Source organism: Paracoccus sp. MBLB3053 (genome assembly GCF_031822435.1).
GTDB lineage: Bacteria > Pseudomonadota > Alphaproteobacteria > Rhodobacterales > Rhodobacteraceae > Paracoccus > Paracoccus aurantius.
In genome coordinates this window covers 313715-367871 of sequence record NZ_JAVQLW010000001.1, presented here as the reverse complement: position 1 = coordinate 367871, position 54157 = coordinate 313715, and the positions used below count along the sequence as shown (strand labels likewise).

Genomic DNA, 54157 nt, shown 5'->3' with positions numbered 1-54157 from the left:
CCGCCCCTCGGTCACCATCACGCGCAGTTCCTGGCCGATGACGTCAGCGGGGTCGCGAAAGGCTCCTTCCGCGCCGGGTGCGATCCGTAGGTCGTCTGTAGCGAGGACCGTTCCGGCCTGAAGCGTGCGGGCCGCCACGACGGCTTCGGCCATTACCGGGAGGGGAAGGGCGGACAGGATCAGGATCAAGGACCGCATCAGCGCACCTGGACCGTTGCACCGAGCATCTGATCGGCGGCGGTGATGACCTTTGAGTTCAGCTCGTAGCCGCGTTGGGCCTTGATGAGTTCGGTGATTTCCTTGACCGGATCAACGGCGCTCTCCTCAAGGTATCCCGCCCTCAGCGTTCCCAGGCCCTCTTCCCCGGCCGCGGCCACCTGCGGTGCGCCGGATGCGGTCGTTTCAAGGAACATGTTCGAGCCGATCGCCTCGAGACCCTTTTCGTTCAGGAACCCCGCCAAGGTGATCTGGCCCAGGGATTCGGGTTCCACGCGGTCGCTGAAATAGGCAAAGACCTCGCCTGCCGGGCTGATCGAAACGCTGCTCGCCTCTTGCGGGATGGTGATGTCGGGCACGATGGGAAACCCTTCAGAGGTGACGATCTGCCCTTCGGCCGAGCGCTTGAGACTGCCGTCGCGGGTATAGGCCGAGACGCCCGAAGGCATCGTGACCTCGAGGTAGCCGTTTCCGTCGATGGCAATGTCGAGGTCGCCATTGGTCTGGACAAGCCCGCCTTGCCCCAGCATGACCGTCACCGCAGCCGAGCGGACCCCCATCCCCAACTGCACGCCCGCAGGAACCATGGCGCCGTTGGTGGCGGTGAGCGTGCCTGGCCGGGTCGCCTGCTGGTATTGCAGGTCCGCGAATTCGGCGCGGCGGGGGTTGAAGCCGGTGGTCGACATGTTGGCGAGGTTGTTCGAAATGACCTCGACCCGCATCTGCTGTGCACTCATGCCGGTCGCGGCGATCTGAAGGGCTTTCATGGATTATCCTTTCATCGCGTCAGCGAAGTGATGGCCTGTCGGATCCGCTGGTCTTCCTGATCGAGGAATGACTGGCCAAGCTCGTAGGCGCGTTGGATTTCGATCATGCGCGCGATCTCGGTCACTGGATCGACATTCGAATCCTCCAGGAAACCTTGGCGCAAGACAGGTTCGGCAAGAGGCTCGGGGGCGGGACCAGCTTCGAAAAGCGTCCCTGCAACGTGGCGCAGGTCCGACGGATCGGGGCTCGCGAAGACACCCACCCGTCCGACCGGTTCGCCATCCGCTGAAAGGGTTCCGTCAGTGCCGATGCCGATGCTGCGCGCCCCGGGTGGAATCGCGATCGGTGCCTGCCCGTCGTCCAGCAGCGCAAACCCGTCGGGATTGACGATCTCCCCCTCGGCATTCGGCATGAAGGCCCCAGCCCGCGTCAGGCGGTTCCCCTGAGGCGTCTGGACCATGAAGAAGCCATCGCCATCGATCGCGAGGTCGTATTGGCCGCCGGTTTTCGTCACCCCACCCGCCGCTAGATCGACCATGCGACCGCGGATGTTCGCCATTGCAAGGGTCTCTCCGTCATTCCGCAGGGGCACCATATATTCCGAAAAGACGACGCCCTCACGCTTGAACCCGGTGGTGTTCGCATTGGCGATGTTGTTGGCCACCGCGCGCATTTCCCGCATCAATCCCGATTGCCGTGTGAGCGAGGCATAGATCGCATTGTCCATCGTCTAGGACCCCGCGATCAGCGCCACGATCTGGTCGGTGAAGAAACCGGCCAGAACCGTCGTCATGAAGCTCATGCTGACCCAGAAGACCACGAGCATCAGCCCGATCTTGGGCACGAAGGTCAGCGTCATTTCCTGCACCGAGGTCAGGGCCTGAAAAAGACCGATCACCACGCCGACGACCAGCGCGGTCACCAGAAGCGGCGACGACATTCGAACCGCGATCCAAAGTGCCTGGCGGGTCATGTCGAAGATGACGTTCTCGTCCATGTTCCGCCTCAGACCGGCATGCGCAGGATTTCCTGATAGGCTTCGACCACCTTGTCTCGGATAGCGACGGCGGCCTCGAGCGCGATTTCGGCCTGCGCAATGCTCTGGACAAGCTGGTGGGTGTCGGTCGCCCCGGTCATCGCGCCGGTCGAGGCGATATCGACCTGGTCCATCACGCTCGCGAACTCGGAGGCGGCGCGGGACATCCCATCCGGCAGCCCCTGTGCGGGTTGGATCGCGGGACGTGCGCGATCATAGGCGGTCGCGGCAAGATTGGGAGAGATCATGGTGCTTCCTTTCAGCGGCGGATGAGGTCGAGCAGCGCGCTGCCCATCTGGCGGGATTGTTCGAAGATACGCAGGTTCGCCTCATAGCTGCGGCTGGCTTCACGCGCGTCGGCCGTCTCGATAACCAGGTCGACATTCGAGCCGAGATAATTGCCATCCTCATCTGCGAGTGGATGCGAAGGGTCGTGGACCTGGGGCAGGTGGCTTCGATCAAGCCGGGTGTGGCTTGGCTCGACCGCACCGGTTGGACGACCGAAATCCATCGCTGCCTCGAACGAGACGAGCTTGCGCCGGTAGCCCGGAGTGTCGGCATTCGCGATGTTCTCGGATACGTGACGCAGCCGGACCGACTGGGCACGCATGCCGGACGCGGCGATATCAAGTGCGGAAAGTGTGTCGGGCATCGCTGGTTCCTATGCGCGGTGGCCAAGGCTGGTGCGGATCAGGCTCAGCGCCGAGCGCGTCACAGCCACCGAAAGGTCGAAGGCGCGGCGGGCATCGGCGCTTCGGACCATCTCCTCCTCGAGTGAGACGGTGTTGCCATTCGGAGCGGGCTCACCTCCGGCGTCCCGGACGTTCGCCCGATCGATCCAGCCAGTGGTGTTCAGGTGGCGGCCGTCTGTCATGCGCAGCTCGAAGCCGCCCCCGCTCCGAAACTGATCCGAGAAGCCTTCCACGTCACGGGCCCTGAATCCGGGTGTGTCGGAATTGGCGACATTCTCGGCAATAAGCTTCTGCCTTTGCGTGGCATGGGCGGTCAAAGCGCCGGCCATGCGCAGGGTTTCTATTCGATCAAACATCGAGGCTTCTCCCCGTTCGAATAAACCCGGTCTTAACCCCAATAGGTTTAGAAATGGTTTCGTGTTTCCCGCGATGGGAGCTTTTAGGGAATTCACGATGGATAAAATTGAATCAGTTGCCCAGCGGATCAGAGCAATTCGCCATGCGTGCCACTTCGGTCGCGTTTCGACGATCGAGAACGCGCTGGTCACGGTCGAAGGACTCAGTGCCCATGCTGCCCTAGGGGATCGGGTGGCACTTGGGGAAGCGGAAGGCGGTCAACTTTGCGGCGAGATCGTTGCCCTGAGGTGTTCAGCCGCAGTCGTGTTGCCCGAGGGCTCGGCCGAGGGGCTGGCAATCGGTGCGCAAAGCGAACTTCTCTCGGCGCCCTATCTGGCGCCATGCGATGCCTGGCTGGGGCGTGTGATCGACCCTCTGGGAAGGCCGCTGGACGGCCGGTCGCTGGTGCAGGGTCGGCTTCGGCGTGGCTTTCGCTGCCCACCGCCGCTGGCGGCCTCGCGAAACCGTCTGGGCGACAGGCTGGATACGGGCCTTGCCGTCTTCGATACCTTGCTTCCACTTGTCCGCGGGCAGCGGCTGGGGCTTTTCGCCGGGTCCGGGGTTGGGAAATCGACGCTGCTTTCGGCGCTCGCCCGCGGTGTGACTGCCGATGTCGTGGTCATCGCGTTGATCGGCGAGCGCGGACGGGAGTTACGCGAATTTGTCGAGGATGTGTTGGGACCAGAAGGCCTCGCGCGTTCGGTCATCGTCGCGGCGACCTCTGACCAATCTCCGCTCATGCGCCGTCGCTGCGCCTGGGCTGCGATGACCGTGGCCGAGCATTTTCGGGACCAGGGACTCCAGGTGCTGTTCCTGGCGGACTCGATTACCCGCTTTGCCGAGGCCCACCGTGAGATCGCCCTGGCCGCAGGCGAAAGCCCGAGTTATCGCGGTTTTCCGCCCTCGGTATCGCAATTGATCATGTCGTTGGCCGAGCGTTCGGGGCCGGGACCCGAGGGCTTCGGCGATATCACGGCGATCTTCAGCGTATTGGTGGCAGGTTCGGATATGGAGGAACCGGTGGCAGACATCTTGCGCGGCGTCCTGGACGGGCATGTCGTGCTGGACCGCGCGATTGCCGAAAGGGGAAGGTTCCCCGCCATCGACGTGCTCCGTTCGGTTTCGCGGTCGCTGCCGCGCGCGGCGTCGGAGGCCGAGAATGCGCTGATTTCCCGGGCGCGCGCCGCCTTGGGGATCTATGCGGATTCCGAACTGATGATCCGAGCGGGTCTCTACGCGACGGGCAGCGACCCCAGGCTTGACGAAGCGGTTCGGATCTATCCCGCGCTTGATGCCTTCTTTTCCCGCGAAAGCACTGGGGCGGTGCAAGCCTTCGACATGCTGGCTGAGGCGCTTGGGGATCAGTCAGCGCGACATCGATAGGGCGTCATTGACAGAGGCGGAAATCCGAACTGCGTGCCTTGATGTCCAGATGCAGGTGGTCTTCATGCGCCGCATTGGCGCCCGGGCCAAGTACGGTGGTGAAATACAGACATGCCGTCGACCGCACCGCACGCTGAAAGGCCTCGGCCATATCGCCATCGTCCTTGCGTGTCCCGATTTCGATCCGGCTTCCGTCCTGGAACCTGAAGGCCGCGATGTCGAGCGCGTTGCCAAAGGCATGCTCGGAGAGCTTTTCTCCGCCGTTCCCGATCGTGGGGCGGCATTGATAGGTCGATCCCGGCTCCAGCCCGACAAGCCGCGGCTGGCCCGGCAGGAATGTTGTCGCGGGACGCACGAAATCACGCAGCCAATGCGCCAGATGCCGCGCCGTGTCGCAGCGCATCAGCGCGCCGCCGTCGATCTCGATGCCCGGAAGAGGGGACTTCAATCGCAGGGGGCGCGCAATTCCGCATTGGGGATGATCAGCCTCAGTGACGGCGGTTTCTTCGCTGAAATCCGCGCCAAGAAGCGTCAGCTCAAGCAGGCAGGCCGAATAGCTGAAGTCGTCTTCGCGCAGGATGTGCTGCATCGGAACGCCCGACCGATCTTGTTCGGGAGTTGCCGCGCCAGTATTTTCCTCACCCGGCTCACCCGGCTCACCCGGCTCACCCGGCTCACCCGGCTCACTCGGCCCACTTGAGGGGCGTGTTTCTGCCTCGGGCTGGGGATCTGCTTCCTCCGGACGCGGGTTCGGCCGCGCCTCGGCTTGAGGTGTCAAGTCGGCGGGCCGAACTTGTGGCCTGGGTTCCTCGGCGGCCAGCACGAGCGGCATCAGAGTCGCCAGGATGAAGGTTCTGTAGCCCCGCATCGGCCTAGAGGTTCGGTGCTGCGGGTTGGGGCGGCGGCAAAGGCTTCCCGGTAACCGGGTTATCCGCCGCCAATGTCGAGTTTCCGGGAAGAGCGACGCTTGCCGCCACATCCTCGGCCCGCTGGGCCAGCATTTCATCGGCCAGCGCCTCGGCGCGTGCCAGCGCCGCGCTCAGCGCTTCGGCTTCTTTCGCTTGCCTGATTTCTTCCGCTTGGGGCTGCGGTGCCTTCTTCGGAGGAGCTACAATGGTCAGAGCGGTTGTTGCCGCTGCTGCCTCCAGGAACGAAGATGCGCTTTTTGCCGCGCGGGACGCCATATCGGAAGATCGCATCGGTGGACGGCTTCCCGAAATGATGCTGATCGGCGCGACATTGCCCGCCGGTTGGGCGATCGCCCCCGTGGCGTCGGCAATGCTCACGCCGGGCGCGAGGAATTCGACCGTTGTGACCTTGGCCTTGACCATGTGGGCCAGTTCCCAGGCATCCCAGTTCGTAAGCCGCACGCAGCCATGCGACTGATTCACGAACAACCGCGAAGGTGTGGCCGTGCCGTGCAGGCCATAGGTGGGCTCGCTGAGATCGATCCAGACATTGCCCACCGGGCCGTTCGGCCCCGGTGGCACGATCAGCACGCGGTCATTGTCGCCCTGTTTGAAGTTCCGCTTGGGGTTGTAGGTGTAGGTGGGGTCAAGCGCGACGGCTGTGACCAGATGCAGACCGTGCGGGGACGGGGTATCGGACGATCCTACGGTGGCTGGATAGTCGGCCACCATGTTGCCCTGCGCGTCATAGGCAGCAACGCGACGCGTCTGCTTGTCGACGATGATACGCGTCACCGTCGCGCGGATCGGTTTTGCCGGTCGGGTGACGCTGATCGTCACGCCCGGCACAAAGGCAAGATCCTCGTTGAGCTTGGCCAGGAATTTCTCATCCATGTGGAAGCGTTCGGCGAGCCTTTCGAGAACGCTCGTATAGCCCTGCGAGCTCATGGCGGCCTTTTCGGCATAATCGCTCGGGATGCGGTCAACCAGCCCCTGCTCATCCTTTTCGGTGATTGTATATGTCGTGGTGATCGGATCGGCGGAATAGCCCTGAAGCAGGTTCCAAAGGGTCATGTCCATCCGGCCCGTCATCGGCAACCCTGCCCTACGCTGGAATGCCATGATTGCGCTTTCGCTCATGCCGCCGCGCCATCCGTCGACAACGCCCGGTGAAATGCCCGAACGGTCAAGCAGGACCTGAACCTTCGCGGTCAGGGCCGACTGGCCGGGCGGGAGATCGCCACCCGAATAGGTCGCATTGTCGATCTCGGCACCCGAGATCGACTTCAGCGCCTTGGCGGGACCGCCGCTTGCCGGGACGGCTGCTGTTGCCGTCATCGTAGCGGCCTGCGCGGGAAGCGTCGCGGCCACCGTGGATGCCTGTGGTCGGGGCAGCGGGCGCGGATTGGCCCAGCCGCCTTCCGCAGGCAGAATGGTCAGGGCCGCGGCCAGCGGCAGGAATAGGCCAGCGAATGGGCTGTTCGGGAACATGCTCGATTCCGGTTGTCTTGCTTTATTTTCTTGTCTGTTTTGTCGAGCTTTGTCCGTCCGCGCGCTTATGGCAAGCATCGGGTGAGGACGGTGTCGAATTCCGGCTTATATCTGCGCCTCGAAACGATGGCTGCCAGGGAAATAGCGCCGCGAAAATGATACGGGCATGTTATTGAGCCATTCGAGCCGTTCGAGCTCAAGCGCAGGCTCGCCTGCTGCGATATCCAGGGCAGGGGCGATGAATGCTTCATCCGCCTTTGTCACGCCGATCGAGAGGCTCGCCCGATTGAGCGGCACATTTCCCAGCAGCCATTCGCAGACACTCATCCGTTCGAGCACATCCGGGGTCAACCCAGGTGCAGCGAACGTATTGGTCCAACGTTCCTCGCAGCAATGAGGCTTGCCGTCGGCGTAAAAGACGATCTGGCTGTAAAGCAGGACTTCGGTGCTGCGCAGCAGCATGGCATTGGCGACCTGCAAGGGTGGCGTGGTTTCTTTAGCGTTTACAAGCCGGTATCCGTATGCATGGCCGGCTGCCTCGAGTTCGCGCCGCAAAAGCGACCGGACGAGCTGTGCGCGAGGATGAATCGCGACGCGGGTGCCCACTTTGCGGCGTCGCTGGACCACGCCGGATTCGGCCAAAGCCTGCATCGCGCGGTTCACGGTGGCTCTGGCGCAGCGCAGTTCCGTCGCCAGATCACATTCCGTCGGGATCAGTTCGCCTTCTTTCCAGATGCCGCTCTGGATCCGCTCAAGCACGATATCCTGCACGGCCTGCCAGGTCATTCCTTTGCGGCGCGAGCCGATCGGAAGCGATCCTGCGGAAGGGGTAAGGGTCTTCGAAAAATGAGTCATAATGAACTTTAGTCATCCGTAAGTTGTCAGGGGCGACTGGTTACGGTCGACAGGAGATTTTGCGCAGGGTCCATCGCGACGTCATGGATTGGCAGCAACTGTCGGAAACAAAACAAAACACTCGGAGTGGGGTTCTGACGCGTTATGCCTGCTTCGGTCAAGCCTCTTCCTCCGCAAGTCACGATCAAATTTCGTGCCGAGTTGACAATGTTCGCGTCGCGGCGGAATGTCGCGCGCACTCAGCAAGAGGTCTGCTCGTGTCGGAAGCAACGGCATTTCGGGGCGCGAGTCCCGCAACCACCGCATGGTCGGTGCTGATCGCAATCAGCCTGTGCCATATGATAAACGACGTCATGCAGTCGATGCTGTCCGCGATCTACCCGCTGCTGCAGCAGGAGTTCGCTCTGTCCTATTGGCAAATCGGCATGATGACATTTGCCTTCCAGGTTACGGCATCGCTCTTGCAGCCGGTCGTCGGGGCGGTCACGGACAGAAATCCGATGCCGAAATCGCTTGCGGTCGGCATGGGATCGACCTTTGTCGGTGTGCTGATGTTGGCGCTGGCCCATGAATACTGGGTGCTGCTGATCGGCGCGATGTTGATTGGGGTCGGGTCATCCGTCTTCCATCCGGAAAGCTCGCGCGTGGCGCGCATCGCCTCGGGCGGTCGCTTCGGCACGGCCCAATCCCTGTTTCAGCTTGGGGGGAATTTCGGACAGGCGATGGGGCCGCTTCTGGCGGCCTTCATCGTGGTGCCGCTGGGGCGGCCGTCGATCGCCATCTTCTCTGCAGCGGCGATGCTGGGTTCGGCGATCCTATGGCGCATCGGTGCCTGGGCCGAAGGGCGACGGAAAGCCTCTGGCAGTCGGCCGAGCACGGCACTCCAGCTGTCGCGTCCCCGTGTCGTCACGGCCATCTGTGTGCTGGCACTGCTGACCTTCACGAAGAACATCTACACGGCCAGCCTATCCAGCTATTATACCTTCTTCCTGATCGAGAAGTTCGGCCTGACCACCCAGCAGGCGCAGATCATGCTGTTCCTGTTTCTTGGTGGCATGGCGGCCGGGGTCATTCTGGGTGGCGTCATCGGCGACCGGATAGGACCGCTCAAGGTGATCTGGTTCTCGATCCTGGGCATCCTGCCCTTTACGCTGGCGCTTCCCCATGTCGGCCTGGCCGCGACGGGAATGCTTACCGTCATCATCGGCCTGATCCTTGCCTCGGCCTTCCCGGCGATCGTCGTTTTTGCACAGGAACTGGTACCCGGTCGCACGGGGCTGATCGCGGGCATCTTCTTCGGCTTTGCTTTCGGCATGGGCGGTATTGCCGCGGCTGTCCTGGGTCTGGTGGCGGATGCCAAGGGGATCGAGTTCGTCTATAGCATCTGCTCCTATCTGCCGCTGATGGGGCTTCTCACAATCCTTCTGCCGCGCATCCCGCGGTCCTGACATCGAACGGAACACCATGAGCACGATCAAGATCAGGCCGCTGACGGCCGAGGAATTCGCGCCTTTCGGCGAGCTGCTGGCCCCGCGTGCCCAAGCCACCAGGATGATCAATGCAGGGCGTTGCGAACGCCACCACGCGCTTGCCGAGGTCGAACGCTCGGGAGGCGAGGCGATCATCTCGATCTTCCGGTCCGAACCCGTGAGCCTTCCCTATGACTGCACCCTGCTTGAACGGCACCCCTTGGGTTCGCAGGCGTTCATGCCGCTTGACGCCCGCCCCTGGCTTTCCATCGTCGCCCCTGACGACGCCGGCCGTCCCGGTGCGCCGATTGCCTTCCTTGTCCCGGCTGGGGTGGGGGTGAACCTGCGCGCTGGCGTCTGGCACGGGGTTCTGACGCCCCTTGACCACGCCGCCGATTTCCTGGTGGTTGATCGCGAAGGCGAAGGCATCAATCTGGAAGAGGTGGTCATCGATCCGGTGACCGTTACCGCATGACGGGCCCTGACTATTCCTTCGAGGACGCCGCGATCGTTTCCGGCGCGCGCTATGTGGCCGGAGTCGACGAAGTCGGTCGCGGACCACTTGCTGGTCCGGTCACGGCTGCGGCCGTCATTCTCGAAGTCGGGTGTATCCCCGAAGGGCTCAACGATTCAAAGAAGCTGACCGCCAAGCGCCGCGCCGTGCTGGCGGAGGTGATCATGGCCAGCTGCGACTGGTCGGTCGCACATGCAACCGTCGAGGAAATCGACGAGCTGAACATCCTGCGCGCCTCACATCTGGCGATGTGTCGCGCGATCGCCGGGCTGCGGCAGCGTCCGTGCGTCGCGCTCATTGACGGCAACATGTTGCCGGACGGTCTGGATCTTCCGGGGCAGGCCATCATCGGCGGAGATGCGCGCAGCCTCTCCATTTCCGCCGCTTCGATCATCGCCAAGATGTGGCGCGATCGCATCATGGTGGATTTGGCGCAACAGCATCCCGGCTACGGCTGGGAAGCGAATGCAGGTTACCCTACGCCAGCACATCGTCGTGCACTGCTAGATCTGGGGGTAACCCCACATCATAGACGCAGCTTCGCCCCGGTCCACAATATCTTGTGTAAAGGCCAATCGGCAAGCTCTTGATTCAAAAAAGAAATTGACGCCGAATCGGGTCTGAATCATGATCTGCCCAACAAGATCGGCTATTCAAGAGCCGAAATCCGAGGCAGTGATGACCAAGCATGTTTCCAGATCCCGCGTTTCTGCGCGGCCTATTCCGCTTAACCAGATCCTTGCCGGTGACTGCGTCAAGGTGATGAATTCGTTGCCGGAAAGCAGCGTGGACCTGATCTTCGCCGATCCACCCTACAATCTTCAGCTAAAGGGTGAGCTGCACCGCCCCGACAATTCCAAGGTCGATGCGGTCGACGATCACTGGGATCAGTTTTCTGGTTTTGCCGCATATGATCGCTTTACCCGCGACTGGCTGGCGGCTGCGCGCCGCGTGCTCAAGCCCGACGGGGCGATGTGGGTGATTGGTTCGTATCACAACATCTACCGTGTCGGGGCCGAGTTGCAGAACCAGGGTTTCTGGATCCTGAACGATGTCGTCTGGCGCAAGTCGAACCCGATGCCGAACTTTCGCGGCAAGCGGCTGACGAACGCCCATGAGACGATGATCTGGGTCTCGAAATCGGAAAACGCCAAGTACACCTTCAATTACGAGGCGCTGAAATCGCTCAACGAAGGCGTTCAGATGCGCTCGGACTGGGTGCTTCCGATCTGCACCGGTGGTGAGAGGCTGAAGGACAAGGATGGCTCGAAGGCGCATCCGACCCAGAAACCGGAAGCCTTGCTGCACCGCATTCTTGTCGGCTCGACCAATCCCGGCGACGTCGTGTTGGACCCGTTCTTCGGCACCGGAACCACCGGGGCTGTGGCCAAGATGCTGGGCCGCGACTTCATCGGGATCGAACGCGAAGAGGCATATCGCGAGGTCGCGGCCAAGCGCATTGCCCGCGTGCGCAAATTCGACAATGAGGCCCTTGTGACCACGAAGGCGAAGCGGGCCGAACCGCGCGTGCCTTTCGGTCAGGTCATCGAACGCGGCATGCTGCGTCCGGGCGAGGAGCTTTATTCCACGGATAGCCGCTACAAGGTCAAGGTCCGCGCCGATGGCAGCCTTGTCGGCCATGACATGAAAGGCTCGATCCACCAGTTGGGCGCTGCTCTTGAAGGCGCACCTTCCTGCAACGGCTGGACCTATTGGCATTTCCGCAGGGAAGGGCGGATGGTTCCGATCGACATGCTGCGTCAGCAGATCCGGGCCGAGATGGAGGCCGAAAAGGGCCGCCCCAACTAGTCACCAAAGTTTTCGCCGTGTCCCGACGCATCGCGAGCTCTGGCGCGACCGGGACCGCCTTGCCCCGTCCGGCCGCGAAACCTGCCGGGCGGGGTCTTTTTGCGCAGTCTCCGGGTCTCAGGCAGCGGCGCGCGGCAGAGGCAGGGTGCCGCGGTTATAGGCCGACCAGTCCTCGATATCGGGATAGAACTGCCGTCTCCATGCGCGCACGCGCGGGTTCATGCGTCGCCGCCACAGGGGGGGCACCATCGCCATGAACGTCATTGCAGGGTAACCCATCGGAAGTTGCGGGGCTTCTTCCTTGCTGTAGGTCTGCAGCAATGGAAAACGCCGATCAGGCTTGTAGTGATGATCGGAATGGCGCTGCAGGTTGATCAGCAGCCAGTTCGTCGCCTTATGGGACGAGTTCCAGCTATGGCGGGGCAGGACATGTTCGTAGCGCCCGTTGCCAAGGTGGCGGCGGGTCAGGCCATAATGTTCGACATAGTTCGTCAGCTCGAGCTGCCAGACCGCGACAAAGGCCTGCCAGACAAACAGCAAAAGACCCTGCCAGCCCCCCAGCAGCAAGGCCAGGGCAAGCATCACCAGTTGCAGCCCGGCATACCGCCAGAATGGATTTCGGAGGTCGAATTTCGACCTTTTGGCCCGAGCAAGGCGACGCGTTTCGGCCTGCCAGGCGCTTTTCGGGCATTCCTTCAGCACGCGCAGGAAAAAGCGGAAGAATCCTTCGTTGTAGCGGGCCGAAACGGCATCGCGGGGTGTCGCCACCCAGCTATGGTGAACCAGCATGTGCTCGGATCGGAAATGGGAATAAAGCGTCGAGGCCAGAAGCAGGTCGCCCAGCCAGCGCTCGACAGGGTTCTTCTGGTGCAGCAGCTCATGCGCATAGACGATACCGATCGTGCCTGACGCAACGCCGATGCCGAAGAAAAGGCCAATCCTTTCCCAGCCCGACAGCCCACTTCGCGACGCGAACCAGATCCCGCCGAAAATCATCGCGGCCTGAACCGGAAACCAGATGATCGTGATGGCGCGATACCAGAAAAGCTGCGTCTCGGGAGTTTCTGTGTCGGGATTTTCGTCGTTCAGACCCAGAATGCTGTCCAGCATGGTCGTAAGATACCAAGCATAGACCGGCATCAGCAGGAACCACCAGCCTCCCCAACGCATCGCAAGGAGAGCCAGCGGAACCATTCCCAGCGATAGCCAGAAGGGAAGGGCATCGATCAATCGGGCACGAAAGGCATTTTGCATTAATCAACCATCAGGTGTTTGAGGCTGGCTTGCCATTGCGACGGAATGTCGCGGGCGGGCTGGGGTGGGACGGGCCAGCGCCCATGCCTTGCGCATGAGCCCGGGCAGGGCGGTGGGTTGAAACTCGGCCAGCGACACAAGCCTGCCACGTCGCGGAGCTTCATTCAGATCAGCGGTCATGACGACCAGATCCAGCGCGAAATGGGTGAAAACATGGCGGACGACCCCCAGCTCGCGCCAGACGGCTTCGGCAGGCGGGCCAAGATCCGAGCCATCCCAGCCGCTTGACGGAAATGCCAGGGTGCCGCCGAGCAATCCCTTGTCAGGGCGGGTCTCGACGAGGATCGAGCTGTCCGAAAAGCCGACCCATACCGCCCCCTTCCGGAGCGGCTTCGCCTTTTTGGCTGCCTTGCGCGGCAATTGGGCGGCAATGCCCTGACTGCGTGCCTCGCAATACGCGGACAGGGGGCAGATCCCGCAGGCGGGGCTGCGGGGGGTGCAGATCGTCGCGCCAAGATCCATCATCGCCTGCGCGTAGTCGCCCGGCCGGTCCAGAGGCGTCAGTGCCGACGCGAAGTCGTGGATCTCGGGCTTTGAGACGGGCAAGGGTGTTTCGATCGCGAACAGGCGCGAGACGACGCGTTCCACATTGCCATCCACCACCGTCTCGGGGCGGTCGAAAGCGATCGCGCTGATCGCGGCCGAGGTATAGGGGCCGATGCCGGGCAAGCTGCGAAGCCCTTCACGCGTGTCGGGAAAGGAACCCAATGCCGAAACGGCACGGGCGCAAGCCACGAGGTTCCGGGCGCGGGCGTAATAGCCAAGCCCTGCCCATTCGGCCATCACCTGATCGTCCGCCGCGGCGGCCAGGTCGTGCACTGTCGGCCATAATTGCGTGAAACGTTCGAAATATTGCTTTACCGCGGCGACCGTTGTTTGTTGCAGCATGACCTCGGACAACCAGACGCGGTATGGGTCCGCCTGTCCCTTTCCCGCGGGTACGCGCCAAGGCAGGACGCGGGCGTGGCGGTCGTACCAGGCCAGCAGTTCGGTCGAGATCAAGCCCGAGTCACGCAATTTTCAGTTTCTCCGCTCTGGCGTCCGGGCGCGCCTCGGTCCAGACTGCGCGCCAGATTAATCATATGGTCCCCGCATGGCCCAGAAGAAACCCGACAGTTCGCCCCGCCGCCGGATGCGCGGCTTCGAGACCGCGGCCCAACTGGTCGCCAACCGGGTGCGGGCCATCGGCGAAACGCGCGGCTTTGCCATTGCAAGGCTTCTGACCAACTGGGCCGAAGTCGTTGGTCCCGAGATCGCAGCCCACACGCGTCCCGTCAAGATCAGCCACGGCAAAGGGTTCGGCGCAACCTTGACCCTGCTTGTTCCGGGTGCGCGCGCGCCGCTGATCAACATGCAGCTTGATCAGATCCGGCAGCGAGTGAATGCCTGCTATGGCTTCAACGCCGTCTCGAGGATCTCGCTGACCCAGACCGCGCCGACAGGGTTTTCAGCCGGCGACGGGTTTGCCGAGGACCGGGCAGCCTTTGCTGGCCCCGCCAAGTCGCCGCCCGATCCTGCCCGCCTGGCCCGCGCCGACGAGATCGCGCGGGACTTCGACGATCCACGGCTGTCTGCCCTGATGCGCCAGATGGCCTTGAACATCATGTCCCGCAGGGACACCAACGACCGAAAGGCCAATCCATGACTCTTTCCCGCCGCTCACTGATCGCTGCTGCCTCGGCCGCGCTGACCGCTGTCGTGGTTTCGCCGGCGCTGGCGCAGGAAACCCAACCCGCTCCGGCCGAAGAGCAGATGCCGGAAGGCAGGGTTCTTGACGATATCGTCCTGGGGAATGCCGATGCTCCGGTCACGGTCATCGAATATGCAAGCTTCACCTGCAGCCATTGCCAGGCCTTCCACGAGGAAAACCTGCCGAAGCTGAAAGCCGAGTATATCGAGACCGGCAAGGTCAAGTTCATTCAACGCGACGTCTATTTCGATGCGGTCGGCCTGTGGGCCGGTATCCTGGCGCGCTGCGGTGGCGATACGAAATATTATGCCATCGCAGATCTGCTCTTCGACGATCAGAAGACCTGGCTGAATGCCAAGACCGGAGACGAGATCGCCGCGAATCTGCGCAAGGTGGGCGCCAAGGCCGGCATGAGCGCCGAGCAGATGGACGCCTGCTGGGCAGACAAGCAGATGGTGTCCGACCTGGTCGCCACGTTCCAGAAACACGCCACCGACGACAAGGTCGAGGGAACGCCGACCTTCATCATTGCCGGTGAAAAGGTCCAGAACCAACCCTGGGAAGACCTGAAGAAGATCATTGATGCCAAGATCGCCGAGGCGGAAAACAAGGGATGACTCCACTTGCCGGCCTGAAGGTGGTCGAGCTTGCGCGTATTCTGGCCGGTCCTTGGGCCGGCCAGATCCTTGCCGATCTGGGGGCCGAAGTCACAAAGGTCGAAGCGCCCGAAGGCGATGACACACGCCGCTGGGGCCCGCCCTTCATCGAACGTGACGGTGAAAGTTCCGCCGCTTATTTCCATTCGACAAATCGCGGCAAACGTTCGGTCGTCGCCGATTTCCGCACGCCCGAGGGGCAGGACAAGGTGCGCAGCCTCGTCGCCGATGCCGACGTGGTCATCGAGAATTTCAAGGTCGGTGGGCTGGCGAAATACGGGCTCGATTTTGCCTCGCTTTCGGCGTTGAACCCGCGGCTCGTCTATTGCAGCGTCACCGGGTTCGGGCAGACCGGACCCTATGCCCATCGCGCCGGCTACGATTACATCATTCAGGGCATGTCCGGCCTGATGAGCGTGACCGGCGAACCAGCGGCCCAGCCGCAGAAGGTGGGCGTCGCGGTGGTGGACATTTTCACGGGTGTCTATTCGGTGGTCGGTATCCTCGCCGCCCTGCATCAGCGCGCGGCGACGGGGCGGGGCCAGCATGTGGACATGGCGCTGTTCGACGTGGCGACAGCGGTCATGGCCAATCAGGCGATGAACTACCTTGCGACCGGGCAGGCCCCCTCGCGGCTGGGGAATGCCCATCCGAACCTTGTCCCTTATGCGGTCTTCGACTGCGCCGACGGATGGATCATCATCGCCACGGGAAATGACGCGCAATATCGTCGGCTATGCTCGACCCTTGGGCTGCCGGGCCTGGCGGACGCGCCGGCCTACGCGGCCAATGCGGACCGCATCGCCAATCGGGAGGCCCTGACAGCGGCCCTGTCGGCCGTGACGGTCGCATGGAAACGGGACGATCTGCTCGCGGCACTTGAAGCGCAGGGTGTTCCGGCCGGGCCTATCAATGACATGGCCGATGTGTTCGCCGATCCGCAGATCCTAGCGCGCGGGCTCAGAATTTCGCCCGAGGGCGTGCCGGGAATGCGCCTGCCGATCCGCTTTTCCGAGGCGGACCTGTCGCTTGATCGTGCCTCGCCGCGGCTGGGCGAAGCCGATCAGAGCCCAAGCGCCTGAAGCCGTTCGTCGAGCGGCCCATAGTCCTCAAGCTCAAGTCGGACGGGCACGGTCAGCACCTTGGAACGGAACTTGCGCGGCATCCGTGCCGCGTCCTTTTCGGTGGTGACAAGTTGGGCGCCCAGCAGCCGGGCCTCGGCTTCAAGCCGCGTCAGAAGCGCGGGCGTGAAGGGCTGATGGTCTTCCAGCGGTTCGGCGCGCAGGATTTCGGCGCCAAGCCCGCGAAGCGTGTCGAAGAACTTCTCGGGATGGCCGATACCCGCGAAAGCCAATACCCGCAGTCCGACCCAGTCCATCCCGGTCGGCAGCGGCGCAAGCGTGCCCCGCAAATGCGGCAGGGGAAGTCTCGTCCGCCAGTCGGAAGCGAAACTTGACTGCGCCTGAGCGTCTCCGATCGACAGCAATAGATCCGCCCGCGCTAGTCCGCGATCGACCGGCTCGCGCAGTGGGCCGGCGGGCAGGCACAGGCCATTGCCGAACCCCTTGGCTGCATCGACCACGACCAAGGACAGATCGTGGGTCAGGCTCGGGTCCTGAAAGCCGTCATCCAGCAGGATCGCCCCTGCGCCCGCCGCGATCGCCGCCCTGGCCCCCGCATCCCTCTTGTCGGACACCCAGACCGTCGCAAAGGCCGCCATCAGCAGCGGCTCGTCTCCGACCTCGAGCGCGTCGTGGACGGCTTCCTCAACCCGCAACGGCCCCTTCTCGGTTCCACCATAGCCGCGGGAGACGATATGGACGTCGATCCCGCGTGCGATCAGGCGCTGCGCCAGCATGATGGTCGTCGGCGTCTTGCCAGTGCCTCCGGCATTGATGTTGCCGACGCAGATTACCGGGATTTCGGGGTCGAATCCATTGCCGCGCGCTATGCGCCGGGCGGTGCCGGCCGCGTAGATCGCGCCCAGAGGCGAGAGCAGCCGCGCGCGGAGCCCGGCGGGGCGGAACCAGAAGGAAGGGGCGCGTCGGCTCATGGTTCACTCTCCATCGCGGCGATCACCGTATCCGCTATCCGGCGCAGGACGGCGGCTCCGCCCGTGCTGACTGACCAGGCATTGCCCGCGAGCATCGCAGCCTGATCGGGGGCGGAAAGATCCGCGACGGCACGGCTGAGCGCTTCCCCATCCAGGACCAGCCTTGCGGCGGAACTGCCGTCCAGCTGTGCCCATTCGGCGGAAAATGGGCCGGGCAAGGGGCCGTGGATGATGGCCGAGCCAAGCGCCGCGGGCTCGAACGGATGACGCGGGGCCAGCGCCCGGCCGGGCGAAAGCGTTCCGCCCATGAAACAGACGGATGCCAGCCGATACCACAGACCCATTTCATAGGGGTCCTCGGCGATCAGGACGTGGTCATCGCTTTGCGGGTCGTCATCTTCCGAGCGCAGCACGGCCGCCAGCCCCAGTGCCTCGGCCTCGGCGCGGATTTCCGGAATGGCCGCCTCGGGAAGCCCGGCGAGGATCAGCAGGGCCCGGTGATTGTGATGCAGCGCGGATTGATGCGCGACAAGGATCGAACGGATTTCTGACATGCTGGGGGCTGCGGCCATCCAGATATGCCGGCCCCTTAGGATCTGGGCCAGCGCCCCACGCTCGGCCTCGTTGACCGCAGGCGGCGGCAGCGTTTCCGTCACGGGGCCGGTCATCTCGATGCGGTCCGGATCGGCACCGAGCTGTTGCGCCGCGGCGCCGGCCGTCGGATCGGGCGCCATGATATGGGAAATTTGGCTGATTAGCCCACGGTTGACCATGCCGCGCCAGAAGCCGCCACCGCCATGTGCGGCAAGGCGTGCCTCGGACAGCAGCACGGGCCGCCCTTCTCTGGCCATTGTGGTGATCATGGCGGCGGGCAACTGGTCGCCGACGATCAGCAGCGCGACTGGGTTCAGGGCGGCAATCAGGGATTCCGCCCCTGCGCCGTCCTCGGGAAGCTTGTGCCGGACGGCTCGCATCGCGGATGGCAAGGCCGCGGCGGAAGGCGCCGCACCGGTGAAGACGAACCGCGTTCCCGGTCGGAGCGCGTGCAGCGTCCGGATCAAGGCTTCCGCTTGCGGCAGCACGTCCCCCGATTCCGAGACGTGAACGAAAAGCAGCGGTCCTGCGCCCGGGGGCTGCGCAAAATCCTGAGGAGCGATCGGGCCACGAGTGGCCCGCCGCTTCAGATGCAGCCAGAGCGCCAGAGACGCGGTCGCCTGTCCTGCCGGGGGCATGGCGGGAATGCCTGTCCCGGCTCAGCTACCCAGTTCTTCGGTCGGGCTGATCTCGCGCTCTTCGTCGCGAAGGCGGTGAAGATGGGCGATGAAATAGCGGGTATGGGCACTGTCCACCGTGCGCTGCGCCTCGGCTTTCCACGCGGCGAAAGCACTTTCGTAATCGGGATAGATACCGACCATGTGGATCTTGTCGGTGTCACGGAAAACGGTGCGGCTCGGGTCGACGAGTTCGCCACCGAAGACGAGGTGCAGACGCTGCGCCATGTGATAGTCTCCTGCTGTCGCAATTCGGCGCGAACCTATCCGAGAGCCCCCGCAGAACCAAGGGCAAACGGTCTCGCATGCGTCGGTTCCAAGCCCGGCTCCTGAAGTCTGCGGCAGGTATGGTGCGGGCGGCGGGACTCGAACCCGCACAGGCTTGCGCCCCAGGGAGTTTAAGTCCCATGCGTCTACCATTCCGCCACGCCCGCGCCTGCTGCGTGGCTAGCGGGCGCGGTAAAGATTGGCAAGCCGGATCAGTAGCTGCGCGTCGGGCGGTCGAACACCTTGCGGCCCATGAGCGAGCCGACCAGATCCACCATCAGTTTCGCGGTGCGTCCGCGATCGTCGAGAAAGGGGTTCAGCTCGACCAGGTCCAGCGATGAGACCAGCCCTGATTCGTGCAGCAACTCGCAGACCAGATGCGCCTCGCGGAAGGTCGCACCGCCCGGAACGGTGGTGCCAACGGCGGGTGCGATCGAGGGGTCGAGGAAATCGACATCAAGGCTCACATGCAAGAGCCCGTTCTGGTCACGCACGCGATCAAGGAAGGCACGCAGGGGCGCGGCAATCCCCTGTTCGTCGAGAACCCGCATGTCGTTGACGGTGATCTCGGTTTCTTCCAGCGCGGCATGCTCGGCAGGATCGACCGAGCGGATGCCGAACATGCAGATATTCTCGCCGGGCACGGGGGCGGGGAAGGGCGGGAAGGGCTCGAACCCATCGCGCCCCGCAGCATAGGCCATGGGCGTGCCATGGAGGTTGCCCGAGGTGGTCGAGCGGACGGTGTGGAAATCGCTATGCGCGTCCAGCCAGATCACGAAAAGCGGGCGACCGGCGGCATGTGCATGGGCGGCGACGCCAGCCACGGTGCCGAGGGAAAGCGAATGATCTCCGCCCATGAAGATCGGCATCCCGTCCGACATTGCGGCACTGGCCGAGGCCGAGAGAGCTTCGGTCCAGGCGATCACCTCGGGGAGGTGATGAACGACCCCATTGTCGCAGCTTTGACCGCGACCCGGCGCGGGGGTGACGTCGCCGCGATCCTCGACGGTGTGGCCAAGATCGTCCAGCGTCCGGGCAAGACCCGCCACCCGGAACGCAGCCGGGCCCATCAGGCAGCCGGCACGGCGCTGGCCTTCGTCGACGGGGGCGCCGATGAGGATGCAATGGGTCATCTTATCTCCTGCATGAGGCTCGCGGTTTCAAATTCGAAGGATCAGGCGCGGATGCCCTTGAACCGTTCCTGCCATTCGTCGCGGCTTTCGTCGCTGATCTTGGCAAAGAGCACATCGGGCGTCGCGAAGGCGTGTCCGGCAGGAAGGGCGGCCAGCGCCTCGGCGACATCCCCCGGCCAGTCACGGTCCTCGGTTCCCATCGCGGCCAGCATCGCATCCGCGGCGAAGGGGATGAACGGGGCCGAGAGCACCGCGTAGAGCCGGATCAGGTTCAGGCCCAGCCGGACCTGCATGGCGGCCTTTTCCGGGTCGGTCTTGAAGGTCGACCAGGGCGCGGCGGATTGCAGGTATTCGTTGCCCAAGACCCAGATCGCGCGCAGCTCGGCGGCCGATTTGCGGACCTCCATCCCGTCCATGAAGCCTTCATAGGCCCGGATGCGCGTGGTCAGTGCTTCGATCAGGGTCTTTTCGTCGGGGCCGTATTCGCCGCCTTCGGGCACGACCTCACCGAATTTAGAACGGCAGAACTTGGTGATGCGGCTGACGAAGTTGCCCAGAACGTCCGCGAGGTCCTTGTTCACGGATTGCTGGAAATTGTCCCAGGTGAATTCGCTGTCGCCAGATTCCGGCGCGTGCGAGAGGAGCCACCAGCGCCAGTAATCGGCCGGAAGGATCGAGAGCGCCTGGTCCATGAAGACGCCGCGACCCTGCGAGGTGCTGAACTGGCCCCCGTCATAAGTCAGATAATTGAAGGACTTGATGTAATCGACCAGCTTCCACGGCTCGCCCGAGCCCATGATGGTCGCCGGGAAGCCCAGGGTGTGGAAAGGCACGTTATCCTTGCCCATGAACTGGGTGTAGGTGACGTCCTCGGCGCCCTCGTCAAGGCGCCACCAGCGGCGCCATTCGCTGTCGGGCAGGCCCTTGGCATCGGTGCCCTCGGCGGTGCCGGCGATGTATTCGATGGGCGCGTCGAACCAGACGTAGAAGACCTTGCCCTCCATGCCCGGCCAGGGCTGGTCGCCCTTTTTCACCGGGATGCCCCAGTCGAGGTCGCGGGTGATGCCGCGATCCTGCAGCCCGTCGCCGTCGTTCAGCCATTTGCGCGCGATCGAGGTGGTCAGGATCGGCCAGTCCTTCTTGCTGTCGATCCAGGCGGAAATCTGATCCTTCAGCGCGCGCTGGCGCAGGTAGAGGTGCTTGGTGGTGCGCACCTCGAGGTTGGTCGAACCCGAAATGGCCGAACGCGGCTCGATCAGGTCGGTCGGGTCGAGCTGCTTGGTGCAGTTCTCGCATTGGTCGCCGCGCGCCTTGTCATAGCCGCAATTCGGGCAGGTGCCCTCGATGTAGCGGTCGGGCAGGAAGCGGCCGTCGTCGATCGAATAGACCTGGCTTTCCTCGACCTCGGTGATCCAGCCGTTTTCGTCCAGTTTCCCGGCGAAATGCTGGGTCAGGACGTGGTTGCGTTCCGAGGAAGAGCGGCCGAAATGGTCGAAGCTGAGGCCGAAATTCCGGGCGATCTCGGACTGGATTCCATGCATTTCAGCGCAGTAGACGGCGACCGGCTGGCCGGCCTTCTTGGCGGCCAGTTCGGCGGGTGTGCCGTGTTCGTCGGTGGCGCAGATGAACATGACCTCGTGATCCCGCTGGCGCAGGTAGCGCGCGTAGAGGTCCGCGGGAAGCTGCGAGCCGACCAGATTGCCGAGATGCTTGATCCCGTTGATATAGGGGATCGCCGAGGTGATGAGATGCCGGGCCATGGAATGCGTCCTTTTGATCGGCGCCATGTCTAGCCGCGAAGCGCAAAGATGGAAAGTCCTGCGGGCGTTGCCTGGCCAAAGCGCGCAACGGCATGGCCTGAAAACCTGCCGAAGCCCAGCAAATGCTGGGTCGGGCCGCGCACGAGGCGTACACCGGGCGTACACAGGGCGTACACAGCGGGTATGCCGGTCTGATGCCGGCCTGTGGATTTTCCTTGTTGCAGGGGGATTTACGGAATTAGGCTGAGGCCATGTCCCAACCTGATGTCGGGGTTCCCGATGCCTGCGCAGGAATTTCAGCAGATGCGTGACATGATGCGGGTCCTTGCGCTGGGCGCCGCGCTTGGACTGGCAGGCGGCGCAAGCTCGGCGGTGGCCGGCCCGGATCAGCCAGCCGAGCGCAACGTCTTCGTGATGACGGGTCGGATGCTCGACGAATCCATGGGGGCCAGCCTGAACATTGGCGGCGCAAACTACGAGGACAACCATGTCACCGGGATCGGGATGCAATGGCTTGGCAAGCCGGGCCGCTTCGTGTCGCTCGGCTATGAGGCCGGGGCCGCAATGCGCCGGGGCAAGGGGCAAAGCACCGAGCTTTGGACAGGCGCGGTGGCAAGGCTGCGCGCCATCGACGTTGCGGGAGATTGGCAGATGACCCCTTCGCTGGTCTTCGGGCTGAGCTATGTCGATGCCGTCCAGCCCGGGCGCGAGGCGGAGCAGGTCAAGGAATATGACGGCGATGCGAGCCTGCTGTTCTACCTGTCGCCCGAGATCGAGTTTTCGCCGCAGGACCGGGATTGGAGCCTGTTCTGGCGCTTGCACCACCGTTCGGGCGGGGCGGAGATCCTGGGCGGCATGAAGGGGGCGGCGAATGCCAATCTGCTGGGCTTCAGGAAACGGTTCTGACCCGTCTGCCGCGTGCGGCCGGTCGGGGTGTCGCGCCTAGCCCGCCTGCCGCGCGGTGCCTGACGGCTGCGCGACCCCTGCCTGCTGACTGGCGCCTGCCTGCTGCGCGGCCATGGCGCGCGCGAGCGTGCGTGCCACCCCGCCGCTGAGCGGCTTTGCCCCGGCAAGGATGTCTTCGACCAGGAACCAGTTCGCGTCCATCGCGTCATCGGCGGCGACGGGATCGCCCGAGACATAATCGCAAAGCACGGCGGCCAGCAGGAAATGATAGCGCAGGGCGCCATCCTCGCCGCATTCGATCATGTCGATATTGTCGAGATAGATGCGGGGCAGGGCGATGACGCCAGTTTCCTCGGCAAGCTCGCGGGCGGCCGCGTCAAGCGCGGTTTCGCCCGGCTCGACATGGCCGCCCGGAAAGCCCCAAAGGCCCGCATCGGGTGGATTGCGGCGCTGCACGAGCAGCACCCGGTCGCCGTCCAGCGTAACGGCCAGGGCGGCGAGCCGGGGGAAATGCGCCAAGGCTCAGCGCCAGATCTTAGCGCCGGCGGTCGCGGCGCGAGCTCATCGGCTGGAAGGCAACGCCGACATGGGCTTCGCAATAGGGTTTGCCGGCCGTCGAGGGCAGGCCGCAGAACCAGAACTTGTCGGTCGCCGGGTCGCCGATCGGCCATTTGCAGGTGCGCTCGGTCAGTTCCATCAGCGTGAGCTTGCGGGCGCGCTTTTCGACCTCGCGGACCGAGGCGAGGGCTTCGGGGCTGATCTCGTTGGCCGAAGGCTGCGGCGGCAGCGGCTGGCCGGCGGGCACGATCGGGCGGCGGTTGAAATTGACCGGCTGCGGCGGTTGCGCGGGCTGGGCCTGCGGCGCGGCGGCGGCAGGAGCAGGTTTCGGCGCGGGCTCGGGCGCGGGCTTCGGTTGGGGCGCGGGCGCTGCGGCGGCAGCGGGTTGGGGCGCAGGCTTCGCCTCGGGGGCGGGTGCGGCAGGCATTTCGGTTCCGTCCTCGTTTCGGTTCGACAGGCCAAGGCGATGCACCTTGCCGATCACGGCGTTTCGGGTCACGCCACCAAGCTCCTTGGCGATCTGGCTGGCCGACTGGCCTTCGGCCCACATGCGTTTCAGCGTTTCTACGCGTTCATCGGTCCAGGACATGGTTTGCCTTTCCTTGCGCCGGGCGGTCCGGCGCATTTCGTGCTAGTGGCTTCAATTCCGCGGAACCCGGTCTTAAACCGGGGATAGCCAGATTTACCCGCCCGAGCCCGCAAATTCAAGGAGCGCAGATGCAGCACGTCCCGTCCAGCCCCGGAAATCGACAGATGGGCGTGCGCCGCTTTGGCCGCGTGAACTGGATCGGGCTAGCAACGCTTGCCCGGCGCGAGATCATGCGCTTCATGAGCGTGTGGCAGCAGACCGTCTTTGCCCCGCTGATGACCGCGGGGCTTTTCGTCGCGGTCTTCGCGCTGGCGCTGGGGCGCGACCGGGGCGAGGTGATGGGCCTGCCCTATCTTGCCTTTCTTGGCCCCGGCATCCTGATGATGACGGTGATCCAGAACGCCTTCGCCAACACGTCCTCGAGCATCATCTCGTCGAAGATGCAGGGAAACATCGTCGACACGCTGATGCCCCCGCTTTCGGCGGGCGAGATCCTTGCGGGCTACCTGCTGGGCGCGCTGGTGCGCGCGCTGATCGTCGCGGTGGTGATCGCGCTGGGCATGGGGTTGCTGATCGGGCAGGGAATCGCCCATCCGCTCTGGGCGCTCGCGTTCATCATCCTTGGCGCGGCGCTGATGGGGGGGCTGGGCATGCTGGGCGGGATCATTGCCCAGAAATTCGACCAGATGGCGGCGATCACGAATTTCATCGTCACGCCGCTTTCGTTCCTGTCGGGCACGTTCTATTCGGTCGAGGCCCTGCCGGAACCCTTTGCGACGCTCGCCCATTGGAACCCGATCTTCTACCTGATCGACGGCGCACGCTACGGCATCGCGGGCGTGTCGGACGCACCGCCTCTGCGGGGCCTGATCGTCTGCCTGCTGAGCGTGGCGGTGGTGCTGTTCACGGCCTGGCGCTGGCTGCGTTCGGGCTATCGGATGAAGCCCTGAATCCCGTTGCGTCATGGTCATTTCCGCGCTATGCGGGCGGCATGATCGCACGGACCGCCCATTTCGCCCGTCCCCGACGTTGATTTTTCAACGACCGATCTCGCCTGCCTTTTCGTCATTTCCGGGTAGCCGCAAGCCGCGGCCATCGTCTGCAAAGGGACCACTCCATGATTCCGCATGTCCTGCCGACCTATAACCGTGCCGATCTCGCCTTCGAACGTGGCGAGGGCTGCTGGGCCATCTCGACCGATGGGACCCGATACCTGGATCTGGGCGCGGGAATCGCGGTGAATGCGCTGGGCCATGCCAATCCCGAGCTGGTCGCGGCGCTGACCGAGCAGGCCGGCAGGATCTGGCATGTCTCGAACCTTTATCACATCCCCGAACAGGAAAGGCTGGCCGACCTGCTGGTCGAGCACACCTTTGCCGACACGGCCTTCCTGACCAATTCGGGAACCGAGGCGGCCGAGCTGGCGATCAAGATGGTGCGCAAGTTCTGGGCCGAAGAGGGCGATGCCGACCGCTACGAGATCCTGACCTTCGAAGGCGCCTTCCATGGCCGCTCGACCGGGGCCATCGCGGCCGCGGGATCGGAGAAGATGGTCAAGGGATTCGGCCCGCTGATGCCCGGTTTCCGGCAATTGCCCTGGGGCGACATGGAGGCGATCAAGGCCGCCATCACCGAGCGCACCGCGGCGGTCATGATCGAGCCGATCCAGGGCGAGGGCGGCATCCGGCCGCTTGCCGATGCCGACCTGCGCCTGATCCGCGAGCTTTGCGACGCGACCGGAGCGCTGCTGGTGCTGGACGAGGTGCAATGCGGCATGGGCCGGACCGGCAAGCTGTTCGCCCATGAATATGCCGGGATCACCCCCGACATCATGATGGTTGCGAAGGGAATCGGCGGTGGCTTCCCGCTGGGCGCCGTGCTTGCGACCGAAAAGGCGGCCGCGGGCATGGTGGCGGGCACGCATGGTTCGACCTATGGCGGCAATCCCCTGGCCTGCGCGGTGGGCGCCAAGGTCATGGAGATCATCGCGGCGCCGGAATTCCTGGCCGAGGTGAACCGCAAGGCGGGGCTCTTTCGCCAGAAGCTGGAAGCGCTGGTCGCGGCCCATCCGGACGTCTTCGAGGGCGTGCGCGGGCAGGGGCTGATGATCGGCCTGAAATGCCTGGTCGCGCCGGGCGACCTGGTCAAGGCGGGCTATGCCGAGCATATCCTGACGGTGCCCGCCGCCGATGCGACGCTGCGGCTTCTGCCGCCGCTGAACATCAGCGATGCGGATATCGCCGAGGCCGTGGCGCGGCTTGACCGGGCTGCCGCAAGGCTCGAAGCCTGACCGGGCGGGGCACTGTCTGGTTCGGATATGGGCAAAGATATGGGCATGGCAGGCATCACATGGCGGCGTCGACGACGCCGCCCCGGTGCCAGACCCGCGCCAACCCGTAAAATCAGGCTTCGGCCTTGACCTCTTGCCGGCAAAGCGGCTTCCTTGCCGGGACAATCCGAAAGACAGTAGCAAATGAACAGTTTCCTCGACATCCATACCACCGACAAGGCTGAGCTGCGCGGCATGATCGATGCGGCGCGTCGGATGAAGGATGCCCGCGACGGCCTTCCCAAGGGGGCGCTTGATGCCGACCTGCCCCTGAAGAACCGCATGGTCGCGCTGATCTTCGAAAAGCCCTCGACCCGCACCCGCGTCAGCTTCGACCTGGGCGTTCGCCAGATGGGCGGCCAGACCATGGTGCTGTCCGGCAAGGAAATGCAGCTGGGTCACGGCGAAACCATCGCCGATACCGCCCGCGTCCTGTCGCGCTATGTCGATCTGATCATGATCCGCACCTTCGAGGAGGCGACGCTGCTGGAAATGGCGGAATATGCCAGCGTTCCGGTCATCAACGGGCTGACGAACCGCACCCATCCCTGCCAGATCATGGCCGATGTCATGACCTTCGAGGAACATCGCGGCCCGATCGCGGGCAGGAAGGTGGTCTGGTCGGGTGATGGCAACAATGTCTGCTGCTCGATGATCCATGCCGCAGGCCAGTTCGGCTATGATTTCACCTTCACCGGGCCGCAGACGCTTGACCCCGAGCAGGAGGCGCTGGACTTCGCCCGTGCCCAGGGCGTCAACGCGGTCATCGAACGCGATCCGATGAAGGCCGTTGACGGGGCCGACCTGGTGGTGACGGATACCTGGGTTTCGATGCATGATCCGCAATCGGCACGTGAGCGCCGGCACAACCAGTTGCGCGGCTACCAGGTGAACGAAACGCTGATGGCGAAGGCCAAGCCCGACGCGCTTTTCATGCATTGCCTGCCCGCCCATCGCGACGACGAGGTGACGAGCGCGATCATGGACGGGCCGAATTCGGTGATCTTCGACGAGGCCGAGAACCGCCTTCACGCCCAGAAGGCCGTGATGCGCTGGTGTCTCGGGCTTTGATCCCCGGACTGGTTCCAGTGTGAATCACGGTGTGATTCGCGCTGTGATTCGCGGTCTGATCCCGGCCTGACGGCATGATGAAACGGAACGGCGCGGCCAGAGGGGCGCGCCGTTTTCAGCTTTCGCGGAAGGCGCGTGAAAAATAGTCGCTGAGAGGTTTCAGGATATAGGCGATGGGGCTGCGCTCGCCGGTCTGAACATAGACCTCGACCGGCATGCCGGGGATCAGCGCGAGCCCGTCGAGCCGCGCGATCTGATCGGGCGGAATGGTCACCTCGGCGCGGTAATAGGGGGTATGCGTCGTTTCGTCGATCAATGTGTCGGGGGAAATCCGGCTGAGCACGCCGTCGATTTCGGGCGTGGTGCGCGATGAGAAGGAGGAGAAGCGCAGCATCACCTCTTGTCCCGGCTGGACTTCGTCGATGTTGATCGTCGCGATGCGGGCCGCCACGACCAGCGGGCGATCCTGCGGGATGATGTAAAGCACGGGGTCCGCCGCGCGCAGGACCGACCTGGGCGTGGTGAGCTGCAATTCCTGCACGACGCCCGAAACCGGAGCGCGGATTTCGAGCCGCGCGATCTGCTCGCTGAGCGAGCGGCGGCGTTCGGCAAGTTCAAGTTCGCGATAGCCCAGGTCGCGCAATTCCGTTTCCGCCTGTTCGCGATAGCTCGCGGATTTTTCAAGGCGGGAAAGGTCGATCTCGGCCAATTGCGTCTCGGCCTGGGCACGCGAGGCGGTGGCCTCGCCCAGAAGCCCGTCGAGCCGCGCCGCCTCGCGTTCCAGCGCAAGCACGCGAGGGGCCTGGGCAAGCCCCCTGTCCAGTAGCGAGCGCTGGTCGCGCAATTCCTGCGAGATGAATTCGCGCTGCTGGATCAGGGCCTTGTTCTGCGCCTCGATGCCGCCGATCTGGGACCGGACCTGATCGGATTGCTTCGCAAGCTGGCCCAGCGACTGCGCCAGGGTGTCGAGCCGGGCGCGGAACAGGCTTTCCTGCCCGATGAGCATGTCCCTGACCTCGGGCCGGGTCCGGGACATCTCGACCAGTTCGTCGGGGAAGCTGATTTCGTTCTTGTCGGCGCGTTCGGCCTCGAGCCGCCCGCGCCGGGCGAGGATCTCGAAATACTGGCCCTCGACGATGGCAAGTTCGGTCGCGAGAAGCACCCCGTCGAGGTGGATCAGCGGCTGGCCGGCCTCGACCGTCTCGCCGTCATGGACCATGATCTCGGCCACGACGCCGCCATCGGGATGCTGCACGACCTGTCGGCGCTGCTCGACCTCGACCTGGCCCGAGGCGACGACGGCACCGGCGATGCGGGCGCGCACCGACCAGGCGCCAAGGCCCAAGACGAGCAGGGCGATGACCATCAGCCCGAGGATCACCGGACCGCGCACCGACCATTGCGGACGGGGTGGCGCGGCATTGGCCGGCTTGCCGCGCATCAGATGGGCCGATGCGGCATTGCGCGATGCGGTCATGATATGCCTCCGCCCTTGCCCTTGCTGCGCGAAATCTGCTCGGCATTGCTGACCATGGCGCGCAGCACCTCGTCGCGGGGGCCAAAGGCGCGCCGCAATCCCTGATCCATCATCAGCAGCAATTCGCATTCGCTGATCGCCGCGGGACGATGCGCCATGATGATGACCGCGCCGCCCTTTTCCTTGACGTTGCGGATCGCCGTGTTGAGCGCGGCCGAGCCTTCGTTGTCGAGATTCGAATTGGGTTCGTCGAGCACCAGAAGGACCGGGTTGCCGTAAAGCGCGCGGGCCAGCCCGATCCTTTGGATCTGCCCGCCCGAGAGCCTGCCGCCGGTGGGATTGATCGGGGTGTCGTAGCCCAGGGGCAGGTCAAGGATCATGCGATGGGCGGCGGCGGCCTTCGCCGCGGCGACGATCTGGCCGGGATCGGGATCGGTCGACAGGCGGGCGATGTTGTCGGCGATCGTGCCCTCGAACAGCGAGACCTGCTGCGGCAGGTATCCGATATAGCTGCCCAGGATATCGGGGTCGTATTGGTCGAGCGTCGCGCCGTTCAGCCGGATCGAGCCCCCCGCGACCGGCCAGGCGCCGATCAGCGCACGGGCGAGGCTGGACTTGCCTGCACCGGAGGGGCCGATCACGCCCAGCGCCTGGCCCGGCGCGAGCTCGAAGCTGACGCTGCGCAGGACAGCCGTGGTCTGGCCCGGCGGGATGACCGAGAGATTGCGGATCTCGAGCCGTGCCTCGGGCCGGGGCAGGGGGGTGCGCACGGGTTTCGGCGGGCGCCGGCTGAGCAATTCGCCCAGGCGCTGCCAGCCGTCCTGCGCGCGCTGGATCACGGGCCAGCCGCCGACCACCTGTTCGACCGGGGCAAGGGCACGGCCCATCAGGATCGAGGATGCGATCATGGCGCCGGGTGTGACTTCCTGCTTGAGGACGAGATAGGCCCCCGCCGCCAGGAGGGCGCTTTGCAGAAAAAGCCGGAAGGTGCGCGAGAAGACGCTGAAGGCGGTGGACTTGTCCTGACCTTCGATCATCGCGGCGGTCGCCGCGTCGCGGGCGGCGAGCCAGCGCCGGAACGCCGCCCCGCGCATGCCGAGCGAGCCGATCAGCTCGCCTTCGTCGCGGTAGAGGTCGGACATGCGTTCGGCCGCCTGCCCCGCGATGGTCGAGCGCTGCAGCGCGTCCCGGCTCAGCCACTGGTTCAGCAGCGTCGTGATCACGAGAATGACGAGCCCGATCGTCGCCACCGCCCCGAGCCAGGGATGGAACAGGTAGACCGCAGCAAGGAAGAGCGGTGCCCAGGGCAGATCGAACAGCGCCATGAGCGTCGGCGATCCGATCAGCCTTTGGACCGCCTCGAGATCGCGCATGCCACCCTTGACGGCAGTGTTCGAGGCCGAGGCATCGCCATCCTCGAGCGCGGCGCCGAACACCCTCGGCTCCATCCGTTCCTGGAAGCGGGCCGCGACGCGCGACATCACGCGCCCGCGCGCCAGATCGAGCAGCCCCATCATCAGGAAAAGAAAGGCGACCAGCAGGAACAGCGCCATCAGGGTTTCGACCGAGCGGCTTGCAAGGACGCGGTCATAGACCTGCAACATGAATAGCGGTCCGGTCAGCATCAGGAAGTTGACCGCAAGCGAGAACAGGCCGACCAGCACGAACAAATGCCACGCCTGCCGGCGCGCCTGTCTCAACTCGGTTCGACCGTCATAACGGATCGGCGGCGAAGCCATGCCGGTTCCTTTCCTTGTGGCGGTCCCGGACTTGCCCGGTTCCGTTCCAGCGCATATCCAAAAGCGGCGTATCAAGACGGGCGTGGCCCGGACCCGCGACAAGAGAATCGGCCTGAGCATCAGGCTATAACAGCGGAAGGTTAGCAGAATATTGAATCGAGCAATGATTTTCGCCGCCCTGGCCGCCATGACTGTCGCGGGCTGCGGCGGAAACCCGGGATCAGGGGGCATCAACGATCCGTTTGAGCCGATGAACCGCCAGACCCATGCCTTCAACCGCGGGTTTGACGCAAATGTCGTCAAGCCGGCGACCTCGGGCCTGTCCTCGGGCCTGTCCTCGGGCCCGTCAGCGGGAAGCGACGAGCCGGGCATCGGCAGCTATGCCCTGCAGGGGATCGGCAATTTCGGATCGAACCTTGCCGAGCCCGGAAAGGCCCTGAACCACCTGCTGCAGGGCCGTCCCGAGCCGGCGGTCAAGACGACGTTCCGGTTTCTTGTGAACTCGACCCTTGGCATCGCGGGCTTTCTCGATCCCGCGACGGCGGATTTCGCGCTGCCCGAGCAGGATACCGATTTCGGTGAAACCCTGCATGTCTGGGGAGTGGGCGAAGGCCCCTATCTCGAGCTTCCGCTGCTTGGCCCCTCGACGGTTCGTGATACGGTGGGCCGCGTCGTCGACCTGGTCATCGACCCGATGCACCAGGTCCTGGATCTGGACGAATGGCTGATCGGGCTTGGCGCCCGGGCAGTCGCAAAAGCCGGTGAGCGGGCGAGATTCGGCGATAGTGTCGATTCCATCCTGCATGAAAGTGCCGATAGTTACGCCCAGACGCGGCTGATCTGGTTGCAGCATCGCCGTCATGAACTGGGCCAGGAAGGAGACGAAATTGATCCCTATGCCGAATAAGAGCCGTCGCGAAGTGCTGGGCCTGATCGGGGCAGGCATCGTGCTTGCCGCGATGCCCGCGCTGCCGGCCCGCGCCCTTGATGCCAGCCAGGCCAGCGCATTGGTCCAGAAATCCCTGGACGAGGTCTATGCCGTCATCAATTCCGGCAAACCTCCGGCGCAGATGTACAAGGATTTCGAGGCGATCTTTGCCCGCTATGCGGATGTCGACATCATCGCGCGATCGGCGCTGGGCCCGGCGGCCCGGCAGGCCAGCGCCACGGAGTTCGCCGCCTACAAGCAGGCCTTCCAGGGCTATATCGGAAGAAAATACGGCAAGCGCTTCCGCGAATTCGTCGGCTCGCGCATCGAGGTGACCAGTGCGCGTCCGGTCAAATCCTTCTTTGCCGTGACTTCGGTCGCCTATCTCAAGGGGCGCAGCCCGATGGAGGTCGAGTGGCATGTGTCGGACAAGTCCGGCAAGGACCTTTATTTCAACATCATCATCGAAGGCGTGAACATGCTGGCGTCCGAGCGCGCCGAGATCGCGGCGATGCTGGCGAAGCGCAAGGGCAACATGGCCGCCCTGACCGCGGATCTTCAGAACGCGGGCTGAGACCGCGCCGCATGTCGCAGGAACTGAAAATGCCGGCCCGAGGGGCCGGCATTTTCATTATTGCTGATAGACGCCCTGAATGCCGCGCAGGGCCTGGGTCAGCGGGTCATCGGGCGACAGTTCGCTGTCCTCGCCCATCCCTTGGGTGGAGGAGGTCTCGGCCGGGAAGGTCGGCGGTGTCGCCCCGCCCTGAACGCCGGGATCGGGCAGGACGCGCCCTGCGACCGGCTCGGCCGGGCCAGCCGCGGCATCATTCGCGGCGCCCTCGGGCTTGGGCTGTCCAAGCGCCTGGGAAAGTGCGGCGGCAAGCGGATCGCTTGCGCCCTCGTCGCCGCCCTGGCTCACGACCTGGGGCACAGCGCTGCTTGCGTCGAAGGCGAAGGAGCCCAGCGATTCCACCGGCAGCCCGTCATGGATCTCGGCCATGACGGCCTGCCAGATCTCGGCCGGCAGCCCGCCGCCGGTCACGCCCTTCAACGGCTTGTTGTCGTCATTGCCAAGCCAGACGCCGGTCACGTATTGGCCGGTGAAGCCGATGAACCAGGCATCGCGATAGCTGGACGTGGTGCCGGTCTTGCCCGCCACCGGCCGGTTGCCCAGCTTGGCGCGGCCGCCCGTGCCGCTTTGGATGACCTGTTCCATCATGCCGATCAGTTCACGCGCCGCCTTCTGCGAGATGACGCGCTGGCCCATCCCGCCCGACTGGCCCATCAACGGTTCGTCATCGCCCTTGATGCGCAGTTCAAGGAGGCCGTAGGGCCGGACGGCCGTACCGCCGTTGCGAATGCCCGCATAGGCCGAAGTCATGTTGAGCAATGTCGATTCCGAAACGCCGAGCCCCAGTGAGGGGCCGCTTGCCATGTCATTGGCAAAGCCGAAATCATGTGCCACCCGGCGCACGGCCTCGCGCCCGGCGATTTCCTGCAGCCGGATCGTCGCGGTGTTCAGCGATTGCGACAGGGCGCGCGTCAGCGTGACCTCGCCCGCGTAGCGACGGGTGTAGTTCTGGGGCGACCAGGGACCCGAGCCGCGCACGTTGATGGTCAGCGGCGCGTCCAGCACCATGTCGTTCGGGCTGTAGCCCTGGTCCAGCGCCGCCGCGAAGACGAAGGGCTTGAAGCTGGAACCGGTCTGGCGCTTCGCCTGGGTCGCGCGGTTGAACGTGCCGCTGACGGTATTGTCGAGCCCGCCGATCATGGCGCGCACCGCGCCGTCGGGCGACATGACCACGACAGCCGCCTGCGCGGTGGAGCCCTCGGACACCTTTTCGTCGAAGACACGCTTGAGCGCGCGCTCCGCGGCGCGCTGGATGCGCTGGTCGAAGGTGGTCTTGATCGTGACGTCCTCGGTGGTCTCGCTGGTCAGGAAGCCGGGGCCGGATTCCATGACCCAATCCGCGAAATAGCCACCGGCCCGCGCCGCAGCCGCCTTCGACAGCACGGCCGGATGCGCCTTGGCATCGGCGAATTGCGCGTCGTCAAGATAGCGCTGCTGGTGCATCAGGTCGAGAATGACGCTGGCGCGGTCCTGGGCGCGCTGGAGGCTGGAGGTCGGCGCGAAATAGCTGGGCGCCTTGAGCAGGCCGGCGAGCATCGCGGCCTCGGACGCGTTCACCTCGGCGGCGGATTTGTCGAAATAGCGCTTGGAGGCGGCCTCGAAGCCACGCGCCCCCGCCCCGAGATAGGAGCGGTTCATGTAGATGTTCAGGATGTCCTGCTTGGAGTATTTGACCTCCATCGCAAGGGCATAGGGCACTTCCTTGACCTTGCGCCAGATCGAGGACTTGCGGCACTCGGCCTCGTATTCGGTTTCGGATTTCCACCGCGTCGGGTCGAAGGTTTCGCCCAGGCAGAGCAGCTTCGCGACCTGCTGGGTGATGGTCGAACCGCCATTGCCTTCAAGCGGGCCGCGCCCCTCGGCAAGGTTGATCTTGATGGCGCTGGCGATGCCGCGCGGGTCGACGCCGAGATGCTGGTAGAATCGTTTATCCTCGGTCGCGACCACCGCATCCTTCAAGACCGGGGCGATCTTGTCGGCGCTGACGGTGCCGAAAGTTTCACCACGCCAGGCGAAAACCCGGCCTTCGGTGTCGAGCATCGTCACGGAACCCCGCGCGCGACCGTCGAACAATGCAGAGGGTTCGGGCAGGGTCGTATAGAAATAGAAGGTCGCGGCGGCGACGATCGCTGCGATTGTCGCCGTCAGTCGCCAGAGCGAGCCCCAGAGAATCCGCCAGATCAGCACGACCAGCCCGCTGATTCCGCGGGTGATGAAATTGCCGCGCCGCGGCCGCGGCGTCCGCCGGCTGCGGGTGGTTGTCTTGCGGGTTTTGCTAGATTTCTGCGGGGTTTGGTCGAAATTGCGCTTGTCAGCGACAATGCGGCCATTGCCGGTCGGTTTCTTCATGCCTGCTTTCCTGCCCGGCCGAGTCCTCCGGCCAATTGGCGGGCAAGATACAGGAACAGGAACAGTTTGAGAACCTAGATGACCTATCAGTGAACTGCCCTGCCAGGCCGCAAAGCCGAATGTTGCTGATTAAATTTTGTGCTTATTGAAACCGCGTCTTTCGAACCGCTGCACAACTCTTGTGCTGAGCGGAAAGCCGCGCGTTTTCTGAGGCCGACACAGAACTGCTCGGACGCAGATAAAAGGTGCAGCTAACATGAGAAAACTACCCGCGATCAAACCGATGATCCCGGCGCTTGCGCTCGCTGTTGCGGGACTTGCGGTGCCGGCCCTGGCTCAGGAGGCGGCACCGGCCGCGGCTGAGCCCGCCCTGCCGGCGGGCATCAGCCTTGACGGAGTCTACGTCTTCAACACGCTGCTGTTCCTGATCGGCGGCTTTCTCGTGATGTGGATGGCCGCGGGATTTGCGATGCTCGAGGCCGGTCTCGTGCGGTCGAAGAACGTCACGACGCAGCTTTTCAAGAACATCGTTCTCTTCGCCATCGCGGGCATCATGTACTGGATCGTCGGCTACAACCTGATGTATCCGGGCGACGGCTGGGCCATTCCGGGCTATCTCGGCCAACTCTTCTCGCCCAAGGCCATCGACGCGGTCGCCACCGGAGCGGTGGATGACGGCTATTCGGCGGGTTCGGACTTCTTCTTCCAGCTCATGTTCTGTGCCACCACCGCCTCGATCGTTTCGGGCACCCTGGCCGAGCGCATCAAGCTGTGGCCCTTCATGATCTTCACCGTCATCCTGACCGGCCTGATCTACCCGATCGAAGCCAGCTGGAAATGGGGCGGCGGCTGGCTGAACGAGATGGGCTTTGGCGATTTCGCAGGCTCGACGCTGGTTCACGCCACCGGTGGTTTCGCCGCGCTTGCCGGTGCGATCGTCCTGGGGCCGCGCCTTGGCCGCTACAAGGGCGGGGTGGTCCAACCCTTCCCGGGCTCGAACCTGGCGCTGGCGACCCTCGGGACCTTCATCCTCTGGCTCGGCTGGTTCGGCTTCAACGGCGCCTCGCAGCTGGCGATCGGCTCGGTCAATGACGCCGCGGATGTCAGCCGCATCTTCGTCAACACCAACATGGCCGCTTCGGGTGGTGCCGTCGCCGCCGTCATCGCGACCCAGATCCTCTATGGCAAGATCGACCTCACCATGGTGCTGAACGGCGCGCTGGCCGGTCTCGTCTCGATCACCGCAGAACCGCTGTTCCCCTCGATCGGCGGCTCGGTCCTGATCGGTGCCGTGGGCGGTGTCATCGCGGTGCTCGCGGTTCCGGTGCTCGACAAGCTCAAGATCGACGACGTGGTCGGCGCCATCCCTGTCCACCTGTGCGCAGGTATCTGGGGCACCTTCATCGTTGCGGCCACCAACCCCGATACCAACTTCATGACGCAGATCGTCGGCATCGTTGCCATCGGCGCCTTCACCTTCGTCGTGTCGATGGTGGTCTGGCTGGTGCTGAAGGCGACCATGGGCATCCGCGTCAACCCGGAAGCCGAGATCAACGGCCTCGACGTCAGCGAAATGGGCATGGAAGCCTATCCGGATTTCGTCCACGCCAAGTAAGGCGACAAGGCAGACTGTCGGACGGGGCGCGAATTCGCGCCCCGTTTCCATTTGTGCAGGCCATCGCGTGAAAAGAAAAAGGCGCCCCCTTTGAAGCGCCTTGAAGCTTCGAATCGGAAAGGCTCAGGCGACGCGTGCGACGACGAATTCTGCGAGATCGCCCAGTAGGTCGCGGATCAGGTGGTCGGGCGCGGCGGTCAGCGCCTGCTTCGCCCGTTCGACCCAGGCCAGCGCATCGGCGCGGGCGGCATCCAGGGCGCCGCGGCGATGCAGGATTTCAAGCGCAGTTTCCAGATCGCCTTCGGCCTGCTGGCCCTTGCCGATCGTGCGCTCCCAGAAGGCGCGCTCATCCGCGTCGGCGGCGGCGATGGCCTTGATGACCGGAAGCGTCAGCTTGCGCTCGCGGAAATCGTCACCCACGTTCTTGCCGATCGTGGTGGTCGCTCCGCCATAGTCAAGCAGGTCGTCCACGATCTGGAAGGCGATCCCCAGGGCATCGCCATAATCGAACAGGGCCTGTTGCACCGCAGGATCGGCGCCTGCAACCACCGTGCCCGCCTCGGTCGCGGCCGAGAACAGCGCCGCCGTCTTGCCCCTCACGATCTGGGTATAGATATCTTCGGTGGTGGTGATGTCCTGCGCGGCCGTAAGCTGGAGCACCTCGCCCTCGGCGATGGTGGCGCTGGCATTGGCGAGAATCCGCATCACCTGCATGCTGCCGGTATCGGCCATCAACTGGAAGCTGCGGGCAAAGAGATAGTCGCCGACCAGCACGCTCGACTTGTTGTCCCAAAGCAGGTTCGCCGTCGGACGGCCGCGACGCTGTTCGCTTTCGTCCACGACATCGTCATGCAGCAAGGTCGCGGTGTGGATGAACTCGACGGCCGCCGCCAGCAATAGATGGCTGTCGCCCTGATAGCCGCAGAGGCGCGCCGCAGCCAGGACCAGCATCGGGCGCAGGCGCTTGCCGCCTGCCTCGACCAGATGCGCGGTCACCTCGGGAATGCGGGGTGCGTGACGGCTCGCCATCCGCTCGCGGATCAGCGTATTGACGGCGGCCATGTCTCCGGCCAATTCGGAGGAAAGCCGGTCCAGCGGTTTCGAGACGTTTTCTTTCATGCCCATCTGCCATTCCCTTTCACCTGCAAGCCATTGCCATGCCATGGACACATGCGCAACAGCCGCTTACCCTCGGACGCCATGAAGGAAGTTCTGCGCACGACAAATCCGCTGCTGATCACCCGGGCTGCCGATCTGCTGGCAAGCGAGGGGATCGAGGCATTCGCGATGGACCAGCACATGAGCGTGCTTGAAGGATCGCTGGGAATTCTGCCCCGCCGCCTGATGGTCGCGGATCGTCACCATTTCATGGCCGCCGCCATCCTGCGCGACAACCAGATCGACGATGGCCGCTGATTCCCCGCGTGTCGACGGTTTCCTTGGCGGTCGGCTGCGGATCGCCCAGCCGGTGGCGGGGTATCGCGCGGGCGCGGATGCCGTGATGCTGGCAGCGGCCTGTCCTGCCGCGCAAGGCGACGAGGTGCTTGAGCTGGGCTGCGGGGCAGGGGTTGCGTTGCTTTGCCTTGGCTGGCGGGTGCAGGGGCTGAGCCTCACGGGGCTTGAACTGCAGCAGGGCTATGCCGAATTGGCGCGTCGGAACGCCGAGGCGAACGGGATCGAGGCCGAGATCCTTGAAGGCGATCTGACGCGAATGCCTGCGCCATTGCGGCCCCGCAGCTTCGATCATGTCATCGCCAACCCGCCCTATTTCTCGTCGGGAACGATCGCGCCGGAATTCGGGCGCGGCACGGCGCGGCACGAAGACACGCCGCTGTCGCTCTGGATCGACGCCGGGCTGCGCCGGTTGCGGCCCGGGGGATGGTTCACCCTGATCCACCGCGCCGAGCGGCTGGGCGAGATTCTCGCGGCTTTCGGAACGCGGGCGGGCGAGATCACGATTTTGCCAGTCAGCGCGAGAATAGGCCGTGATGCGGGGCGGGTGATCGTGCTGGCCCGAAAGGAAGCGAAGACCCCGGCCCGGCTGCTTTTCCCCTTTGTCATGCATGAGAAACCGTCACATTTGACCGATGCAGAAGACCTCACACCGGCCGCTCGCGCGGTTTTGAGCCAGGGGGCGCCACTCAACCTGCGCGACAGGTGATTTGCAGTGACAATGTGACGATTCTGTGCTGCAATCGGCGGGTTCGATCAATCCAGATGGAGGACGACATGACGGTTGAATCCCACGTGCAGGAGCTTCGCCGCAAACATCAGTCACTTTCCGATCAGATCGAGGCGGCGCGGCGCTGCCCCGGCATGGACGACCTTTCGATTTCGCAGATGAAGAAGGAAAAACTGCGGTTAAAGGAAGAGATCACCCGCCTGTCGCACTGAGTTTTAACGCTCAATACCGATGAAGAACGGCCCGCGAAATTCGCGGGCCGTCGCAGTTTGTACCATCGGACGAAAACGCTCAGGCGAAGTACTGTCCGCCATTGGCGCTGATCGTCGAGCCGGTGATGAAACCGGCATCTTCCGAGGCAAGGAAGACGACGCAACGGGCGATCTCCTCGGGCTCGCCCAACCGGCCGACGGGGATCTGCGGAATGATCCGCTCATTCAGGACCTTTTCATCTATAGCGCGAACCATTTCGGTCCCGATATAGCCCGGGCAGATTGCGTTCACGGTGATTCCGGCGCGGGCGCCTTCCTGGGCCAGCGCCTTCGTGAAGCCGATATCTCCGGCCTTGGCGGCCGAATAGTTCGCCTGCCCGGCCTGACCCTTCTGGCCGTTGATCGAACTGATATTGATGACCCGCCCGTACTTGCGGTCGCGCATGCCCGACCAGACGGGATGGGTCATGTTGAAAAGGCCCGACAGGTTCGTATCGATGACCTCTTTCCACTGTTGCGGGGTCATCTTGTGGAACATCGAATCGCGGGTGATCCCCGCATTGTTGACCAGGACCGCGACCGGACCCAGTTCGGCCTCGACCTGCTTGATGCCGGCTTCGCAGGCTTCGTAATCCGCGACCGACCATTTATAGGTCTTGATCCCGGTTTCCTCGGTGAAGCTGCGCGCCGCTTCGTCATTGCCGGCATAGTTCGCGGCGACCTCGTAGCCCGCCTCCTTCAGCGCTTTCGAGATGGCCGCGCCAATGCCGCGCGACCCCCCGGTAACCAGAGCCACTTTCGCCATTTCCCCCTCCGTTCAGGTGCTTTCTGCAGTCGTTCGTCAAGGTCGTGGCGATGCGCGGTGCGCCGCGCACCGCCTTGTCGTCAGGGGCGTTCGACGCAGAGCGCCACGCCCATACCGCCGCCGATGCAGAGCGTCGCGAGCCCCTTCTTCGCCTCGCGGCGCTTCATTTCGAACAGCAAGGTGTTCAGGATGCGCGCGCCCGAGGCGCCGATGGGGTGTCCGATCGCGATCGCGCCGCCATTCACGTTCACGATGGCCGGGTCCCAGCCCATATCCTTGTTCACCGCGCAGGCCTGGGCCGCGAAAGCCTCGTTCGCCTCGACCAGGTCAAGGTCCTGGACGGACCAGCCCGCCTTCTTGAGCGCAAGCTGGCTGGCCGGGATCGGCCCCGTGCCCATGATCGAGGGATCGACGCCAGCCGTCGCATAGGAGGCGATGCGGGCAAGCGGGGTCAGCCCGCGCCGCGCGGCCTCGTCTTCCGACATGACCAGAACGGCGGCGGCGCCGTCGTTGAGCCCCGAGGCGTTCCCCGCCGTCACCGAACCGTCCTTGGCAAAGGCGGGTCGAAGCTTTTCCATCGCATCCAGCGTGGCGCCATGACGGACATATTCGTCGCTGTCGACAGTGAGGTCGCCCTTGCGCGTCTTGATCGTCACCGGCACGATTTCATCGGCGAAGCGGCCCTCCTTCTGGGCGGCCTCGGCCTTGTTCTGCGAGGCGACGGCGAATTCGTCCTGTGCAAGACGCGAAATCTGCCACTGGGTGGCGACATTCTCGGCAGTCTGGCCCATGTGGTAGTCGTGGAAGGCATCCCAGAGCCCGTCACGGATCATCGTGTCGAGCATCTTCATGTCGCCCATCTTCTGGCCGGCACGGATATAGGAGGCGTGCGGCGACAGCGACATCGATTCCTGCCCCCCCGCAATCACGATCTGCGCATCGCCCAGAACGACCTGCTGAGCGGCCAGAGCGACCGTGCGCAGCCCCGAGCCGCAGACCTGGTTGATCAGCCAGGCCGGCGATTCCTTGGGCAGGCCCGCCTTGATATGCGCCTGACGCGCAGGGTTCTGTCCCTGTCCCGCGGCAAGGACCTGGCCAAGGATCGTCTCGGACACCTCGCCCGGCTCGACGCCAGCGCGCTCGAGCACCGCCTTCAGGGCGATGGCGCCCAGATCATGGGCGGGCATCGAGGCGAACGATCCGAGAAAACTTCCGACGGGCGTGCGCGCAGCGGATACAATCACTGCTTTGGTCATTTCAGGCTCCTTCCCAGCTTGCCGAATTGCTGCGGCTTTTGGGCACGGTTTCAATTTCGTGCCGTTACGTCAAGCTGACTTAGCGCGTCTTGCCTTGCAGTCGGATGACAATCCTTGCCTTGCGGGAATTTGCCGCAGGGTCCGGCCGGGTCGTTGTCGTCAGCGTCCTGCCGTCGCGGCGCTGGGCGATCGCCATGGCGGGACGATGGTCGGAGCCCCGAAATAATAGCCCTGAAGGCAGTCGATCCCCATGTCGATCAGGAAGGCCGCGTCATCGGCTGTCTCGACAGATTCGGCGACGGTGAACATGTCGAAATGATGGGCGATCGCCTGCAATGCGCGGGTCAGGACCTGATTGTCGCGCTGCTGCGCGATTTCACGGATGAACTGCCCGTCGATCTTGATCATGTCGAAGCAGAAGTCGCGCAGGTATCGAAACGAGGTATAGCCCGCGCCGAAATCGTCCAGCGCAAAGCTGACGCCATGCGATTGCAGTTCCTGCATGAAGCTCCCGACCATTTCAGGCAGCCCCATCGCCGAGCTTTCGGTGATCTCGAGGATCAGTCGTTCGGAGATGCTCGGGTCACCGCCGATCCCGTCGCGCAAGGTGCGCAGCCAGGCCGGATAGCCGATCGAGCGCGCCGACATGTTGATCGACAGCCGCATCCCCGGCTCTTGCGCCAGGGCCTGCAGCCCGAGCGACAGCGAAAGGCAGTCGATCTGGCGCCCGAGTTCGGTCGTTTCGGCCAGCGGCATGAAATCGCGCAACGGGATGAACCGGCCGGTTTCGTCGATGATCCGGATCAGCCCTTCATGAAAGGCGGTCTGGCCGGGCCGGTCGGCAGGGACAATGGGCTGGTAGGCAAGAACCGCGTCGCCCCGGGATACGGCCCGGCGAACGGTCGCCATGGTCAGTCGGCTTTGATGGTCGATGGCGAAATCCAGCGGAGAGCCGAATTCCTGCGGGGTGTCGTGATTGTCGGTCATGCCCTTGCTCCTGTCTTCGGGGAAAGACTGGTCGGGATCTCCTAAGATCGGGTAAACCCTGTCTGGTTTCGCGACTCGAGGTAAACCAAGCATGAACGAACCAGAGCGATGCGGCTGGTGCGGGGCTGACCCGCTTTACGTCGCCTATCATGACGAGGAATGGGGCGTCCCCGAATACGACTCGCGGGCGCTTTGGGAAAAGCTCGTGCTGGATGGCTTTCAGGCCGGGCTGAGCTGGATCACCATCCTGCGCAAGCGCGACAGCTTTCGCGAGTGCTTCGAGGGTTTCGACCCCGAGCGCGTCGCCCGCTGGGGCGAGGTCGAGATTGCCCGGGCCCTGGCCGATCCGGGCATCATCCGCCATCGCGGCAAGATCGAGGCGACGGTCAGCGGGGCGCGGGCCTATCTCGAGATCGAAGGCTCCGAGGGGTTTTCGCCCTTCATCTGGTCCTTTGTGGGGGGGCGTCCATTGCAGAACGCGAGGGCCAGCCTGGCCGAGGTGCCGGCCAAGACGGCGGAATCCGAGGCCATGGCCAAAGCGCTGAAGAAGCGCGGCTTCAAGTTCTGCGGCCCGGTCATCACCTATGCCTTCATGCAGGCCTGCGGGCTGGTCAATGACCACGTCACGGGCTGCCCATGCCACGCCAAGGTCAAGGCGCTGTCGCCTGGCGGATAAGCGTCTTGGCGGTGTCAGATGACCAGTCGGCCCCGCCGATCAGGCGGGCGATCTCATTGCCATCGCGGTCGATGAGGATTGTCACGGGCATCCCCATCACCCCCATTTCGCGGGCAAGGCCCTGACGCGGATCAAGCAGGACGGGCAGGTTTTCTACCTTTGCCTGGTCAAGGAATTTCCGGATCGCGGGGGCGGGATTGTGCCCTGCGGCGATCGCAACGACCTGGAAATCCTTGCCGCCCAGTTCGGCCTGCAAGGCGTCGAGCGAAGGCATTTCCTCGCGGCAGGGGGCACACCATGTCGCCCAGAAGTTCAGAAGTACGACCTTGCCGCGATAATCCCTGAGAGAGTGGGTGCCGCCATCGGGGTCGGTGAAGGTGGTTTCGGGCACAGGCCGGGGATCGCTTTGCGACAATTTCGCAAGCCCGCCATCATGCGCCGCCTGCCAGTCGATTTTCCCGGCGAAGGCCGGGTTTGCACCGATGAGCAGGGCCGTATAAAGAACCAGCGTACGCAGCATTTCATCCCCCCGAAGGACAAGTCATGACCGAACAGCCCGCCAGCACCGCCAACCAGATGTGGGGTGGACGTTTCGCCGCCGGGCCGGATGCGATCATGGAGGCGATCAACGCCTCGATCGGGTTCGACCAGCGGCTCTATGCCCAGGACATCCGGGGCAGCCGTGCCCATGCCGCGATGCTTGCCGCACAAGGCATCATCAGCACTAGCGATGCCGAAGCGATCGGGGAAGGGCTTCTCACGGTGTTGTCAGAGATCGAGAAGGGCGGATTCCCGTTCTCGACCGCGCTGGAAGACATCCACATGAACGTGGAATCGCGGCTCAAGGAAATCATCGGCGAGCCGGCGGGGCGGCTGCATACGGCCCGGTCTCGCAACGACCAGGTGGCGACCGATTTCCGGCTTTGGGTCCGCGACCAATGCGATGCCGCGATCGACGGGCTGGACGCGCTGATCCGCGCCGCGCTGGGCCAGGCCGAGAAGGGCGCGGATTGGGTCATGCCAGGCTTTACCCATTTGCAAACCGCGCAGCCGGTGACCTGGGGCCATCACATGATGGCCTATGTCGAAATGTTCGGCCGCGACCTGTCGCGCTTCCGCGATGCCAGGAAGCGGATGAACGAATCCCCCTTGGGCGCGGCGGCGTTGGCCGGGACGGGCTTCCCGATCGACCGCCACGCGACCGCCGAGGCCTTGGGCTTCGACCGGCCGATGGCGAACAGCCTCGACGCCGTCAGCGACCGGGATTTCGCGCTGGAATACCTGTCGAGTGCGGCGATCTGCGCCGTTCACCTGTCGCGCCTGGCAGAGGAACTGGTGATCTGGTCCTCGGCCCAGTTCCGCTTCGTGACCATGTCGGACCGCTTCTCGACCGGCTCCTCGATCATGCCGCAGAAGAAGAATCCCGATGCTGCCGAGCTGATCCGCGCCAAGATCGGGCGCATCCTCGGCGCGGCTGTCGCGCTGTTCGTGGTGATGAAGGGACTTCCGCTGGCCTATTCCAAGGACATGCAGGAAGACAAGGAGCAGGTTTTTGATGCCGCCGACAACCTGATGATCGCGCTGGCCGCCATGACCGGGATGCTTTCCGACCTGACCGCGAATCGCGACCGTCTGGAGGCGGCGGCGGGCTCGGGCTTCTCGACCGCGACGGATCTGGCCGACTGGCTGGTGCGCGAGGCAGGGTTGCCCTTCCGCGAGGCGCATCACGTCACCGGCGCGCTGGTCGCCATGGCCGAGAAATCGGGCGTCGATTTGCCCGAGCTGAGCCTCGCGCAGATGCAATCGGTCAATCCGGCGATCACCGAGGACATCTTCAACGTGCTCGGCGTACATAATTCGGTCGCCTCGCGCATGTCCTATGGCGGCACCGCGCCTGCACAGGTCCGTGCCCAGATCGCGCGCTGGACCGAGCTTCTTGGGGAAAAGGCATGACCCAGACGATGTTGCTGGCGCTTTTCGCGCTGATGCTGGCGACGCTGGCCGCCTGTGGGGTGGATGGGCCGCCGACCCGGCCCGAACCGACCCCCGAGCCGGGCGTCCATGTCAGTGGAGAGGCCCGGTTCGGTGTCACCACCTCGCTCTGACCTGACGCCGCTGCGCCTGATCTGGCTGGCAATCGCTCTGCTTGGCGGCGTCATGGCGCTGTGGCGGGGCGAAGTCCTTTGGCATGGCGCGCGCGGCACCGAGATGGTCGCGCAGGTCGCGCTTGGGCTTTGGTGCATGGTCGAGACGATGGTGCGACGCAACTGGGCGGCCTTCCTGACCTATCCGGCGCTGGCGCTCGGCATCGGCTGCGCCCTGCCGCTTTATCTTTTCATCCGCTCTCGCAGGATCACCTGATGGATCACTTCAATTACGTGGACGGCGTGCTGCATGCCGAGAACGTGCCCCTGACCCGTATCGCGGCCGAGGTCGGAACGCCGGTCTATGTCTATTCGACCGCAACGCTGACCCGCCATTTCAAGCTGTTCCAGCAGGCACTTGACTGGTCCGATCACCTGGTCTGCTTCGCGGTCAAGTCGAATTCGAACCTTGCCGTCTTGAAGGTGCTGGCGGATCTGGGCGCGGGCATGGATATCGTTTCGGCCGGGGAATATGCCCGGGCCAAGGCGGCGGGCGTGCCGGGCGAGCGCATCGTCTTTTCCGGCGTCGGCAAGACCGCCCCCGAGATGCGCTTGGCGCTGGAAGGCGGCATCCGCCAGTTCAACGTCGAATCCGAGCCCGAGATGGAGCTGCTTTCCGAGATCGCGGCCTCGATGGGCCTGCGCGCGCCGATTGCTGTCCGGGTGAACCCGGATGTGGACGCCAAGACCCATGAAAAGATCGCGACCGGCAAATCGGAAAACAAGTTCGGCATCCCGATCGCCAAGGCGCGCGAGGTCTATGCCCGCGCGGCAAGCCTTCCGGGGATCGAGGTCGTCGGCATCGACATGCATATCGGCAGCCAGCTGACCGACCTTGACCCCTACAGGCAGGCCTATGCCAAGATGGCCGAATTGACCCGCGCGCTTCGCGCCGACGGCCACGATATCCGCCGCCTCGACATGGGCGGTGGACTGGGCATCCCCTATCGCCGCGACAATAACGCGCCACCCCTGCCGATCGAATACGGGCAGGTGATCCGCGATGCCGTAGGTGATCTGGGCTGCGAGATCGAAATCGAGCCGGGCCGCAACATCTCGGGCAATGCCGGCATCCTGCTTTCGAGTGTCATCTATCTCAAGCAGGGTGAGGGCCGGGATTTCCTGATCCTCGACGCGGCGATGAACGACCTGATTCGCCCGGCCATGTATTCGGCCCATCACGATATCGTCCCGATCCATGAGCAGGCGCCGGGCGCCAGCGTCGCCCCCTATGACGTCGTCGGACCGGTTTGCGAAACCGGCGATACGTTCGAAAAAGCCGTGGAACTGCCCAATCTTGAGGCAGGAGCGCTTGTCGCGCTGCGTTCGGCGGGGGCTTACGGCGCCGTGATGGCCTCGGAATACAATTCCCGCCCCCTTGTGCCGGAAGTTCTGGTGCACGGGGATCAATTCGCCGTCATTCGGGCAAGACCAACGCTTGAGGAAATGCTGGGACGCGATACCATTCCGGAATGGCTCTAGTCATTGCGTCAGCTTGCCCGGCAAAGGGTGCGGCCGGATTTTCCGGCCCTCGCCCCCATGACCGGGGCTCCGCCCGTCGGGTTGAACAGATCGCGAGGACGATTCTGACGGGAGGAAGCTCGGGATGACCAGACCGCCGGAGCCCAGACAGGCCAGACGCGCGGTCGGATTGACCCGCGCCGGCATGTGGTGGGAATCGGCGGCAAGCGCCTTCTGGCCCCTTGCAGTCCTGCTGTCGCTGCTGATCGCTGCACTTGCCTTTGGCGCGGCCGAGCTCGTCTCGTCCTCGACCCTGCTTGCGATCGCCCTGATTTCCCTGCTCGCCGTGGTGGTTGCAGGGTTTTACGGCTGGCGCAAATTCCGGATGCCGAGCTTGCCGCAGGCGCGGGATCGCGTCGACCAGACGCTGCCCGGCCGCCCGCTTTCCGCGCTGAGCGACGATGTCGCGATCGGTGCGGCGGACAAGGGCTCGACGGCGCTTTGGCAGGCCCATCTGGCGCGGATGGAACGCGAGGCCGCGGCCGCGCGAGCGGTCCTGCCCGATGCGCGCTTGCGCTGGCTCGACCCCGTCGGACTGCGGCTCGTGGGGTTGGTCGCGCTGGCAATGGCTATTCTTTTCGCGCCCGCCGGGCGACTTGGGCTGGGCATCTCGGCCCTTGGCGCCACGCTTCGCCCTTCTTCCGACAGCAGGCCCGGACCGGCTCAGGGTTCGGCCTGGGAAGGCTGGGCCGCACCGCCTGCCTATACCCGCCGTCCGACGATCTATCTGAATTCCCTCCCCGAGGGGCGGGCGCTTGAGATGCCCAAGGGCACGCAATTCAGCTTTCGCCTTTACGGCGATGGGATCGAACTGAGCCAGAGCATCGGGCCAGCGCGCGAGGGTGCCGATCCTGCCGCCCCGGAATTTTCCGCCGAGCAGGACGGTTTGATCCAGGTGGCCGACCGCCGGTTCCCCGTGGTCGTCATCCCCGATGCCGCGCCATCGGTCGAGCCTGTCGTGGCACCGGACCGTCGCGCCGATGGCCGCTTCCTGCAGCCATTCTCGGCCTCGGACGACAATGGCGTCTCGGGGGGCAAGGCGCTTATATCGCTCGACTTGGCGGCGCTTGATCGCCGCTATGGTCTTGCCGTCGCGCCCGAGCCCCGCGATCCGGTCGAGATCGCGCTGCCGATGCCAGCAACGGGCAATCGCAAGGAGGTTCGGGGCCAGATCGCGACGGATCTGTCCCGACATCCCTGGGCCAACCTGCCGGTCACCGTTTCTCTCGAGGTTGTGGACGGCATCGAGCAGAAGGGGCAGTCCCGACCGGTGCGGATGATCCTGCCCGGGCGGCGTTTCTTCGATCCGCTTGGCGCGTCGCTGATCGAATTGCGGCGCGACCTTCTGTGGTCGCGCGACAATGCGGCGCGCAGCGCGCAGGTGCTGCGCACGGTCAGTTGGCAGCCCGAAGGGTTCATGGACCCGGAGTTGGCGCACGGGCTGCGCAGTGTTCTTGGAACGCTCGAAGCCGGGCCGCTGACCGAGGAAGAGCGAAATCGCCTGGCGCAGGTGCTTTGGGATGCGGCGGTTGCGCTAGAGGACGGTGGCCTGGCAGACGCGCTTGAGCGGATGCAGCAGGCGCAGGAACGGCTGTCCGAAGCGATCCGCAACGGCGCGAGCCCGGACGAGATCCAGCGGCTGATGGATGAACTGCGCGAGGCAACGGACGCTTATACGGACATGCTGGCCCAGCAACAGCAGCAGGAACAGGATCCCTCGGAACGCTTCGATCGTTCGCCGCAGGGGGGGCAGCAGATCACGGGCGACCAGATCCAGCAGATGATGGACGAGATCCAGCGCCTGATGAACGAAGGCCGGATGGCCGAGGCGCAGCAACTGCTCGACCAGTTCAACCGCATGATGCAGAACCTGCGGGTGACGCAAAGTCAGGATGGTTCGGGCGAAGGCGGGCGCCAACGTCCGATGGGCCGGCTTGCCGAGACCTTGCGCCAGCAGCAGGAATTGGCGGATGAGGCGATGCGCCAGATGCAGGATCAATATGGCCAGTGGCAGCCCGAAGGTCAGCAGGGGCAGGGCGGCCAGCAAAGCCAGGACCTTGCCGACAGGCAGCGCGAACTGCGCGAGGATCTTGGCCGCCAGCGGGGGCTGATGCCCGGTCGCGGCACGCGTGAGGGCGATGCTGCCCGGCAGAATCTGGACGATGCCGGACGGGCGATGGAGGAGGCCGAACAGGCGCTGCGCGAAGGCGATCAAGCGGGCGCGATGGAGCGACAGGCCCAGGCGATCCAGGACATGCGCGAGGGGATGCGTTCGCTGAACGACATGATGAGCCAGCACAGTCCGTCAGGGCAGGAAGGCCAGCCGCAAGAGGGCGGGCAGGAGGGTGGCCCCGACGGCCCTTCGGGAGAGCGCAACGGCCCGCGGGGGCTGGCGGATGCCTATCGCAATGATCCGCAGACCGATCCTCTGGGCCGCTCGACCGAAGGCAATGGCGGTCAAGTCACCACGGGAAATCCTCTTGCACAGGGGCCGGACCCGGCGCGCCGGGCCCGTGATCTGCAAGACGAAATCCGTCGGCGCAGCGGCGAGCGCGACCGTTCGCGCGATGAACGCGATTATCTCGACCGGTTGCTCGATAATTTCTGAGCTTTAGTCGGTGCCGCCAAGGCCGCCCATCAGCGCAGTGGCGCGATCGTGCAGCCAGATCCGGCCCCGATCCAGATCGGCTTTCCATTCAGCAGCAAGCGAAGAGCCCTCGTCCGGCGCGAGCGAATAGAAGGCCGCAAGCCCCGCCGCAACGGCGACCGCCAGCCCAAACCCAAGCCAGTAGCCGGAATGGGAACGATCCGGGACGATCACCGCGACCTTGGGCGGAAGCGGCACGGGATCGGCGGCAGGGCGCAGGAGCACGGCCGTCGACCGCTCGGGCTGGGCCTCGGTCACCGTTTCGACCGGCGGAGCATCTTCGGGCGCTGCCTCTGCCGGGTCGGGTTTGCGGGTGAGGGTTGCCGCCAGTTGCGCGGCATCGGGCAGCGCCGATGGCGCGGGGGTGGATACGGGCGCCGCTTCGGTTTCGGCTTCGGCCGACACGACCTCTCTCGGCGGGTCTGCGGGTTCAGGCGTCGACGGCGCAGAAGCCTTTGATGCCTCGGCAGGGGGGGCTTCCGCGGCGCCGCCCATCGGCAGGGGGTCTCCGGGCAGGATGACGGTCGTCACCGGCCAGACTATTTCCTCGGCAGGGGGAAGCGAGGACTCATGTCTGGGTCCGGCCGGGTCCGGGGGTGCGGCGGGCGCAGCCGTTCTGCTCGCGTCAATGTGATCGTCCGTTGCCGAGCCTGCGTCGGGGACGGTTTCACGACCCGCCTCTCGTCTTGCGGAAAGTTCACGCGCGGTTTCCTCGCGCAGGATCGCCAGAACCGATTCGTGCAGCGGGCGGTTCAATGCGGGGCGCGCGGCCGGATCGTAATGCTGGTCAGAACGGTGCCCGCCCTCGAAAGCCGGGGCCGGTGCCGCAGGGGCGGGCCCGTCCTGTCGCCAGACATGGCTGCAGGCCGAGCATTCCACTTCGCGCCCTGATGCGGGAATCGCCGTATCCGGGATCTCGTATTGGGCTCCGCAACGTGGACAGATAAGGCGCATTCAATGTCTTTCTTGGCCGGACGTGAACGCGGCGCGCATGCATGCCTGCGTCTCGCAATCGCCGCCGGACTGTTCTATCAAGCCACGAACCGCGAGCCAAGAAGCCCGGACAAAAGGGGGTCCCAAGTGATCGAGATGCACAACCTGTCCTTCGGCTATAGCGGGGGCGAGCCGCTGCTGGCGGATATGTCCTTGTCGCTTCAGCCGGGATCGTTCCATTTCCTGACCGGCCCTTCGGGTTCGGGCAAGACCACCTTCCTGAGGCTTTGCTATGCCGATCTGTTGCCGAGTGCCGGGCGCATGACCGCATTCGGCCAGGATGTGACGAGCCTGTCGCGCGACGGAATAGCCGCGTTGCGCCGGCGGGTGGGCGTCGTCCACCAGGACACGCAGTTCCTTGACCATCTTCCGGTGGCCGAGAATATCGCATTGCCGCAGATCGTCGCGGGACAGAGCGTGGACATGCAGTCGATCAGCGATCTTCTGTCCTGGGTGCAATTGACGCAGCACAGCCGGTCGTTGCCACCCTCGCTTTCCGGCGGGGAAAGGCAGCGTGCGGCCCTGGCGCGTGCGGTCATCATGTCGCCCGACCTGATCATTGCCGATGAGCCGACGGGCAATCTTGACTGGGACATGTCGATGCGCTTGCTGGATCTGCTGGTGGGGCTCAACCATTCGGGGAAATCGGTCCTTTTTGCGACTCACGACCTCAACCTGATCCGCGCCGCCAAGCAACATGTGCAGGCGCGCGTGCTGCGCATCGCCGGCAAGCGGCTGCAACTTGCGGGAGCAGACCTGTGACCGGACGCGACCTGAAATCCCTTGAACTCTCGGCACTCTGGCGCGGTCTGACCCGGCCCGATTCAGCCGGCACCGATCGTGTCGTCCCGCCGACCGGTTTCACGGCGCAACTGACCGTATTCGCGGCGGCGGCGATGGCCTTTCTTGCGGTTTTTGCGCTGGCGCTGGCTTTGGCGACCGGGCGGCTGGCCGAGCGCTGGTCGACCGAGTTGGGGCAAAGCGCGACGATCCGGGTTTCGGCCCCGCAGGACCAGATCGACGATCAGACGGTCACGGTCATGGAGGTGCTGAAGACCACGCCGGGCATCGCCGGGTCGCGCCTGCTGCCCGATGCCGAGGTCGAAAAGCTGTTGGAGCCGTGGTTCGGACCCGATGTTCCGGTCGAGGCCCTGCCCATTCCCCGCCTGATCGAGGTGATCGAGGCCAAGGAAGGCTTCGATGCAGATGCGCTTCGGCTGCGCCTGCAGGGCGAGGCGCCGGGCGCGGTGCTTGACGATCACACGCGCTGGCGTCAGCCGTTGGTGAGGGCTGCCGGTCGGCTGAAGGTGCTTGGCCTGTTTTCGCTGGTGCTGATTGCGGCCGCATCGGGCGCGATGATCACGCTGGCCGCCAAGGCAGCGCTGGCCGCGAACGGTCAGGTGATCCGGGTGCTGCGCCTGATCGGCGCGCGCGATATCACGATTGCGACGGCCTTCGTGCGCCGGTTCACGCGCCGCGCCGCAATGGGCGCGGCCATCGGCACCGGGCTCGGGATGATCGCGGTCTGGGCGCTGCCTGCGGCCGATGATGCCGGCGGCTTCCTGACCGGGCTCGGCTTTCAGGGCTGGGGCTGGTTCTGGCCGCTGCTCATTCCGGCCGTGGCTGCAGTGATCGGATTCGGTGCGACCCGCTCGGCCGCGCTTCGCATGCTGCGGGAGGTCCGCTGATGAACCCCTATGAGCCGCGCCCGGCGTCAATTCTCGACTGGTTGCGGACGGGCGTGTTCTACATCTACGCCGTGCTGATCACGTCCGTCATCGGGCTGATCGGCCTGCCGGGCACATGGATCGACGCATCGAACGCGAAACGCACCGGCTCCCGCTGGTTGCGCTTCATGCTGGGCGGTGCGCGCGTCATTGCCGGCATACGGGTCGAGTTTCGCGGCACGCTGCCCGCAGGCGATGCGCTGATCGCGGCCAAGCATCAGAGCTTTCTGGATATTCTCGCAATCGCCTCGGCCTGTCCCGATCGCGCCTTCGTGATGAAGCGCGAAGTCATGAGGGTGCCGATCATGGGCTGGTTCGCGCGCAAGGTGGGGTGCATCCCGATCGATCGCGCGCGCGGCAAGGATGCGATGCGCCAGATCATCTCGGAGGTCGAATCCGCCCGGAGCACGCCCGACGGCCTCGGGCAGTTGATTTTCTATCCCGAGGGCACGCGGACGAAACCGGGCACGACCGTTCCCTACAAGCCCGGCGTCGCGATCATCCAGCGCGCGACCGGCCTGCCGGTCATACCCGTTGCGGTGAATTGCGGCATGTTCTGGCCCAAGCGCGGCTATCCGATCCGCCGGGGCACCTGCGTGGTCGAGTTCCTGCCCGGGATGGCAGCGGGCAAATCCTCGGATGAGGTGCTTCGCGAACTGGCCCAGCAGATCGAAGGGGCCAGCACCCGGCTGTTCCAATTGGCCGGCGGAAAAGAGTCCCTTGCCGAAAACTGATCCTTGCGGCCATTGTTCCGGCCCAAGTCGTTACCTATCTCGGACGAACCCGACCGCAGCCGCGGCTGGAACCTGCTTTCAGGACTGATGAATACCGTGCGCCCGCCGCTGCGAGGGCACGCCGTTCACTGCCCGAACCGACGATACAGGAGGGCGCATGAGTGCCATCATCGAGATCGACAATCTCTCCAAGCGTTATGGCAGCGGCACGGCCGCGCTGAACGGCGTTTCACTGAATATCAACGAAGGCGAGATCCTGGCCCTGCTTGGCCCGAACGGGGCGGGCAAGACGACGATGATCTCGATCATCTGCGGCCTTGTGACGCCGACCGGGGGCACCGTCCGCGTGGGTGGGCATGACATCCGCAAGGACTGGCGGGCCGCACGCAAGATGATTGGGCTCGTGCCGCAGGAGATCCTGCTCGAACCCTTCGAGAAGGTCATCGACTGCGTCCGCTTCACCCGCGGACTTTACGGCGAGGGGCCGGACGAGGCCTATCTCGAGCAGCTTCTGCGCAGCCTCGCGCTGTGGGACAAGCGCGATGCGCGCACGCGCGAGCTGTCGGGGGGCATGAAGCGCCGCGTCCTGATCGCCAAGGCACTGTCGCACCGGCCCAAGGTCCTGTTTCTCGACGAACCGACGGCGGGGGTGGATGTCGCACTGCGCCGCGAGATGTGGCAGGTCGTGCGCGCGCTCAGCGCCCAAGGCGTCACGATCATCCTGACCACGCATTATCTCGAAGAGGCCGAAGACATGGCCGACCGGATCGGCGTGATCAACAAGGGCGAGATCCTGCTGGTGAAGCCAAAGGCGGAACTGATGGGAGAGTTCGGCAAGAAGCGTCTGACAATCGATCTTTACGAGCCGCTGGCCGAATTGCCCGAAGCGCTTGCCGAGCGCGGGATGACGCTCAACGGAAACGGCATGCAGCTGGGCTACGACTATGACACCAATGCGGATCGCACCGGCATCGCGCGGCTGCTGGGCGATCTGACCCAGCATGGCATCGCCGTGCGCGATGTCGCGACCAAGCAAAGCAATCTCGAGGAAATCTTCATGGCGCTCGTCGAGGACAAGCCCGAGGAGGTCCGCGCATGAACTGGCAATCCGTTCGCGCCGTCTACGGCCATGAAATGGCGCGCTTCTTCCGCACGATCTGGCAATCCCTGGCCTCGCCGGTCCTGTCGACGGTGCTTTACTTTGTCGTCTTCGGCGCGGCCATCGGGGGGCGCATCCAGTCGGTCGAGGGCGTGGCTTATGGCGCCTTCATCGTTCCCGGGCTGATGATGCTGACCGTGCTGCAGCAATCGGTATCCAATGCGAGCTTCGGGATCTATTTCCCGAAATTCTCGGGGACGATCTATGAATATCTGGTCGCCCCGACCGGCTGGATCGAGGTGACGCTGGGCTTTGTCGGCGCGGCTGCGACCAAGGCGGTGATGATCGCGCTGGTGATCCTTCTGACCAGCTTCTGGTTCAACGGCGCGCATATCGCGCATCCCTTCTGGATGATCTCGTTCCTGATCCTGACGGCGGTCGGCTTCTCGCTTCTCGGGTTCATCATCGGGCTCTGGGCAAAAAGCTTCGAGCAGCTTCAGATCGTGCCGATGATGGTCATCACGCCGCTCGTCTTTCTTGGCGGGGCGTTCTATTCGGCCTCGATGCTGCCGCCCTTCTGGGAGGCCGTCGCGAAGCTCAATCCGGTGCTTTACCTGATCTCGGGCTTCCGCTGGTCGTTCTTTGATCTGGCCGATGTTCCGGTTGGCGTCTCGCTTTTTGCCGTCGCTCTGATGATCCTGGTCTGCATGGCGGTGATCCGCTGGATCTTCCTGACCGGCTGGCGGCTCAGGGAGTAATCTGCCCGTTACCCGGCTGCCATACAGGTGAAGCATACCTGTCACTGGCATCGCTTAGCAGAAGGCTCTGGAATCAAACGAAGGAGCCTTCCATGCGTTTCAGCCTGATCGCCCTTGCCTGTGGCCTTGCGGGCCCGGCCATGGCCGAAGATATCTATCCCGCCACGCTTGCGGGTCACGCGATCCTGCCTGCCTTCTCGATGATCGCGCCGCCCGAGGATGCGCCTCGCGACCTGCTGATTTCCGGCAAGTTCACCGGCAAGGGCCGCAACGAGGCCCCGATGTCCGTCATGGGCGATACGGGCAAGAATTACGGCCAGCATCCGACGGGGATTTCGCTGCCCTTCATCGGCCAGCCTGTCCAGGGCATGTCGGGCTTTGCAATGAACCGCGCCGAGGATGGCAGCTGGTTCACCCTGACCGATAACGGGTTCGGATCAAAGCTGAACAGCCCGGATGCGATGCTGTTCTTCCATCGCATGGCCCCGGATTTTGAAACCGGCAAGGTCGAGCGTCTTGAAACCGTCTTCCTGAACGATCCCG

58 protein-coding genes and 1 tRNA gene (2 of these 59 cut by a window edge) are annotated in these 54157 nt (G+C 64.4%); 30 read left to right on the top strand and 29 right to left on the bottom strand.

Annotation, left to right across the window (positions count from 1 at the left end):
- The 7 genes in view from flgA to RGQ15_RS01825 are tightly spaced (at most 11 nt apart) and all read right to left on the bottom strand, a layout consistent with a single transcriptional unit that may run on beyond the window.
- On the bottom strand, window positions 1-198 hold the 5' end (the start) of the coding sequence (gene flgA / locus RGQ15_RS01855) for a flagellar basal body P-ring formation chaperone FlgA (protein ID WP_311158512.1). The gene continues 219 nt to the left of window position 1, outside the view; only the first 198 of its 417 coding nucleotides appear in the window; the start codon lies at window positions 196-198; the stop codon falls past the left edge of the window.
- Complete coding sequence (gene flgG / locus RGQ15_RS01850) at window positions 198-983, bottom strand: flagellar basal-body rod protein FlgG (RefSeq protein WP_311158511.1); 786 nt, start codon at window positions 981-983, stop codon at window positions 198-200. The genes flgA and flgG overlap by 1 nt, the downstream gene beginning before the upstream one ends.
- Window positions 984-994: 11 nt before the next feature.
- Entirely contained in the window at window positions 995-1711 is a 717-nt protein-coding gene (locus RGQ15_RS01845) for a flagellar hook-basal body complex protein (RefSeq protein ID WP_311158510.1), read from the bottom strand.
- 3 nt (window positions 1712-1714) lie between these two features.
- On the bottom strand, window positions 1715-1981 hold the full coding sequence (locus RGQ15_RS01840; RefSeq protein WP_311158509.1) for a flagellar biosynthetic protein FliQ: 267 nt from the start codon (window positions 1979-1981) through the stop codon (window positions 1715-1717).
- A gap of 8 nt (window positions 1982-1989) precedes the next feature.
- Window positions 1990-2268 carry a flagellar hook-basal body complex protein FliE gene (locus RGQ15_RS01835; RefSeq protein ID WP_311158508.1) on the bottom strand — a complete coding sequence of 93 codons (279 nt, stop codon included), beginning with the start codon at window positions 2266-2268 and terminating at the stop codon, window positions 1990-1992.
- Window positions 2269-2279: 11 nt separating this feature from the next.
- Window positions 2280-2672, bottom strand: coding sequence for a flagellar basal body rod protein FlgC (flgC, locus tag RGQ15_RS01830; RefSeq protein WP_311158507.1), 393 nt, complete (start codon window positions 2670-2672; stop codon window positions 2280-2282).
- Window positions 2673-2681: 9 nt separating this feature from the next.
- A complete protein-coding gene (locus RGQ15_RS01825; protein WP_311158506.1) occupies window positions 2682-3068 on the bottom strand; it encodes a FlgB family protein in 387 nt (128 codons plus the stop codon).
- Window positions 3069-3165: 97 nt separating this feature from the next.
- On the opposite strand from RGQ15_RS01825, the gene RGQ15_RS01820 reads away from it, so the two are divergent.
- Window positions 3166-4491: a FliI/YscN family ATPase gene (locus RGQ15_RS01820; RefSeq protein ID WP_311158505.1), complete on the top strand. Its 1326-nt coding sequence runs from the start codon at window positions 3166-3168 to the stop codon at window positions 4489-4491.
- Window positions 4492-4495: 4 nt separating this feature from the next.
- Here the strand turns inward: RGQ15_RS01820 and RGQ15_RS01815 are convergent, their stop codons facing one another.
- The 3 genes from RGQ15_RS01815 to RGQ15_RS01805 all read right to left on the bottom strand — a co-directional run bounded on the left by RGQ15_RS01815 (window position 4496) and on the right by RGQ15_RS01805 (window position 7745).
- Window positions 4496-5359, bottom strand: a complete 864-nt coding sequence (locus tag RGQ15_RS01815; protein ID WP_311158504.1) for an extensin-like domain-containing protein — start codon at window positions 5357-5359, stop codon at window positions 4496-4498.
- Window positions 5360-5363: 4 nt separating this feature from the next.
- Window positions 5364-6890: a L,D-transpeptidase family protein gene (locus RGQ15_RS01810; protein ID WP_311158503.1), complete on the bottom strand. Its 1527-nt coding sequence runs from the start codon at window positions 6888-6890 to the stop codon at window positions 5364-5366.
- 105 nt (window positions 6891-6995) lie between these two features.
- The gene (locus RGQ15_RS01805) at window positions 6996-7745 is read right to left on the bottom strand and encodes a GntR family transcriptional regulator (protein ID WP_311158502.1); all 750 of its coding nucleotides are present in this window, start codon (window positions 7743-7745) and stop codon (window positions 6996-6998) included.
- A gap of 251 nt (window positions 7746-7996) precedes the next feature.
- Here RGQ15_RS01805 and RGQ15_RS01800 point away from each other — a divergent pair, with 251 nt between their 5' ends.
- From RGQ15_RS01800 to RGQ15_RS01785, 4 genes are all read left to right on the top strand, one after another.
- On the top strand, window positions 7997-9193 hold the full coding sequence (locus RGQ15_RS01800) for an MFS transporter (RefSeq protein ID WP_311161013.1): 1197 nt from the start codon (window positions 7997-7999) through the stop codon (window positions 9191-9193).
- Window positions 9194-9209: 16 nt separating this feature from the next.
- Window positions 9210-9689, top strand: a complete 480-nt coding sequence (locus tag RGQ15_RS01795; RefSeq protein ID WP_311158500.1) for an ureidoglycolate lyase — start codon at window positions 9210-9212, stop codon at window positions 9687-9689.
- Entirely contained in the window at window positions 9686-10318 is a 633-nt protein-coding gene (locus tag RGQ15_RS01790; protein ID WP_311158499.1) for a ribonuclease HII, read from the top strand. Before RGQ15_RS01795 ends, RGQ15_RS01790 begins: the two co-directional genes overlap by 4 nt.
- Before the next feature lie 88 nt (window positions 10319-10406).
- The gene (locus tag RGQ15_RS01785) at window positions 10407-11537 is read left to right on the top strand and encodes a site-specific DNA-methyltransferase (RefSeq protein ID WP_311158498.1); all 1131 of its coding nucleotides are present in this window, start codon (window positions 10407-10409) and stop codon (window positions 11535-11537) included.
- Between the two features lie 117 nt (window positions 11538-11654).
- On the opposite strand, the gene RGQ15_RS01780 is transcribed toward RGQ15_RS01785, so the two are convergent.
- Together RGQ15_RS01780 and mutY are read right to left on the bottom strand one after the other, a co-directional pair.
- Window positions 11655-12791 (bottom strand): alkane 1-monooxygenase, encoded by a 1137-nt coding sequence (locus RGQ15_RS01780; protein WP_311158497.1) that lies wholly within the window; start codon window positions 12789-12791, stop codon window positions 11655-11657.
- 3 nt (window positions 12792-12794) lie between these two features.
- Complete coding sequence (gene mutY, locus RGQ15_RS01775; protein ID WP_311158496.1) at window positions 12795-13868, bottom strand: A/G-specific adenine glycosylase; 1074 nt, start codon at window positions 13866-13868, stop codon at window positions 12795-12797.
- Window positions 13869-13944: 76 nt separating this feature from the next.
- Here mutY and RGQ15_RS01770 point away from each other — a divergent pair, with 76 nt between their 5' ends.
- From RGQ15_RS01770 to RGQ15_RS01760, 3 genes are read left to right on the top strand one after another with little or no spacing between them, the layout of a single operon-like run.
- Window positions 13945-14496, top strand: coding sequence for a DUF721 domain-containing protein (locus tag RGQ15_RS01770; RefSeq protein WP_311158495.1), 552 nt, complete (start codon window positions 13945-13947; stop codon window positions 14494-14496).
- On the top strand, window positions 14493-15158 hold the full coding sequence (locus RGQ15_RS01765; RefSeq protein WP_311158494.1) for a DsbA family protein: 666 nt from the start codon (window positions 14493-14495) through the stop codon (window positions 15156-15158). The genes RGQ15_RS01770 and RGQ15_RS01765 overlap by 4 nt, the downstream gene beginning before the upstream one ends.
- Complete coding sequence (locus RGQ15_RS01760; RefSeq protein WP_311158493.1) at window positions 15155-16279, top strand: CaiB/BaiF CoA transferase family protein; 1125 nt, start codon at window positions 15155-15157, stop codon at window positions 16277-16279. Before RGQ15_RS01765 ends, RGQ15_RS01760 begins: the two co-directional genes overlap by 4 nt.
- Here the strand turns inward: RGQ15_RS01760 and lpxK are convergent.
- The 6 genes from lpxK to metG form a co-directional block, all read right to left on the bottom strand.
- The gene (lpxK, locus tag RGQ15_RS01755; protein ID WP_311158492.1) at window positions 16261-17250 is read right to left on the bottom strand and encodes a tetraacyldisaccharide 4'-kinase; all 990 of its coding nucleotides are present in this window, start codon (window positions 17248-17250) and stop codon (window positions 16261-16263) included. The two genes, RGQ15_RS01760 and lpxK, sit on opposite strands and share 19 nt — an antisense overlap.
- The gene (locus RGQ15_RS01750; RefSeq protein WP_311158491.1) at window positions 17247-18482 is read right to left on the bottom strand and encodes a 3-deoxy-D-manno-octulosonic acid transferase; all 1236 of its coding nucleotides are present in this window, start codon (window positions 18480-18482) and stop codon (window positions 17247-17249) included. The genes lpxK and RGQ15_RS01750 overlap by 4 nt, the downstream gene beginning before the upstream one ends.
- Before the next feature lie 21 nt (window positions 18483-18503).
- Window positions 18504-18749, bottom strand: coding sequence for a DUF4170 domain-containing protein (locus RGQ15_RS01745; RefSeq protein ID WP_311158490.1), 246 nt, complete (start codon window positions 18747-18749; stop codon window positions 18504-18506).
- 120 nt (window positions 18750-18869) lie between these two features.
- A tRNA-Leu gene (locus tag RGQ15_RS01740) sits at window positions 18870-18955 on the bottom strand.
- Window positions 18956-19000: 45 nt separating this feature from the next.
- Complete coding sequence (gene rocF, locus RGQ15_RS01735; RefSeq protein WP_311158489.1) at window positions 19001-19921, bottom strand: arginase; 921 nt, start codon at window positions 19919-19921, stop codon at window positions 19001-19003.
- 41 nt (window positions 19922-19962) lie between these two features.
- Window positions 19963-21681: a methionine--tRNA ligase gene (metG, locus tag RGQ15_RS01730; protein WP_311158488.1), complete on the bottom strand. Its 1719-nt coding sequence runs from the start codon at window positions 21679-21681 to the stop codon at window positions 19963-19965.
- A 303-nt stretch (window positions 21682-21984) separates the two neighbouring features.
- On the opposite strand from metG, the gene RGQ15_RS01725 reads away from it, so the two are divergent.
- Window positions 21985-22587: a hypothetical protein gene (locus RGQ15_RS01725; protein ID WP_311158487.1), complete on the top strand. Its 603-nt coding sequence runs from the start codon at window positions 21985-21987 to the stop codon at window positions 22585-22587.
- Window positions 22588-22623: 36 nt separating this feature from the next.
- Here the strand turns inward: RGQ15_RS01725 and RGQ15_RS01720 are convergent, their stop codons facing one another.
- Window positions 22624-23106, bottom strand: a complete 483-nt coding sequence (locus RGQ15_RS01720; RefSeq protein ID WP_311158486.1) for an NUDIX hydrolase — start codon at window positions 23104-23106, stop codon at window positions 22624-22626.
- Window positions 23107-23122: 16 nt separating this feature from the next.
- A complete protein-coding gene (locus RGQ15_RS01715) occupies window positions 23123-23734 on the bottom strand; it encodes a GcrA family cell cycle regulator (protein WP_311158484.1) in 612 nt (203 codons plus the stop codon).
- A 128-nt stretch (window positions 23735-23862) separates the two neighbouring features.
- Here RGQ15_RS01715 and RGQ15_RS01710 point away from each other — a divergent pair, with 128 nt between their 5' ends.
- The 3 genes from RGQ15_RS01710 to argF all read left to right on the top strand — a co-directional run bounded on the left by RGQ15_RS01710 (window position 23863) and on the right by argF (window position 27134).
- The gene (locus RGQ15_RS01710; RefSeq protein WP_311158483.1) at window positions 23863-24684 is read left to right on the top strand and encodes an ABC transporter permease; all 822 of its coding nucleotides are present in this window, start codon (window positions 23863-23865) and stop codon (window positions 24682-24684) included.
- A gap of 167 nt (window positions 24685-24851) precedes the next feature.
- Entirely contained in the window at window positions 24852-26024 is a 1173-nt protein-coding gene (locus RGQ15_RS01705; protein WP_311158482.1) for an aspartate aminotransferase family protein, read from the top strand.
- Between the two features lie 183 nt (window positions 26025-26207).
- Window positions 26208-27134, top strand: a complete 927-nt coding sequence (gene argF / locus RGQ15_RS01700) for an ornithine carbamoyltransferase (protein WP_311158481.1) — start codon at window positions 26208-26210, stop codon at window positions 27132-27134.
- 115 nt (window positions 27135-27249) lie between these two features.
- Here the strand turns inward: argF and RGQ15_RS01695 are convergent, their stop codons facing one another.
- Window positions 27250-28500 (bottom strand): HlyD family type I secretion periplasmic adaptor subunit, encoded by a 1251-nt coding sequence (locus RGQ15_RS01695; protein ID WP_457621027.1) that lies wholly within the window; start codon window positions 28498-28500, stop codon window positions 27250-27252.
- Window positions 28501-28607: 107 nt separating this feature from the next.
- Window positions 28608-30350 (bottom strand): type I secretion system permease/ATPase, encoded by a 1743-nt coding sequence (locus tag RGQ15_RS01690; RefSeq protein ID WP_311158479.1) that lies wholly within the window; start codon window positions 30348-30350, stop codon window positions 28608-28610.
- 163 nt (window positions 30351-30513) lie between these two features.
- Here RGQ15_RS01690 and RGQ15_RS01685 point away from each other — a divergent pair, with 163 nt between their 5' ends.
- Together RGQ15_RS01685 and RGQ15_RS01680 are read left to right on the top strand one after the other, a co-directional pair.
- A complete protein-coding gene (locus tag RGQ15_RS01685; protein WP_311158478.1) occupies window positions 30514-31257 on the top strand; it encodes an MlaA family lipoprotein in 744 nt (247 codons plus the stop codon).
- Complete coding sequence (locus RGQ15_RS01680) at window positions 31247-31852, top strand: MlaC/ttg2D family ABC transporter substrate-binding protein (protein ID WP_311158477.1); 606 nt, start codon at window positions 31247-31249, stop codon at window positions 31850-31852. Before RGQ15_RS01685 ends, RGQ15_RS01680 begins: the two co-directional genes overlap by 11 nt.
- A gap of 57 nt (window positions 31853-31909) precedes the next feature.
- Here RGQ15_RS01680 and RGQ15_RS01675 read toward each other — a convergent pair whose 3' ends face one another.
- Entirely contained in the window at window positions 31910-34258 is a 2349-nt protein-coding gene (locus tag RGQ15_RS01675; protein ID WP_311158476.1) for a transglycosylase domain-containing protein, read from the bottom strand.
- Window positions 34259-34514: 256 nt separating this feature from the next.
- On the opposite strand from RGQ15_RS01675, the gene RGQ15_RS01670 reads away from it, so the two are divergent.
- On the top strand, window positions 34515-35873 hold the full coding sequence (locus tag RGQ15_RS01670) for an ammonium transporter (protein WP_311158475.1): 1359 nt from the start codon (window positions 34515-34517) through the stop codon (window positions 35871-35873).
- A 123-nt stretch (window positions 35874-35996) separates the two neighbouring features.
- Here RGQ15_RS01670 and RGQ15_RS01665 read toward each other — a convergent pair whose 3' ends face one another.
- Complete coding sequence (locus tag RGQ15_RS01665) at window positions 35997-36998, bottom strand: polyprenyl synthetase family protein (RefSeq protein ID WP_311158474.1); 1002 nt, start codon at window positions 36996-36998, stop codon at window positions 35997-35999.
- 75 nt (window positions 36999-37073) lie between these two features.
- On the opposite strand from RGQ15_RS01665, the gene RGQ15_RS01660 reads away from it, so the two are divergent.
- The 3 genes from RGQ15_RS01660 to RGQ15_RS01650 all read left to right on the top strand — a co-directional run bounded on the left by RGQ15_RS01660 (window position 37074) and on the right by RGQ15_RS01650 (window position 38267).
- The gene (locus RGQ15_RS01660; protein WP_311161012.1) at window positions 37074-37289 is read left to right on the top strand and encodes a putative signal transducing protein; all 216 of its coding nucleotides are present in this window, start codon (window positions 37074-37076) and stop codon (window positions 37287-37289) included.
- On the top strand, window positions 37279-38034 hold the full coding sequence (locus RGQ15_RS01655) for a tRNA1(Val) (adenine(37)-N6)-methyltransferase (RefSeq protein ID WP_311158473.1): 756 nt from the start codon (window positions 37279-37281) through the stop codon (window positions 38032-38034). Before RGQ15_RS01660 ends, RGQ15_RS01655 begins: the two co-directional genes overlap by 11 nt.
- A gap of 68 nt (window positions 38035-38102) precedes the next feature.
- A complete protein-coding gene (locus RGQ15_RS01650; RefSeq protein ID WP_311158472.1) occupies window positions 38103-38267 on the top strand; it encodes a YdcH family protein in 165 nt (54 codons plus the stop codon).
- Between the two features lie 79 nt (window positions 38268-38346).
- Here RGQ15_RS01650 and phbB read toward each other — a convergent pair whose 3' ends face one another.
- The 3 genes from phbB to RGQ15_RS01635 form a co-directional block, all read right to left on the bottom strand.
- Complete coding sequence (gene phbB / locus RGQ15_RS01645) at window positions 38347-39072, bottom strand: beta-ketoacyl-ACP reductase (protein WP_311158471.1); 726 nt, start codon at window positions 39070-39072, stop codon at window positions 38347-38349.
- 80 nt (window positions 39073-39152) lie between these two features.
- Entirely contained in the window at window positions 39153-40328 is a 1176-nt protein-coding gene (locus tag RGQ15_RS01640) for an acetyl-CoA C-acetyltransferase (RefSeq protein WP_311158469.1), read from the bottom strand.
- Between the two features lie 159 nt (window positions 40329-40487).
- Window positions 40488-41315 (bottom strand): EAL domain-containing protein, encoded by an 828-nt coding sequence (locus RGQ15_RS01635; RefSeq protein ID WP_311158468.1) that lies wholly within the window; start codon window positions 41313-41315, stop codon window positions 40488-40490.
- A 91-nt stretch (window positions 41316-41406) separates the two neighbouring features.
- Here RGQ15_RS01635 and RGQ15_RS01630 point away from each other — a divergent pair, with 91 nt between their 5' ends.
- A complete protein-coding gene (locus RGQ15_RS01630) occupies window positions 41407-41991 on the top strand; it encodes a DNA-3-methyladenine glycosylase I (RefSeq protein ID WP_311158467.1) in 585 nt (194 codons plus the stop codon).
- On the opposite strand, the gene RGQ15_RS01625 is transcribed toward RGQ15_RS01630, so the two are convergent.
- Window positions 41966-42511, bottom strand: coding sequence for a TlpA disulfide reductase family protein (locus tag RGQ15_RS01625; protein WP_311158466.1), 546 nt, complete (start codon window positions 42509-42511; stop codon window positions 41966-41968). The two genes, RGQ15_RS01630 and RGQ15_RS01625, sit on opposite strands and share 26 nt — an antisense overlap.
- A 23-nt stretch (window positions 42512-42534) precedes the next feature.
- On the opposite strand from RGQ15_RS01625, the gene argH reads away from it, so the two are divergent.
- From argH to RGQ15_RS01600, 5 genes are all read left to right on the top strand, one after another.
- Entirely contained in the window at window positions 42535-43944 is a 1410-nt protein-coding gene (argH, locus tag RGQ15_RS01620; RefSeq protein WP_311158465.1) for an argininosuccinate lyase, read from the top strand.
- Window positions 43941-44096, top strand: a complete 156-nt coding sequence (locus tag RGQ15_RS01615; protein ID WP_311158464.1) for a hypothetical protein — start codon at window positions 43941-43943, stop codon at window positions 44094-44096. Before argH ends, RGQ15_RS01615 begins: the two co-directional genes overlap by 4 nt.
- Window positions 44077-44352 carry a DUF2834 domain-containing protein gene (locus RGQ15_RS01610; protein WP_311158463.1) on the top strand — a complete coding sequence of 92 codons (276 nt, stop codon included), beginning with the start codon at window positions 44077-44079 and terminating at the stop codon, window positions 44350-44352. Before RGQ15_RS01615 ends, RGQ15_RS01610 begins: the two co-directional genes overlap by 20 nt.
- Window positions 44352-45617 carry a diaminopimelate decarboxylase gene (gene lysA, locus RGQ15_RS01605; protein ID WP_311158462.1) on the top strand — a complete coding sequence of 422 codons (1266 nt, stop codon included), beginning with the start codon at window positions 44352-44354 and terminating at the stop codon, window positions 45615-45617. The genes RGQ15_RS01610 and lysA overlap by 1 nt, the downstream gene beginning before the upstream one ends.
- A 124-nt stretch (window positions 45618-45741) precedes the next feature.
- Window positions 45742-48264 (top strand): DUF4175 domain-containing protein, encoded by a 2523-nt coding sequence (locus RGQ15_RS01600; protein WP_311158461.1) that lies wholly within the window; start codon window positions 45742-45744, stop codon window positions 48262-48264.
- Between the two features lie 3 nt (window positions 48265-48267).
- Here RGQ15_RS01600 and RGQ15_RS01595 read toward each other — a convergent pair whose 3' ends face one another.
- On the bottom strand, window positions 48268-49257 hold the full coding sequence (locus tag RGQ15_RS01595) for a zinc-ribbon domain-containing protein (RefSeq protein WP_311158460.1): 990 nt from the start codon (window positions 49255-49257) through the stop codon (window positions 48268-48270).
- Between the two features lie 126 nt (window positions 49258-49383).
- On the opposite strand from RGQ15_RS01595, the gene RGQ15_RS01590 reads away from it, so the two are divergent.
- The 6 genes from RGQ15_RS01590 to RGQ15_RS01565 all read left to right on the top strand — a co-directional run.
- A complete protein-coding gene (locus RGQ15_RS01590; RefSeq protein ID WP_311158459.1) occupies window positions 49384-50058 on the top strand; it encodes a cell division ATP-binding protein FtsE in 675 nt (224 codons plus the stop codon).
- A gap of 47 nt (window positions 50059-50105) precedes the next feature.
- Window positions 50106-50984, top strand: a complete 879-nt coding sequence (locus RGQ15_RS01585) for a cell division protein FtsX (RefSeq protein WP_409201326.1) — start codon at window positions 50106-50108, stop codon at window positions 50982-50984.
- Complete coding sequence (locus RGQ15_RS01580; protein WP_311158457.1) at window positions 50984-51757, top strand: lysophospholipid acyltransferase family protein; 774 nt, start codon at window positions 50984-50986, stop codon at window positions 51755-51757. The genes RGQ15_RS01585 and RGQ15_RS01580 overlap by 1 nt, the downstream gene beginning before the upstream one ends.
- 157 nt (window positions 51758-51914) lie before the next feature.
- Entirely contained in the window at window positions 51915-52856 is a 942-nt protein-coding gene (locus tag RGQ15_RS01575) for an ABC transporter ATP-binding protein (protein ID WP_311158456.1), read from the top strand.
- Window positions 52853-53614, top strand: a complete 762-nt coding sequence (locus RGQ15_RS01570; RefSeq protein WP_311158455.1) for an ABC transporter permease — start codon at window positions 52853-52855, stop codon at window positions 53612-53614. The genes RGQ15_RS01575 and RGQ15_RS01570 overlap by 4 nt, the downstream gene beginning before the upstream one ends.
- Before the next feature lie 92 nt (window positions 53615-53706).
- Window positions 53707-54157, top strand: the beginning of a protein-coding gene (locus RGQ15_RS01565; RefSeq protein WP_311158454.1) for an esterase-like activity of phytase family protein. It continues 890 nt past the right edge of the window; only the first 451 of its 1341 coding nucleotides appear in the window; its start codon is at window positions 53707-53709; the stop codon falls past the right edge of the window.

Bases quoted from the DNA above. Each gene is read 5' to 3' on its own strand.
- RGQ15_RS01615 (WP_311158464.1), top strand. From the start codon at position 43,941: ATGACCCAGACGATGTTGCTGGCGCTTTTCGCGCTGATGCTGGCGACG.
- RGQ15_RS01660 (WP_311161012.1), top strand. From the start codon at position 37,074: ATGAAGGAAGTTCTGCGCACGACAAATCCGCTGCTGATCACCCGGGCT.
- RGQ15_RS01640 (WP_311158469.1), bottom strand. From the start codon at position 40,328: ATGACCAAAGCAGTGATTGTATCCGCTGCGCGCACGCCCGTCGGAAGT.
- RGQ15_RS01600 (WP_311158461.1), top strand. From the start codon at position 45,742: ATGACCAGACCGCCGGAGCCCAGACAGGCCAGACGCGCGGTCGGATTG.
- RGQ15_RS01835 (WP_311158508.1), bottom strand. From the start codon at position 2,268: ATGATCTCTCCCAATCTTGCCGCGACCGCCTATGATCGCGCACGTCCC.
- RGQ15_RS01705 (WP_311158482.1), top strand. From the start codon at position 24,852: ATGATTCCGCATGTCCTGCCGACCTATAACCGTGCCGATCTCGCCTTC.
- RGQ15_RS01695 (WP_457621027.1), bottom strand. From the start codon at position 28,500: ATGGTCATCGCCCTGCTCGTCTTGGGCCTTGGCGCCTGGTCGGTGCGC.
- RGQ15_RS01765 (WP_311158494.1), top strand. From the start codon at position 14,493: ATGACTCTTTCCCGCCGCTCACTGATCGCTGCTGCCTCGGCCGCGCTG.
- RGQ15_RS01655 (WP_311158473.1), top strand. From the start codon at position 37,279: ATGGCCGCTGATTCCCCGCGTGTCGACGGTTTCCTTGGCGGTCGGCTG.
- RGQ15_RS01825 (WP_311158506.1), bottom strand. From the start codon at position 3,068: ATGTTTGATCGAATAGAAACCCTGCGCATGGCCGGCGCTTTGACCGCC.
- RGQ15_RS01785 (WP_311158498.1), top strand. From the start codon at position 10,407: ATGACCAAGCATGTTTCCAGATCCCGCGTTTCTGCGCGGCCTATTCCG.
- RGQ15_RS01680 (WP_311158477.1), top strand. From the start codon at position 31,247: ATGCCGAATAAGAGCCGTCGCGAAGTGCTGGGCCTGATCGGGGCAGGC.
- RGQ15_RS01670 (WP_311158475.1), top strand. From the start codon at position 34,515: ATGAGAAAACTACCCGCGATCAAACCGATGATCCCGGCGCTTGCGCTC.
- flgC (WP_311158507.1), bottom strand. From the start codon at position 2,672: ATGCCCGACACACTTTCCGCACTTGATATCGCCGCGTCCGGCATGCGT.
- RGQ15_RS01805 (WP_311158502.1), bottom strand. From the start codon at position 7,745: ATGACTCATTTTTCGAAGACCCTTACCCCTTCCGCAGGATCGCTTCCG.
- RGQ15_RS01845 (WP_311158510.1), bottom strand. From the start codon at position 1,711: ATGGACAATGCGATCTATGCCTCGCTCACACGGCAATCGGGATTGATG.
- RGQ15_RS01770 (WP_311158495.1), top strand. From the start codon at position 13,945: ATGGCCCAGAAGAAACCCGACAGTTCGCCCCGCCGCCGGATGCGCGGC.
- rocF (WP_311158489.1), bottom strand. From the start codon at position 19,921: ATGACCCATTGCATCCTCATCGGCGCCCCCGTCGACGAAGGCCAGCGC.
- RGQ15_RS01725 (WP_311158487.1), top strand. From the start codon at position 21,985: ATGCGTGACATGATGCGGGTCCTTGCGCTGGGCGCCGCGCTTGGACTG.
- RGQ15_RS01595 (WP_311158460.1), bottom strand. From the start codon at position 49,257: ATGCGCCTTATCTGTCCACGTTGCGGAGCCCAATACGAGATCCCGGAT.
- RGQ15_RS01790 (WP_311158499.1), top strand. From the start codon at position 9,686: ATGACGGGCCCTGACTATTCCTTCGAGGACGCCGCGATCGTTTCCGGC.
- RGQ15_RS01715 (WP_311158484.1), bottom strand. From the start codon at position 23,734: ATGTCCTGGACCGATGAACGCGTAGAAACGCTGAAACGCATGTGGGCC.
- RGQ15_RS01745 (WP_311158490.1), bottom strand. From the start codon at position 18,749: ATGGCGCAGCGTCTGCACCTCGTCTTCGGTGGCGAACTCGTCGACCCG.
- RGQ15_RS01810 (WP_311158503.1), bottom strand. From the start codon at position 6,890: ATGTTCCCGAACAGCCCATTCGCTGGCCTATTCCTGCCGCTGGCCGCG.
- metG (WP_311158488.1), bottom strand. From the start codon at position 21,681: ATGGCCCGGCATCTCATCACCTCGGCGATCCCCTATATCAACGGGATC.
- RGQ15_RS01570 (WP_311158455.1), top strand. From the start codon at position 52,853: ATGAACTGGCAATCCGTTCGCGCCGTCTACGGCCATGAAATGGCGCGC.
- RGQ15_RS01575 (WP_311158456.1), top strand. From the start codon at position 51,915: ATGAGTGCCATCATCGAGATCGACAATCTCTCCAAGCGTTATGGCAGC.
- RGQ15_RS01630 (WP_311158467.1), top strand. From the start codon at position 41,407: ATGAACGAACCAGAGCGATGCGGCTGGTGCGGGGCTGACCCGCTTTAC.
- RGQ15_RS01750 (WP_311158491.1), bottom strand. From the start codon at position 18,482: ATGCCCCCGGCAGGACAGGCGACCGCGTCTCTGGCGCTCTGGCTGCAT.
- argF (WP_311158481.1), top strand. From the start codon at position 26,208: ATGAACAGTTTCCTCGACATCCATACCACCGACAAGGCTGAGCTGCGC.
- argH (WP_311158465.1), top strand. From the start codon at position 42,535: ATGACCGAACAGCCCGCCAGCACCGCCAACCAGATGTGGGGTGGACGT.
- RGQ15_RS01820 (WP_311158505.1), top strand. From the start codon at position 3,166: ATGGATAAAATTGAATCAGTTGCCCAGCGGATCAGAGCAATTCGCCAT.
- RGQ15_RS01580 (WP_311158457.1), top strand. From the start codon at position 50,984: ATGAACCCCTATGAGCCGCGCCCGGCGTCAATTCTCGACTGGTTGCGG.
- RGQ15_RS01710 (WP_311158483.1), top strand. From the start codon at position 23,863: ATGCAGCACGTCCCGTCCAGCCCCGGAAATCGACAGATGGGCGTGCGC.
- RGQ15_RS01815 (WP_311158504.1), bottom strand. From the start codon at position 5,359: ATGCGGGGCTACAGAACCTTCATCCTGGCGACTCTGATGCCGCTCGTG.
- RGQ15_RS01760 (WP_311158493.1), top strand. From the start codon at position 15,155: ATGACTCCACTTGCCGGCCTGAAGGTGGTCGAGCTTGCGCGTATTCTG.
- RGQ15_RS01665 (WP_311158474.1), bottom strand. From the start codon at position 36,998: ATGGGCATGAAAGAAAACGTCTCGAAACCGCTGGACCGGCTTTCCTCC.
- lpxK (WP_311158492.1), bottom strand. From the start codon at position 17,250: ATGAGCCGACGCGCCCCTTCCTTCTGGTTCCGCCCCGCCGGGCTCCGC.
- RGQ15_RS01625 (WP_311158466.1), bottom strand. From the start codon at position 42,511: ATGCTGCGTACGCTGGTTCTTTATACGGCCCTGCTCATCGGTGCAAAC.
- RGQ15_RS01675 (WP_311158476.1), bottom strand. From the start codon at position 34,258: ATGAAGAAACCGACCGGCAATGGCCGCATTGTCGCTGACAAGCGCAAT.
- flgG (WP_311158511.1), bottom strand. From the start codon at position 983: ATGAAAGCCCTTCAGATCGCCGCGACCGGCATGAGTGCACAGCAGATG.
- lysA (WP_311158462.1), top strand. From the start codon at position 44,352: ATGGATCACTTCAATTACGTGGACGGCGTGCTGCATGCCGAGAACGTG.
- RGQ15_RS01780 (WP_311158497.1), bottom strand. From the start codon at position 12,791: ATGCAAAATGCCTTTCGTGCCCGATTGATCGATGCCCTTCCCTTCTGG.
- RGQ15_RS01840 (WP_311158509.1), bottom strand. From the start codon at position 1,981: ATGGACGAGAACGTCATCTTCGACATGACCCGCCAGGCACTTTGGATC.
- RGQ15_RS01690 (WP_311158479.1), bottom strand. From the start codon at position 30,350: ATGGCTTCGCCGCCGATCCGTTATGACGGTCGAACCGAGTTGAGACAG.
- RGQ15_RS01685 (WP_311158478.1), top strand. From the start codon at position 30,514: ATGATTTTCGCCGCCCTGGCCGCCATGACTGTCGCGGGCTGCGGCGGA.
- RGQ15_RS01650 (WP_311158472.1), top strand. From the start codon at position 38,103: ATGACGGTTGAATCCCACGTGCAGGAGCTTCGCCGCAAACATCAGTCA.
- phbB (WP_311158471.1), bottom strand. From the start codon at position 39,072: ATGGCGAAAGTGGCTCTGGTTACCGGGGGGTCGCGCGGCATTGGCGCG.
- RGQ15_RS01795 (WP_311158500.1), top strand. From the start codon at position 9,210: ATGAGCACGATCAAGATCAGGCCGCTGACGGCCGAGGAATTCGCGCCT.
- RGQ15_RS01635 (WP_311158468.1), bottom strand. From the start codon at position 41,315: ATGACCGACAATCACGACACCCCGCAGGAATTCGGCTCTCCGCTGGAT.